We start from the raw sequence: 51,122 nt of genomic DNA, 5'->3' as shown, positions 1-51,122 counted from the left end.
CTGGTTCGGCTGGTTCGGCTTCAACGCCGGCTCGGCGCTCGCGGCCAACCACACCGCAGCGATCGTCTTCGTCAACACCCTCATGGCCGGTTGCGCGGGCCTCCTCGCCTGGTCGCTCGTCGAGCGGGTGCGTGACGGGCACGCCACGTCGTTCGGTGCGGCGTCGGGTGTGGTCGCCGGTCTGGTCGCGATCACGCCGTCCTGCGGCTCGGTCTCGCCGATCGGTGCGACGCTCGTCGGCACGGTGGCGGGCGCGGTCTGCGCCGTCGCGGTCGGCTGGAAGCACCACTTCGGCTACGACGACTCCCTCGACGTGGTCGGTGTCCACCTCGTCGGTGGTCTGGTCGGCATGACCCTCATCGGTCTCCTCGCGAACGCCGACGTGGTCGGCGTCGACGGCCTCTTCTACGGCGGCGGTCTCGACCAGCTGTGGCGCCAGGTGGTCGCCGCGCTCGTCACCTTCGCGTTCTCCGGCCTGATGACCGCTGCGCTGGTCCGGATCCTCGACACGACGATGGGCTTCCGGGTCCACGCGGACGACGAGTCGCTCGGCGTCGACCTCGTCATCCACGCCGAGGCGGCGTACGACCTGCACCCGACCGGCGGGGCCCGGCCCCATCTGGGCCCTGGTAGTGGCACGCTTCACTTCTGAGCCCTGACGACTCACCTCGCACGAGAGAAGGACATCCATGAAGCTGGTCACCGCCGTCATCAAGCCCCACAAGTGGGAGGACGTGCGTGCGGCTCTCGAGACGATCGGCATCACGGGCATGACCGTGTCCGAGGTCAGCGGCTACGGCCGCCAGAAGGGCCACACCGAGGTCTACCGCGGCGCCGAGTACGACATCACGCTCGTCCCCAAGATCCGCATCGAGATCCTGGTCGACGAGGACGACGTCGAGCCCGTCATCGACACGGTCGTCAAGGCCGCGCAGACCGGCAAGATCGGTGACGGCAAGGTCTGGGTCAGCCCGATCGAGGGCGTTGTCCGCGTGCGGACGGGCGACCGCGACGAGGCCGCCATCTGACATCCTTCGCGGCATGACTGCGGAGGAACGCGCGCTCCGGACGGCTGCGGCCGACGAGCTCTGCGCCACGGCGTACGCCGACCTGGGCGGCTCCGACACGGGAGTCGCCCTGGTCGCCGTCGGTGGCTACGGGCGCGGCGAGCTCGCGCCGCACTCGGACCTCGACGTCGTCCTCGTGTACGACGCAGGTGTCGACGTCGGCGATCTGCCGGAGAAGCTCTGGTACCCGCTCTGGGACTCCGGCGCGAAGCTCGACCACTCCGTCCGCACCCTCGACCAGTGCATCGAGGCGGGGGAGGCGGACCTGCGCGTCGCGTTGGGCATGCTCGACGCCCGCCACCTCGCCGGCGACCCGAACCTCACCCTCCGCCTGCGCACCCACATGCTCGGTGCCTGGCGCCGCGAGGCGCGGATGAAGCTGCCCGGCTTCCACGAGCTGGTCCGCAGCCGGCACGCCATCACCGGCGAGCTCGCGCACGTCTCCGTCCCGGACCTCAAGGAGGCCGAGGGTGGCCTGCGCGACGCGACCGCGCTCAAGGCGCTGGTTGCGACCTGGCTCGTCGACGTCCCGCACGTCGATGTGGAGCGTTGCCGGCAGGCGCTGCTCGACACCCGCGACATCGTCCACACGATCGCCGGGCGCGCATCGGACCGGATCACCCCCGAGATGTGGGGCCAGATGGCCGAGCCGCTGGGCCTCGAGGACGCCCGCGCCGTGCAGGTGCACGTGCGCGACCTCGGCCGCCGGCTGACCCACATCTCGCGCCTGACCTGGCACCGCGTCGACCAGGTGATCGCCCGTCCCGCGTCGCTGCGGGGTGCGCGCAAGCCGGACCTCGTCGCGATCGCCCCCGGGCTGGCCATCTCCTCGGGCGAGGTCGTGCTCGGTGCCGGCGCCAAGCCGGAGAACGACCCGTTCCTGCTGCTCCGCGCCGCCGCCGAGGCGGCCGAGCGGTCGCTGCCGCTGTCGCCCGCCACCGCGGCCCGCCTGGCACGCGCCTGTCCCGAGCTGCCGACTCCGTGGCCCGCGCAGGCCCGCCACCTGCTCGTCCGCCTGCTCTCCGCAGGTCGTCCGATGCTGCCGGTCTGGGAGACGCTGGAGGAGACCCGCGCCCTGCAGCGGATCCTGCCCGAGTGGGACCTGATCCGGTCGCTGCCGCACGCCTCGGTGATCCACCGCTTCACCGTGGACCGGCACGTCGTGGAGACCTGCATCGAAGCGTCGGAGCTGATCCGCCGCGTCGCGCGCCCCGACGTACTCATGGTGTCGGCGCTGCTGCACGACATCGGCAAGTGCGAGCTCGGCGACCACTCCGTCGAGGGCGAGCCGATCGCGCGGCAGGTCGCGGAGCGGGTCGGGTTCGCGCCCGACGAGGTCGACCTCGTCGGCACCCTCGTGCGCTGGCACCTCCTGCTCAGCGAGACCGCGACCACGCGTGACCCCGACGACCCGGCGACGGTGCAGCTGCTCCTCGAGCACATCCCGAACCCTGAGGCGCTCTCGTTGCTGGTCGCGCTCACGGAGGCCGACGCCCGCGCTGCCTCGCCGCAGGCGTGGACCAAGTGGCGCGCCAGCCTGGTCCGACACCTCGCCCAGCGGACGTACGCCGCGATGCTCACCGGCGCCTCGGACACGCACGCGCTGACCGTGGAGGAGCCGTCGGTCGACGTGCCTGCGGAGATCCTGGAGGACCCCAAGAAGGTCCACGTCGAGGTCGAGCACCACGCCGAGGGTGCGCGGGTGACGGTCATGTCGGGGGACCGGGTTGGCCTGCTTGCGGATGCCGCCGCGATGTTCGCCGTGCAGAAGACCTCGGTGCACGGCGCGAAGGTCTGGACCCAGGACCCGATCGGCATCTCGGTCTGGGACACCGACGAGCAGCACCTGGACGCCGCCGTTCTCCGGACGCGTCTGGAGTCGATCGTCGAGGGCCGTCTCGATGCCCGGTCTCGTCTCGAACGCCCTCGTCCGGGTCGCCTCGAGCCCACCGTCCGGGTGCGTCCCGAGGCCTCCGACACCGCCGCGGTGCTGGAGGTCCGCATGGACGACCGGCCCGGTGTCGTGTTCCTGGTCTGCGCGACGCTCGCCGACCTCGGGCTCTCGGTCAGGTCCGCCCACGTGTCGACGCTCGGTCCGCAGGCCGTCGACGTCTTCTACGTGATCGAGCCCGATGGATCGCTCCCGTCGACCGAGCGCGCGGAGGCGGCGGCGAACTCCGTTCGTGACGCGCTCGTCCGCACCGTTACCCTTGAGGCCTGATCGCGCCGTCCAGCGAAACTGGTCGACCGCACCATCCTCCTTAGACACACGAGGGACCTGACTCTTGTTCGCCACGCTCTCCGACCGGCTCTCCGACACCTTCAAGAACCTCCGGGGCAAGGGTCGGCTCTCCGAGGCCGACATCGACGCCACCGCGCGCGAGATCCGTATCGCGCTGCTCGAGGCCGACGTGGCCCTGCCGGTCGTCAAGGAGTTCACCGCTGCGATCAAGGAGCGGGCCCGCGGCGAAGAGGTCTCGCAGGCGCTCAACCCGGCGCAGCAGATCGTCAAGATCGTCAACGACGAGCTCATCGAGATCCTCGGTGGCGAGACGCGTCGTCTGCGCTACGCCAAGACCGGCCCGACCGTCATCATGCTCGCCGGCCTCCAGGGTGCGGGCAAGACCACGCTGGCCGCCAAGCTGGCCCTCTGGCTCAAGGAGCAGGGCAAGTCCCCGCTCCTGGTGGCCTGTGACCTCCAGCGCCCGAACGCCGTCAACCAGCTCCAGGTCAACGGTGAGCGGGTCGGCGTACCCGTGTTCGCGCCGGAGCCGGGCAACGGCACGGGCAACCCGGTCGCCGTCGCGCAGGCCTCCATCGAGGAGGCGGCGCGCAAGCTCTACGACGTCGTCATCGTCGACACCGCGGGCCGCCTCGGCGTCGACGCGGAGATGATGCAGCAGGCGAAGGACATCCGCGCCGCGGTCAACCCTGACGAGGTCCTCTTCGTCGTCGACGCGATGATCGGTCAGGACGCGGTCACCACCGCGCTCGCCTTCCAGGAGGGCGTTGGCTTCGACGGTGTCGTCCTCACCAAGCTCGATGGTGACGCCCGCGGTGGTGCGGCGCTCTCCATCCGCTCGATCACCGGCAAGCCGGTCATGTTCGCCTCCGCCGGCGAGAAGATGACCGACTTCGACCTGTTCCACCCCGACCGCATGGCCGGCCGGATCCTCGACATGGGCGACATGCTCACCCTCATCGAGCAGGCCGAGAAGGTCTTCGACCAGGAGCAGGCGTTCAAGGCCGCCGAGAAGCTCTCGGGCAAGGGCGACTTCACCCTCGACGACTTCCTCACCCAGATGCAGCAGATCCGCAAGCTGGGCTCGATGTCGAAGATCATGGGCATGCTCCCGGGCATGGGCCAGTTCAAGGACGCCCTGGCCAACTTCGACGAGCGCGAGATCGACCGGATCCAGGCGATCATCCAGTCGATGACGCCGGCCGAGCGCGACAACCCGAAGATCCTTGACGGTTCGCGCCGCCTGCGCATCGCGAAGGGTTCGGGCCGCCAGGTCTCCGACGTCAACCAGCTCGTCGACCGCTTCACCGAGGCGAAGAAGATGATGCAGCAGCTCGCCAACGGCGGCGGCATGCCCGGCATGGGTCCGGTCCCGGGCATGGGTCCCGGCGTCGGCAAGCGCGCCAACGCCCGCAAGGCCCCGGCCAAGGGCAAGGGCAAGCGCGTCTCCGGCAACCCGGCCAAGGCTGCGCAGCAGAAGGCTGCCGACGCCGCCAAGGCTCCGGCAGCGGCGAACCCGTTCGGCACGCCGGGTGGCTTCAACTACGAGGACGCCGCGGCCAACCTCAACCTGCCGGCTGGTTTCGACAACCTCTTCAAGTGACCCGGGCGTGAAGCGGGTCCTCGTCGTCGACGGCGCGAACGTCGTCGGCGCGCGGCCCGACGGCTGGTGGAAGGACCGCGCGGGTGCGGCCCGACGCCTGCACGAGCAGCTGCTCGTCGCCGACATCGCGTACGACGCGGTCGTGCTGGTCCTGGAGGGCCAGGCCAAGGGCGGGGTGAGGGCCGGACGCGACCGCGACGTCCGCGTCGTCCACGCTCCGAAGGACGGCGATGCCGCGATCCTCGACGAGGTCCGAGCGCTCGTCGCCAAGGGCCACGAGGTCGTCGTGGCGACCTCCGACCGCGAGCTCGCGCTGCGTTCGGAGGCTCTCCGCGCCCGCAGCGTGGGCGCCGCCTGGCTGCTCTCCCTCCTCTAGCGCCCAGACCCGGGTTTTGGCGCGCCGAGTCCCGGGTCTTGGCGGATTGAGTCCCGGGTTCTGACGCTAGGTTGGCGACCATGAGCACCCTGCGCTTCCATGGCCCGGTTCTCCCGTCCGGCGAGGTCCAGGACCTCTACGTCGTCGACGGCCACGTGACCTACCACGCCCAGCCGGGCGCGGAGACGGCCGCGCGGGGCTGGATCGTGCCAGGCCTCGTCGACGCGCACTGCCACCTCGGGCTGGGGGAGGAGGGCGCGGTCTCCGAGGAGGAGACCGTGGCGACGGCCCTCGAGGACCGCGATGCAGGGGCACTGCTGATCCGCGACTGCGGATCGCCGATCGACACCCGGTTCGTGCAGGAGCGCGACGACCTGCCGCGCCTGGTCCGCGCTGGCCGCCACGTCGCCCGGACGCGGCGCTACCTCCCGGGCTACGGCGTGGAGGTCGAGCCGCGTGACCTTGCGCTGGAGATCGCTCGGCAGGCCGAGCGCGGGGACGGCTGGGTCAAGATCGTCGGCGACTGGATCTCCCGCGCCGACGGTGACCTGCTGCCGACGTTCCCCGCGGCGGACCTGGCGGAGGCGATCGCGACGGCGCACCGCCACGGCGCCAAGGTCACGGCTCACTGCTTCGGGCCTGAGGTCCTTCCCGGCCTGATCCGCGCCGGCATCGACTGCATCGAGCACGGCACGGGTCTCTCGCTGGAGCTCGTCGACGAGATGGCGCGCCGCGGGACCGCCCTGGTGCCGACGGTGATGCAGACGTCGAAGTTCCTGGGGTTCGCGGACGCGGGCCGCGCGAAGTTCCCGGCGTACGCCGACCGGATGACCGACCTGCACGCCCGGCGTCGCGAGGTGTTGATGAGCGCCTTCGAGGCCGGCGTGCCGCTCTTCGCGGGCACTGACGGCGGGGGCGAGAAGCGCCACGGCAACCTGGCCAACGAGGTCATCGCGATGCACGAGCTGGGCATCCCCGCCGAGGAGGCGCTCGCCTCGGCGTCGTGGAAGGGCCGCGCATGGCTCGGATTCGGCGCGCTCGAGGAGGGCAGCGAGGCCGACTTCGTCGTGTACGACGCTGACCCGCGCGCCGACCTCGGCGTACTCCACTCCCCGTCGCTCGTGGTGCTCCGGGGCAAGGTCGTCGCCTGATAATTCCGTGATGCCCGGCCGATTTCTGACGCGCTGCAGGTCTCTGGCAGAATGACCGGCTGAGTCCTGCTCGGATCGCGACCCTCTATCCCGGTCCGGATCAGGCCCACTGGAGTTCACCCGCCCCGGTCCCCACCTGTCGGCGTGTGGCTCACCCACTTACAAGCTTTGAAGGAGACACCACAACCGTGGCCGTCAAGATTCGCCTCAAGCGCCTGGGCAAGATCCGGGTGCCGCAGTACCGCATCGTCGTCGTCGACGCCAAGAAGAAGCGCGATGGCGCCGTCATCGAGGAGATCGGCACGTACCGCCCCAAGGAGGAGCCGTCGTTCATCGCGGTCACCTCCGAGCGCGCGCAGTACTGGCTGGGTGTCGGCGCGCAGCCGACCGAGGCCGTCGAGGCGATCCTCAAGATCACCGGTGACTGGCAGAAGTTCAAGGGTCTCCCGGGCACCGAGGGCACCCTGAAGGTTGCCGCTCCGAAGGCTGACAAGCTGGAGCTCTTCAACAAGGCCCTCGCCGAGGCCCACGCGGAGCCCGTCTCCGAGGCCATCAAGAAGGCCGAGAAGAAGAAGGTCAAGGCTGAGGAGCCGGCCGCCGAGGCTCCGGCCGAGGTCGAGGCCCCCGCCGAGGAGGCCGCTGAGGCCGCCGAGGGCACCGAGGCGTGAGCATGCTCGCCGATGCGCTCGAGCACCTCGTGCGCGGCATCGTCGACCACCCGGACGACGTGACGGTGCGCGACAAGCAGCTCCGTCGCGGCTCCGTGCTCGAGGTCCGGGTCCACCCCGACGACCTCGGCAAGGTGATCGGCCGCAGCGGTCGCACCGCCTCGGCGTTCCGCACCGTCATCTCGGCCCTTGCGGGTCGCGGTGGCGCGCGCGTGGACTTCGTGGACGTCGACCGCCGCAACTGAGCAACACCGCCGACGGGCGTCACCCCTTGTGGGGTGGCGCCCGTCGCGCATTTCCCCGACTACCCTTGCTGACCGTGAGCAGCAGCATCGAGGTCCTGGTCGGTCGTATCGGCAAGCCCCACGGCATCCGTGGCGAGGTGACGGTCGACGTCCGCACCGACGAGCCGGAGCGGCGCTTCGAGCTGGGTGCGCGCCTCGACGTGACGCCGCCCAAGGGGTCGGCGTACGCCACCCGCGTCCTGACTGTCGAGAAGGTGCGCTGGCACCAGGGCGTGCTGCTGGCGAAGTTCGCCGAGATCGCGGACCGCAACGCGGCCGAGACCGCTCGTGGCGCGCTGCTCCACGCGCACATCGACGCCGCGGCGTCGCCGGAGGACCCGGACGAGTTCTACGACCACCAGCTGATCGGCCTGACGGCGTACAACCTCGAGGGTGTCGAGATCGGCACCGTCACCAAGCTGCTCCACGGTGCGCAGGACCTCCTCCAGATCCGTACGCCGGACCGCCGCGACGCGCTGGTGCCGTTCGTGACGCAGCTGGTGCCGGAGGTGGACGTCGCCGCCGGTCGCGTGGTCATCGCCGACCGCCCCGGTCTGGTGACGCCGTTCGAGGAGACCGACGAGCCCGATCCGGAGCAGACCCAGCGTCAGACGCCGAAGCCGCAGCGATGAGGATCGACGTCCTCTCGATCTTTCCCGACTATCTGGCACCGCTCGAGCTGAGCCTGCCCGGCAAGGCTCGTGCCAAGGGTCTCCTCGAGCTGCACGTGCACGACCTGCGTCGGTGGACCCACGATCGCCACAACACCACCGATGACACGCCGTACGGCGGTGGCGCCGGCATGGTGATGAAGCCGGAGCCGTTCGGTGAGGCCTTCGACGAGCTCGGTGTGGACGCCGGCACGACGGTCATCTTCACCACCCCGAGCGGTGAGCCGTTCACCCAGGCGCTGGCGCACGAGCTGAGCACCCGCGAGCGGCTGGTCTTCGCGTGCGGGCGCTATGAGGGCATCGACCAGCGCGTCATCGACCACGCGCGCGAGCGTGCCGAGGTGCGCGAGATCAGTCTCGGCGACTACGTGCTCAACGGTGGCGAGGTCGCCGCACTGGCGATCACCGAGGCCGTCGTACGCCTGATCCCGGGGTTCATGGGCAACCCGGACAGCCTGGTCGAGGAGTCCCACGAGGACGGCCTGCTCGAGTACCCCGTCTACACGAAGCCGAAGGAGTGGCGCGGCCACGAGGTGCCCGACGTCCTCCTGTCCGGCGACCACGGCAAGATCGCGGCGTGGCGCCACGACCAGCGCGTACGCCGGACGGCCGAGCGCCGCCCCGACCTCCTCGCCGCGTCGGTCGTGGGGGAGTGGGAGATCGTCCGCGGAACCCCCGCGGACGCCGGCGAGCTGCTGACGCTCCAGCGGGCCTGCTGGGTGCAGGAGGCGACGCACAACGACTTCTTCGCCCACCCCGCGCTCCACGAGGACGTCGCCGAGGTGCTGGCGTGGATGGCGGAGTGGGAGACCTGGGTCGTCCGGCGTGCGGGCCGGCTCGTGGGCGCGGTCCGCGCGCGACTCGACGGTGACGCCTGGGAAATCGGTCGTCTGATGGTGGCGCCGGACCTCCAGGGCAGCGGCCTCGGGCGCGTGCTGCTCGAGCACGCGCAGGCGGCGGCGCCGAAGGACGCGACGTCGTACGTGCTCTTCACCGGGGCGGCCAGCTTCGCCAACCAGCGCTTCTACCAGCGCAGCGGCTTCCGGCTGCGGCCGGACCTCGCCGGTCCGGCGTACGGGGTGGTCATGTCGAAGCCCGTACGACGCAAGCGCCGCTGATTCCTCGCTGAGCCCTGCTGAGCCCCGCTGGGCGCCGCCCTCGTTGTGCGTGAGGCGCAACCGGATCATGTCGTTTCGCCGTGAGATCTGTTACAGGCGCGAAACACAAGGTGAGATCCGGCGAAATCCGGCACCTGCAAGATCCTGCCAACGCCATGGTCAGCAGCGTCGCCGACCCGGCATTGTGTCTCTCGGCAGCATTGCCGATACAGGAAGAGGTTGGTGAATGTCCGCAGACAACGTATGGCTGCTCGTGGCCACCGCCCTGGTCATCTTCATGACCCCGGGTGTTGCGTTCTTCTACGGCGGTCTGGTCAAGGCCAAGTCCGTCGTCTCCATGATGATGCTCAGCTTCGGTGCTCTGGGCCTGATCACGGTCCTCTGGGTCCTCTACGGCTACAACATGGGCCAGCAGCTGCCCTCCGGTATCCAGCACTTCGTGGGCAACCCGTTCAGCGACTTCGGTCTGCTGGACAACGCCAACGGCAAGGGTGACTACAACATCATCTCGATGCTGTTCGACGGCTCCTTCGCGATCATCACCGTCGCGCTGGTCTCCGGCGCCATTGCGGACCGCTCGCGCTTCTGGCCGTGGATGATCTTCGCCGGCCTCTGGGGCACCGTTGACTACTTCGTGGTCAAGGGCTGGGTCTGGGACACCGACGGCTGGATCTACAACTTCGGCACCACGTGGCTCGGCGAGAAGCTCGAGGGCAAGGACGGCGTCGGCGCGCTCGACTGGGCCGGTGGTACCGCGGTCCACATCAACGCCGGTGCTGCTGCTCTGGCTCTCGCGCTCGTCCTCGGCAAGCGCAAGGTCGGCTTCTCCAAGGAGGAGGCGGTTGCCCACAACGTGCCGCTCGTCCTCATCGGTACGGCCATCCTCTGGTTCGGCTGGTTCGGCTTCAACGCCGGCTACAACGGTGGCACCGACGCTGGCGCCGGCCTCATCGCGATGAACACGCTGGCCGCTCCGGCTGCCGCCATGATCGGCTGGCTCCTGGTCGAGCAGCTCCGTGAGGGCAAGCCGACCGCCGTCGGTGCTGCGGGCGGTGTCGTCGCCGGTCTCGTCGCGATCACCCCGGCGTGTGCGCACCTCAACCCGGTCTGGGCGATCGTCCTCGGCCTGCTCGCCGGTGCCATCTGCGCCATCGCGATCGACCTGAAGTACAAGCTCGGCTTCGACGACACGCTCGACGTCGTCGGCGTCCACATGGTCGGCGGCTTCATCGGTTGCTGGTTCCTCGGCTTCTTCGCCGAGTACGCCCCGGGCACCGACGGCGTCAGCAAGATCGACACGGGCATCTTCTTCGGTGGCGGCGCTGACCAGCTCATCACCCAGGTCGTCTGCTCCATCGCGGTCTTCCTGTACTCCTTCATCACGGCTGCCGTGATCGGTCTCCTCATCGAGAAGACGATCGGCTTCCGCGCCAAGGAGGAGGACGAGATCGCCGGTATCGACCTCGCGCTCCACGGTGAGGGCTACAACTACGGCGTGTGATCACACACCGCTGAACAACAGCGAAGGCCCGTCCCGCATCACGCATGCGGGGCGGGCCTTCGTCGTAGCCAGGCGGGGGCGGTCAGTCCTCGGCGTGGAGGGTGAGCGCCTTCTCGCTGATCCGCACGCTCAGGTCGTGCACCTCGTGGAGCACGTCGCGCGCGAGCCAGACCGGCGTACGGCGAGAGCCCTTCGCGCGGGTGAGCACGTCGGCCTCGACTGCTTCGGCGACGACCGCCTTCGCGGCCGGCTCGTCGATCGTCAGCCGATCGCCGACCAGGGGGAGGTTGATCATCGGCTCCTCGATGACCAGGTCCAGCAGCCGGTACGCCGGGGTGCCGGCGTACGGGCGGCCGAGGGCTGCCTGCCAGCGCTCGCGGATCTCGACGATGTCCGTGGCGGTCTGCCGCGACTCTCGGGTCGCGATGGAGGCGGCCGACGCCAGCATGGTGACGATGGTCGACGCGTTGCCGGCGCGGTAGTCGTTGAGCGCCTGGAAGTACTGGTCGCGGTGCGAGACCAGCCCGGAGGCGATCGGCACGGTCAGGTGGCGGGTCACCCGGCGCTTGCGGAGCACGGCGTGGATCAGCGCGCGCCCGATGCGGCCGTTGCCGTCCGTGAACGGGTGGATCGACTCGAACTGCGCGTGCACGATCGCGGCCTGCGCGAGCGCGGGCATGTCATCGCGGTTGGCGAAGACGAAGAGGTCGTCGAGGTACTCGTGCACGGTCTCCGGCGGGGGAGGGACGTGCAGGGCGCCGAGCGGGGAGTAGTCGCTGCCGCCCACCCAGTTCTGCCGGTGACGGACGTGTCCCGGGCGGACGTTGTCACCGGGCACGCGGGAGAACAGGTCGTGGTGCGCCTGGAGCATCGCCTCCTTCGACACCGTGCGGGGGAGCTGGCCCGCCTCGCGGATCATCCGGGCGAGCGCCGAGGTGGCCGACGCCATCGACATCGCCGAGGAGTTCGCGCCCTCGCCCAGCAGCGCCTTGCCGTAGTCGGCGAGCGAGGCGTCGACGTTCTCGATCTTGGAGGAGTCGACGGACTCGGTGCGGAGCAGGAGGCCGTTGAGCGCGGCCAGGGTGCGTCCGTGCACCATGTCGAGGTGGGTGAGACCGCCGGCGACCGCCTCGAGCATGCGGAGCAGCGCGGGCTCGGGCTCGAACGTCAGCCGGGCGATCTTCGGTGGCAGGGCGACGGTGATGTCGCGGACCAGCCGGTCCTTCCGCGGCCCGCGCGGAGCGGCCTGACGCCAGGGGCGGACCTCGTGCGTGTGCGGGGGCCAGTCCGTCACGTCGGGGGAGCTCATGGGCGGATCCTTCCAGCAGCGACGCCCGATTTTCCGGCGTACGCGCTCCTGACGTAAAGTTCTCCCTTGGTCCACGCTGGCCGAAGGAATGCTCCGGGACACACACGGAGGTTCCGCTTCCCGCTCCTGCCACAGGGGGCGCAGGGAGCCGCCGGCCACGCAGCGTGACCACCCCGAACGATCAAACCGAAATCTGCGGTCGACCTGTGGCGTCCGTCAGGAGTGAACATGAGCAACGTGATCGACCAGCTCGCCGCTGGCATCAAGCGCGACGACGTCCCGGCCTTCCGCGCCGGTGACACGATCAAGGTCCACGTCAAGGTCATCGAGGGCTCGCGCTCGCGTGTCCAGGTCTTCCAGGGCGCGGTCATCCGCATCCACGGTTCGGGCATCGGCCGCACCTTCACCGTCCGCAAGGTCTCGTTCGGCGTCGGCGTCGAGCGCACCTTCCCGCTGCACTCCCCGATCTTCGAGAAGATCGAGGTCGTGACCCGCGGTGACGTCCGTCGCGCGAAGCTCTACTACCTGCGCAACCTCACGGGCAAGAAGGCCAAGATCAAGGAGCGCCGCGAGTTCTGAGTCATCTCGACTCGCAGGGCCAGTTAGGCTCTGCCGCGTGACTTCCGAGGACCGCGACCCCAACCCGCTCGACGGGACCACCGACAACGGTGAGGGGGCGCGGTCCTCGACCATTTCCCTGGGCCCGAAGGGAAAGCGCCAGCTGCCGATCTGGCAGGAGTCGATCCTGCTGCTCTGCATCGCGCTCGGCCTGGCCGTGCTGCTGAAGGCCTTCTTCATCCAGGCCTTCTACATCCCGTCGGAGTCGATGCTTCCGGGCCTGCACGTCAACGACCGGATCCTCGTCCAGAAGGTCTCCTACTGGGGCGGTGGCACCCCGCAGCGCGGTGACGTCATCGTCTTCTCCGACCCCGACGGCTGGCTCGTGGGCGCCGAGAGCGCCGGCCCGACCAGCCCGGTCGCCAAGGGGCTGGCCAAGGTCGGGCTGTACCCGACGGGCGGGCACCTCGTGAAGCGCGTCGTCGGCGTCGGCGGCGACGTCATCACGTGCTGCGACAAGCAGGGCCGCCTGAAGGTCAACGGCGTGGCGGTCGACGAGAAGGCGTACCTCGCCAAGGACACCCCGTGCGCGGCGCCGCTGAGCCAGCAGATCGTCCGCCCGAACCAGAAGTGTGGTGCACACGATCTCAAGGTGACCGTGCCGAAGGGCTACCTCTTCGTGATGGGCGACAACCGCATGGACTCCGCGGACTCGAGTGCCCACATCTGTGTGCCGGGCAGCACCACCTGCGCGCCGACCCAGGGGTTCGTGCCGGTCGACGACGTCGTGGGCAAGGTCTTCACGCTGGTCTGGCCGCTGAGCCGCTTCGAGATGATCTCGCGGCCCGACGACTTCAAGGACGTTCCGGATCCGAAGTGAGCACCACCGCTGCCCCGTCGCTCCGTGTGGAGCGCCGCCTGCTCCGTGAGGGGGTCGCGACCCTCGCGGCCGCCGACGAGGTCGGTCGCGGCGCCCTCTGCGGGCCGGTCACGATCGGCATGGTGCTGATCGACGCCACGACGAAGTCGGCGCCGACCGGCGTCCGCGACAGCAAGCTGCTCACGGCCGCTGCCCGTGAGCGGCTCGTGCCGCGCATCCAGCGCTGGGCCATCTCGTACGGCGTGGGGCACGCCAGCCCGGTCGAGATCGACGAGTTCGGCATCACGGCGGCGCTGCGTCTCGCCGGTCAGCGGGCGCTCGCCCAGCTGTCGGGGGAGGTGGGGGTGGTTCTGCTCGACGGCAACCACGACTACCTCAGCGAGCCGGAGCAGGACGCCCTGTTCGGAGCCCCGACGCCGGTCGTGGTCGAGGTGCCCCGCGTGGTCACGATGATCAAGGCAGACATGAAGTGCGCGGCCGTGGCCGCTGCGAGCGTGCTGGCGAAGACCGCGCGCGACGCGCTGCTGCTGGAGCTCGCCGACGAGTACCCGGCGTACGGCTGGGCGGACAACAAGGGATACAGCGCCCCCGAGCACCTGGCCGCCCTCGTCGAGCACGGCCCGACGCCCCAGCACCGGCTCAGCTGGCGGCTCCCGGGGTGTGAGGCGCTCGACCCGGCGGCGTTCCGGCGGGCCGCGGCGTCCGGCCTACCGGTGGGCGTGCAGAATGGCGCGGACCCACTTGCCGGGCCGTCACAGGAGGAGTCGCGATGAGTGCCGAGGATCTCGAGAAGTACGAGACCGAGATGGAGCTCCACCTCTATCGCGAGTACCGCGACGTCTCCCGGATCTTCAAGTACGTCGTCGAGACCGACCGCCGCTTCTACCTCTGCAACCAGGTCGACGTGAAGGCACGCACCGAGCAGGGTGACGTCTTCTTCGAGGTCTCGATGAGCGATGCCTGGGTGTGGGACATGTACCGCCCGGCGCGCTTCGCGAAGAACGTCAAGGTGCTGACGTTCAAGGACGTCAACGTCGAGGAGCTCGCCAAGCCCGACGACGACCCCAAGGTCTGACGTCGTCCCTGAGGGCTGACCGATCGGACTAGCCCGAACGGCTCATTTCGTCCCTGCGGCACGACAGGTGTGGCGAGCGCCACTATCCTGATCCGAGGTGCCGGGAGGGAAACCGCACCGATTGTGGACACGCCTTGGGAGGGGTCATGTCTCGTCGTGCTTTCGCGCGCGTACGTGCGCAGAGGGATGAGAGCGGTGCGGCTGCGCTGGAGTTCGCGCTGGTGGTGCCGATCCTGCTCATGATCGTCTTCGCGATCATCAGCTACGGCTACATGTTCAGCGTGCGTCAGGCACTGACCCAGGCAGCGGCCGAGGGCGCGCGAGCCGCTGCGGTCAGCACGCCCAGCACGCAGGCTGCGACGAATGCGACGGCCGCGGTCAACTCCGCGCTCTCGAGCCTCTCCTTGACCTGCGGTAGCGGGGGCCTCACCTGCACGCCGACGACCATCACCTGTGGGTCGGCCACGTGCATGAAGGTGACGGTCTCGTTCGCGTACCGCGCGCACAACCCGCTTCCGAACCTGCTGCCGAGCGCGATGATCCCGACCAACCTCAGCTTCAGCTCCACCGCCCAGGTCAACTGATGAGGTGGATCCGGATGCGTCCGCGCGAGCGTGACGAGCGTGGAGCGGTGGCCGTGTTCACGGCACTGCTCATCTCGACCGTGCTCGTCGGGGCGACCTCCTTCACGCTGGACCTCGGCTACCAGCGGATGGCCCGTCGCGACATGCAGGCAGTGGCGGACGTGGTGGCGATGGACATGGCCCGCAAGCTCGACGGTTCGACGTCATCGGTGCTCAAGGCCAACTCCGCGTGGCAGTCGGCCCTCTCTGCGTCGCTGGCCCGGCAAGGTCAGACCGTGGGCTCTGCACTGTCGGTGAAGACCTGCAACGCGGCCGACGTGGCGTCGGCGAGCGCGAGTCTTTCGACGACGGGCATCTGCGCCTACCCGGGCATCCTCAACGCGAACGGGACGTTCTCCGACAGCGGCTCCGCTGCCGCGACCCACGTCAAGGTGCTCACCCGCACCAGCGTTGAGTACTTCCTGCCCGTCTTCTCGGACTCGGGGTCGGTGGCGCGCTCCGCAGTCGCTACGTCGCAGAAGACCGCCTGCTTCCGCCTGGGTTCCTTCGCGGCCCGCATCAACACCTATTCGTCGGTCCTCGGGCCGCTGCTGAACAAGGCGCTCGGAGTGAACCTCTCGGTCCTCTCCTACCAGGGTCTGGCCCGCGGCAACGTCAGCCTCCTCGACCTGGCCACCCAGCTGGGAGTGGGCAGTGTCGACGCCCTGGCAACGACCAACGTGACCTTCGGGTCGTTGATCAACGCGACTGCCGCGATCCTCACGCAGAAGGCCGGGGACCCGGACGCAGCAGCTTCGCTCACCGTGCTCCAGCAATTGAATGCTGCCGCGGGGCTCAGCACGACGGTCAACCTCGGCAAGCTCTTCTCGCTCACCGACTCGAGCGCTGCGGCGAAGCAGGCCACCGTCAATGTCCTGGACCTGATCTCCGGCGCGGCGTTCATCGCGAACGGGTCCAACGCGCTCGCGATCCCGCTCACGATCAGTCTTCCGGGCATGACGAACGTGACCGCCAACGTCAAGGTCATCGAGCCGCCGAAGATGGCCTGTGGTGCCGTCGGGAAGGCGAAGGCACGTACGGCCCAGATCCAGATCGACGTGACCGGCAAGCACACCACGTCGCTGCTCGCGCTGGTGACGACGACGGTGGACGTCACGATGAGCCTGAAGGTGGCATGGGCCGAGGGCCTGCTGACCGACGCGGTGTGCGGAGCCGGCACCAGTGCGTCGCCTTATGGCATCGACGTGCTGACGACCAGTGGACTCGCCACCCTCGACCTGGGACTCGCTGCCAAGACCATCACCCTGCTCGGGCTGTTGCCGGACGTGAACGCGTCGGTGGGAGTGTCCGTGGTTGCCTCGGGCGGAAGCCAGACGGCCCAGGTCCGGGTGCCGCCCAAGGACTTCAACACGCCTGTGGAGACGGGTTCCGGCTCCATCGGCCTGGCGGGGAAGGGCTCGACGAGCACGATCACCAGCGACGTGCCCCTTCTCGGACAGACCGGCTCCGCGGTCGTCAACTACGTCCTCAACACGGTCCTCGGGCCGGTCGTCTCGGCGCTCGACACGCAAGTCCTCGCGCCCATCACGGAGGCCATCGGTGTGAACCTCTCGGGAGCCGATGTGTACATCTCACCGCCGGCGCCGAACTGTTCGTCGCCGCGGCTCGTCGGCTGACCCACGCTTCCGACCCGGTTTCCGTCCCCATGCCGGAAGCCGGGTCGGAGTTCCACATCCCTCTGCTCGGGACCTCGTCCGCGTGCGCGGTTCGGACACCGTGTGTCGCAGGAGGTGTCGACGATGACGAACGGTCAGATCCAGCGCGTGTCACCCGACGCGCGCACACGGGCACAGAAGCTGGGTGCGTACGGCGAGCAGCTCGCCGCCCGCCACCTGGTGGGCGAGGGCATGGTGGTCCTCGACCGCAACTGGCGCGGGGTGGGTGGTGAGCTCGACCTCGTCCTGCGCGACGGGGACACGCTCGTCGTCTGCGAGGTCAAGACGCGCAGCTCGACGTCGTGGGGTGCGCCGCTCGAGGCGGTGGGGCGTCGCAAGGCGGACCGCTTGCGACGGCTGGGCGCGCAGTGGATGTCCGCACACGGAGTGCGGGTGCCGGACGTGCGCATCGACCTGGTGGGTGTCCTGCGCACGGCCGATGGTCCGGTCGTGGAGCACGTCCGGGCGGTCGGTGCATGAGCTGCGCGACCGCCCGCACGATCACGCTGGCCGGTGCCCTCGGGCATCTGGTGGACGTCGAGGTCGATGTCTCGCAGGGGCTCGTGGGCACCAACCTGGTCGGCCGGCCGGACGCGGCGATCAACGACGCCCGCGAGCGCTGCCGCACCGCGATCCACAACATCAAGCTGACCTGGCCGGCCACGCGGCGCGTGACCATCCTGCTCTCGCCGGCCGACCTGCCCAAGCGCGGGTCCCAGTTCGACCTGGCGATCGCGGTGGGGATCCTCGCCGCGACGGGTCAGGTGCCCACACGACTGCTCGAGGAGACCGTCTTCCTCGGCGAGCTGGGGCTGACCGGGCAGCTGCGGCCGCTGCCGGCAGCACTTCCCATGGTGATGGCAGCCGCGCGATCCGGCGTACGACGCGTGGTGGTGCCGCAGCCGCAAATGGCTGAGGCGTCCCTCGTGCCCGGTGTCGAGGTCTTCGGCCTGCGCTCGCTCGATCAGGTGGTCGCGTGGCTCCGGGACCAGGTGGTCCCCGATGCTGCGCCCGTGGCGACGCAGGCAGGAGCGCGGCTGCTGCGCTGGCGGGGCGACGACCGACTCGCGCACCTCGACCTGGCGGATCTCGACGGCATGGCGGAGGAGCGGCTGGCGCTGGAGGTCGCCGCGGCCGGTGGGCACCACCTGCTGCTGACCGGTCCGAAGGGCGCGGGCAAGACGTCGCTGGCCGAGCGCCTCCCGGGGATCCTGCCGGATCTCACGGTGGACGAGTCGCTGGAGGTGACCGCCATCCGCGCGCTGGAGCGGACGCTCGGGCCCGACGCTGGCCTGGTGACCCGCCCGCCGTACTCCGCACCGCACCACCGCGCATCGCTGGCCAGCGTGATCGGGGGCGGCTCCGGCGTCGCCCGGCCGGGCGAGATCAGCAAGGCGCACTGCGGGGTGGTGATGCTCGATGAGTTCCCTCTCTTCGCCCGCGACGTGCTCGACGCGTTGCGGCAGCCGCTGGAGTCGGGTGAGGTGACCATTGCGCGCGGCGAGGAGGTCGCCACCTTTCCGGCTCAGGCCCTGTTCGTCCTGGCCTGCAACCCGTGCGCCTGCGGCAATTTCGCTGCGTCCGTCGCGGTCGACCGGTGCGTCTGCGACGCGCGGACCCGTCGGGAGTATCACCGTCGTCTCGCAGGGCCTGCGATCGACCGCATCGACATCAGCCGGGAGGTCCGGCCCGAGGCACCGACCCCGCGGGGTCCGATCGACCCGCTGCCCGAGGATTCGGCGACGGTCCGTGCCCGGGTGGCGGCTGCGCGGGCCCGTCAGGCGGTCCGCTTCGACGGGATGCCCTGGCGGCTCAACGCACACGTGCCGGCTGCCCGCCTCCGCGACACCTGGCCGCTGCCGGACTCCGGCAGGGCATTGATCGAGGCGGCCGTGCACAACGCATCGCTGACGCGGCGCGGCATGATCCGGGTCCATCGGCTCGCGTGGACGCTTGCCGACCTCGCGGCTCGCCCGGTTCCGATCGACGCCGACGTGCAGGTTGCCCTCCGGTTGCGGACGGGGGAGCGGCTCGACTCCTGGATGATCCGGACGGCATCGTGACCGCGTCCGACGCCGACCGCGTGGCCCGTGTGGGGCTGAGCCGCCTCGGTGAGCCCGGCGACCCGCGGATCAGTGCGCTGCTCGAGGAGATGGGAGCCGTGCGCCTGTTTGCCGCGCTGACCGAGGAATGTGACCTCGAGGGAGTCCACACCGATGTGGCCGCACGTCTCGCCGGCGCCGATCCCGGGCGGGACCTCGAGCGCGCTGAGTCACGCGGCATCCGGTTCGTCGTCCCGGGGGACGACGAGTGGCCGCCCCAGGTGGGCGACCTGGCTGGGGCGGGCACGGTGCACGACCGCGGTGGCGCACCACTGGGCCTCTGGGTCCGCGGCCCCGTCAGGCTCGACCAGCTGCAGGACAGCGTGGCCATCGTCGGCTCGCGGTCGTCGACCGCCTACGGCGAGGGGGTGGCACGAGCCGTCGCGGGGGATGTCGTCACCCGCGGGATGACCGTCATCTCCGGTGCGGCCTTCGGCATCGACCAGGCTGCGCACCGGGGTGCTGTGGCTGCGGGCGGGGCGACGGTCGCGGTGCTGGCGAGTGGCGTCGACCGGCCCTACCCCGTGGCGCACACGCGCCTGATCCAGCATCTCGCCGATCACGGAGCCGTGGTATCGGAAGTGCCGCCTGGCAGCGCGCCGACGCGTGTGCGCTTCCTGATCCGCAACCGGCTCATTGCTGCGCTCTCGCGGGGCACGCTCGTCGTCGAGGCGGCCAGCCGCAGCGGGGCATTGAGCACTGCTCGGTGGGCAGAGCGGCTCAACCGCACCGTGATGGCCGTGCCCGGCCCGGTGACCAGCATCCAGTCCGCCGGTCCGCATGACCTCGTGCGGTCAGCGGCTGCCCAGCTGGTCACGTCCGGTGCCGAGGTCCTCGAGCTGCTCGGCGCCTCCGGGAGCCACCTGATCGTCGAGCCATGTCGGCAGACCCGTGCGCGAGATGTCCTGCGCCCGCGGGAGGCGCGCGTGCTCGACGCCGTCCCGGTGAGCCGTCCGGCCACGACCGAGTCGATCGCGCGCACGGCGGGGCTCGGCCTGGTTGCCGTCCAGACCGCGCTCGGGTTCCTCGCGCGCGACCAGTTCGTCGAGCGGCTGGAGGAGGGCTGGCGCCTCGGGCCGCAGGGGCGCGCCTGACCCGTGCCTCGACCCCCGGTCCCTACGATCGAGGCATGACGGAGAGCGAGCTGTTGCCCGAGGCGTACGCCGCGGTGCTCGCCGACTTCGAGCGGCACCTGGCGGTCGAGCGCGACCTGACACCGCACACCGTCCGTGCCTACCTCGGCGACCTGGACTCGTTGCTCGGTCACGTCGCCCGCCTCGGTGGCGACAGCCTCGATGACCTCGATCTGCGGGCGCTGCGCAGCTGGCTCGCCAAACAACAGACACTCGGCAAGGCACGCACCACGATCGCCCGCCGCGCCACCTCGGCACGTGTCTTCACCGCGTGGCTGCTCCGCACCGGCCGCATCACCGCCGACCCGGGCGCCCGACTCGCCTCTCCGAAGGCTCATCGGGTGCTCCCTGAGGTGCTGCGCCAGGACGAGGCGATCGCGCTCGTCGAGACGGCGACCGCCACCGCGGCGGAGGAGGGCCCGATGGGCGTCCGCGACGCGGCGATCCTCGAGCTCCTCTACGCCACGGGCATCCGGGTCGGGGAGCTCTGTGGTCTCGACATCGACGACCTCGATTTCGACCGCAACGTGGTGCGCGTCTTCGGCAAGGGGCGCAAGGAGCGCACCGTCCCCTTCGGGCAGCCGGCGTCGGCCGCGCTGCGCCGATGGATCGCCGAGCGCTCGAGCATCGCACGCGCCGGATCCGGTGCGGCCCTCTTCCTCGGTGCCCGCGGCGGCCGGGTCGACCAGCGCGTGGTGCGGCAGGTCGTCCATGACCGGGTGAGCAGCGTGCCGGGTGCCCCGGACATCGCTCCCCACGGCCTGCGCCACACTGCGGCCACCCACCTGCTCGAGGGCGGCGCCGACCTCCGCACGGTGCAGGAGCTGCTGGGTCATGCCTCGATGGCGACCACGCAGGTCTACACGCACATCAGCAACGACCGGTTGCGCACCGCCTACCAGCAGGCGCACCCGCGGGCCTGAGTCACCTCACGCGGCGCCCGGCAGTCCCACCCAGGGCTTGAGTCGCACCGGCCCGGTGGCGCCGATGAGCTCGAGCGGGTCGAGATAGGTCTCGCCGCGCAACCATCCCCAGTGCAGGCAGCTGGCGGGCAGGCAGTGACCACCCGGCTGCAGCACGCCGATCGGCGCACCAGCGGCGACGCGGTCGCCCACGTGTGCCAGCGCCGTCACCGGCTCGTAGGTCGTGCGTGTGTCGCCGTGGCTGACGACCACCACGCCGCGTCCCGCGATGCGGCCGGCGAAGACGACCTGGCCCGCAAGTGCGGCACGCACCGGTGCGCCGACGGATGCCTCGAGGTCCACGCCGCGGTGGCCGGCGGCATACGGCGTCGGGGGAGGGGCGAACCCGTGCACCACAGCGGGGGAGTCGCCGACCGGCCACACGCCGTGGCCGCGTGGATCCACGTGGTTGACGCCAGTGGGAGCGCGCGTGCTGGCAGGCGCGGACGCCGGCGCCGGCGCGATGGCAGGGAAGACCGAGAAGGTGCTGAGCAGCGCAGGAATGATCAGGTACATGCCCTGAGCCTCCGCCGCGCTTCGAGGCCCGGTGGTCTGCGGCACCGCTTCGGTGGAGGAGCACTGCCAGACCCGCCGTTGTGCACGGAAACCGGGATGGCGAGACGGAGTCCGCCGGATTCGCTCACGACCCGGTGAACGACTAGTCTGAGAGGGCAACCCATCCGTGGGTTGACTTCGCGCGCCTGATGACCGCGACGGCTCCTCCCTGGGGGCCGGTCGCACGCGGGCTCCGCTCCTCGGTTCCGTCGCACGACGGGTCGGAGCGGTGTGCAGGCGCCAGGGCCACCGGCACCCGTCGGAGGCAGCAACTGAAAACACATCCGCACCGGGATCCCGGAGCGCCTCCCTCACGGGCCAAGGCGACTCGTACACGGGCCGGGGCGACACACCAGGAAGAAGAACCACCATGGCAGTCGTGACCATGCGCCAGCTCCTCGAGAGCGGCGTCCACTTCGGACACCAGACCCGTCGCTGGAACCCGAAGATGAAGCGCTTCATCATGACCGAGCGCAACGGCATCTACATCATCGACCTGCAGCAGTCGCTGGCCTACATCGACCGCAGCTACGCCTTCGTCAAGGAGACCGTGGCCAAGGGCGGCACGATCATGTTCGTCGGCACGAAGAAGCAGGCCCAGGAGGCCATCGCCGAGCAGGCGACGCGCGTCGGCATGCCCTACGTCAACCAGCGTTGGCTCGGCGGCATGCTCACCAACTTCCAGACGGTGCACCAGCGGATCAACCGCCTCAAGGAGCTCGACCTGGTCGACTTCGAGACGGTCGCCGGTTCGGGCCGCACGAAGAAGGAGCTCCTGCAGATGAAGCGGGAGCACGCCAAGCTCGAGAAGACCCTCGGTGGTATCCGCGAGATGACTCGCGTGCCGTCGGCCATCTGGGTCGTCGACACCAAGAAGGAGCACCTGGCCATCGAGGAGGCGCGCAAGCTGCGCATCCCGATCGTCGGCATCCTCGACACCAACTGCGACCCGGACGAGGTCGACTTCCCGATCCCGGGCAACGACGACGCCATCCGCGCCGTGGGCCTGCTGACCCGCGTGATCGCCGACGCCGCCGCTGAGGGCCTCATCGCCCGCTCCGGCGTCAAGGCCGCCGAGGGTGCCGAGACCGTCGGCTCCGAGGAGCCGCTGGCCGAGTGGGAGCAGGAGCTCCTCGCCCCGGCCGAGACGACCGAGGCTGTTGCCGAGGCGCCCGCCGCCGAGGCCACCGAGGCTCCGGCCGAGGCGACCGAGGCTCCGGCCGAGGCCTGATCAAGCTGATGTGAAACGCGGGCTGTCGTCTCGACGACAGCCCGCGTTCCGCGCGTAACCGAGACTTTTCTACGAACCAAGAGGGAAGAAGAACATGGCTTTCACCGCTGCCGACGTCAAGAAGCTTCGCGAGATCACGCAGGCCGGCATGATGGAGTGCAAGAAGGCGCTCGACGAGACGGACGGCGACCTGGACAAGGCCGTCGAGCTGCTCCGCGTCAAGGGTGCCGCCAAGGCCGCTGCCCGCGCCGCCGAGCGTGAGGCCTCCGCCGGCCTCGTCGCCGCCGCTGGCAACGCCCTGATCAGCCTCAAGGCCGAGACCGACTTCGTCGCCAAGAACGAGGCCTTCGTCAACGCCGCCAACGCGATCGCGGAGGCCGCCGACCAGGCCAAGGCCACCTCGGTCGAGGCGCTGCGCGCGGTCGCCCTCGGCGACACCACCGTCGGCGAGACCGTCGACGAGCTCGCCCGCACCATCGGCGAGAAGATCGAGCTCGGCGAGGTCGCCTACTTCGAGGGCACCACCACGGTGTACCTCCACAAGAAGGCCTCCGACCTGCCCCCGACCCTCGGCGTCCTCGTGGCGTACACGGGTGACGAGGCTGCCGCCAAGCAGGCTGCTCAGCAGGCCGCTGCGCTCAAGGCCCAGTTCCTCACCGCCGACCAGGTTCCGGCCGACGTCGTCGAGGCGGAGAAGGACGTCCTGACCAAGAAGACGCTCGAGGAGGGCAAGCCGGAGGCTGCCGTCGCCAAGATCGTCGAGGGTCGCATCGGCGCCTTCTTCAAGGAGATCGTCCTGCTCGACCAGGAGTCGGTCTTCGAGGCGAAGAAGTCGGTCAAGCAGGTCCTCGACGCGGCCGGCACGACCGTCACCCAGTTCGCGCGCTTCGAGGTCGGTGCCTGAGGCATCGCCTGACACGCACCAACGGGGCCGGTACGACGATCGTCGTACCGGCCCCGTTGTCTGTCCGGGCCGTGCGATAGGTTTGCCCCGCGCATCCGCTCCACGTCAGACCCCCGAAGGGACCTTCATGCCGGCCTACAACCGCGTCCTGCTCAAGCTCTCCGGTGAGGTGTTCGGTGGCGGCCAGGTCGGCGTCGACCCGGACGTCGTCGCCGGCGTTGCCCGCGAGATCAAGTCGATCGTCGACGCGGGCGCGCAGGTCGCCGTGGTGACCGGCGGTGGCAACTTCTTCCGTGGCGCGGAGCTCCAGGAGAAGGGCATGGACCGGGTCCGTGCCGACTACATGGGCATGCTCGGCATCGTGATGAACTGCCTGGCCCTCCAGGACTTCCTGGAGAAGGAGGGCGTCGACACGCGCGTGCAGACCGCCATCACGATGGGCCAGGTCGCCGAGCCGTACATCCCGCGCCGCGCCATCCGCCACATGGAGAAGGGCCGCGTCGTGATCTTCGGCGCCGGCATGGGCATGCCGTTTTTCTCCACCGACACCGTCGCCGTGCAGCGTGCGCTGGAGTCGAAGTGCGACGTCGTCCTCGTCGCCAAGAACGGCGTCGACGGTGTCTACACCGCTGACCCGCGCAAGGACCCCGACGCCACCAAGCTCGACCACGTCACCTACACCGACGCGATCGCCCAGGGCCTCAAGATCATGGACCAGACGGCGTTCGCGCTCTGTGGCGAGAACAAGCTGCCCATGGTCGTCTTCGGCATGGAGCCCGAAGGCAACATCCTGCGCGTCGTCATGGGTGAGAAGATCGGCACGCTCGTCAGCGCCGGCTGACGCCCCACTCGTTCGCCCGTACGCCGGGCTTCGCACTGCACCAGCACACACCAGGAGAAGACCGTGCCGATCAACAGCATCCTCGACGAGGCCGACCAGAAGATGGCCAAGTCGGTCGAGGCGACCCGCGAGCAGTTCGCCACGATCCGCGCCGGCCGCATCACCCCGACGGTCTTCAACAAGCTGACGGCGGAGTACTACGGCACGCAGACGCCGCTCTCCGGCCTGGCCACCTTCACCTCGCAGGACGCGCGCACGATCCTGATCGCGCCGTTCGACATCACCGCGATGGGTGCCATCGAGCGGGCCATCCGCGACTCCGACCTCGGCGTCAACCCGTCGAACGACGGCAAGGTGCTGCGCGCGGTCTTCCCCGAGCTCACCGAGGAGCGCCGCAAGGAGTTCGTCAAGCAGGCCAAGGAGAAGGCCGAGCAGGGTCGCATCGCCGTTCGTCAGGTCCGTCAGAAGGCCAAGCAGGCCGCGGAGAAGCTCGAGAAGGACGGCGAGGTCAGCAAGGACGACGTCACCGGTGCCGAGAAGAAGCTCGACGCGACCACGAAGAAGCACGTCGACGCGATCGACGACATGCTCAAGACCAAGGAAGCGGAACTCCTCGAGGTCTGAGAGAGTTCGCCTGTGACGACCTCCACTCCCGCCCCGCCGAAGGACCACGGCCGCGCTGGCCGCGACCTGAAGGCCGCGGTCACGTCTGCCGTCGTTCTGCTCGCCGCGATCGCTGTATCGCTCGCGTTCTGGAAGCCGGCGTTCATGTTCATCGTGGCGGCTGCGGTCGTCGTGGCCGTCTGGGAGCTCCGCAAGGGCTTCCTGGCGAAGGGCATCGATCTTCCCGAGCAGCCGCTGATGATCGGCGGCGTCGTCATGGTCGCGGTCGCCTTCGTCTGGGGCGCTCCCGCGCTGGTGACCGCGACGGCGGTGACCGCGCTCGCGATCATGCTGCACCTGCTCCGTCGCGGCGTGGAGGGCTACGTCCAGAACGCCACGGCGGCGGTCTTCGCGCTGATCTACCTGCCGTTCCTGGGCTCGTTCGTCGCCCTGCTGCTCCGCGAGGACGGCACCGCGCAGTGGACCGACCGGGTCGACTACGGCGTGCTCGGTGTCGTGGCGTTCGTGCTGGTCACGGCCGCGTCCGACATCGGTGGCTACATCGCCGGCGTCCTCTTCGGCAAGCACCCGATGGCTCCGGTCATCTCCCCGAAGAAGTCCTGGGAGGGCTTCGCGGGCTCGACGCTCTTCTGCGTCGCTGCCGGCATCGCGCTGGTCACCTGGCTCCTCGACGGCGACTGGTGGGTCGGCATCCTGCTGGGCCTGATCGCGGTCACGATGGCGACGCTCGGTGACCTCTGCGAGTCGGTCATCAAGCGCGACCTCGGCATCAAGGACATGAGCCAGATCATCCCGGGCCACGGTGGCCTGATGGACCGGCTCGACTCGCTCCTCGCCACGGTGGCCCCGATCTGGCTGCTGCTGCACTACCTCGTCTTCACGCGGTAGTCCGGACGGAACCCGGACGTGGGCTCGGGCGTCAGACCTGCATGAAGCTGCTCGTCGTCCTCGCGCTCGCCATCTCGACTGCTGCCTGTGGCTCCGAGGGCAGCCACGATCCCGGGCTCATGCCGACGCTGGCGGGTGACTACGTCGTCACGGCGGTCACCGACGGCGGGCAGCCGCACGCCGTCGTCCGGGGCACCGAGATCCGGCTCTCGTTCGCCGACGGCCGCTTCGGGATGCGCGCGGGCTGCAACGGCATGAGCGGGACGTACGCCATCGACGGCTCGACGCTGACGGTCGGGCCGCTCGCCAGCACCGAGATGGGCTGCCCGAAGCCCCGGATGGACCAGGACGCCTGGCTCGCCGGCCTCTTCGCGCGACCCGCCACGATCGACTGGCAGAAGCAGACGATCACGGCGGGGGAGGTCGTCCTCACGATCCTTCCGCGCACGGCCGTGCATCCCGATCAGGACCTGCGGCGGACCCGCTGGGTGCTCGACGGCCTGACCAGTGGCGACACCGCCAGCTCGGTGCCCGCCGGGCCGCCGGTGGTGCTCCGCATGGAGGGCACGGACGTGGTGCAGGTGAGCGGGCTCTGCAACGGCTTCGGGGCGGACGTGGAGGTGGCGGGCGGCGGGATCCGGTGGATGCCCCACATGCGGACCCTGATGGCGTGTGCGGACCCCGCACGTCACGCCCTGGACGACGAGGTGAGCAGCGTGCTGACCGGCCGGACGACGTACCGGATCACGGAGAAGACGCTCGTGATCACGCGAGGCGACGCGGGCCTGACGTTCCGAGCGGAGTGACCCCAGACTGCGCGATTCGGCGTGCCTCCAGAGGGATGGGAGAATCGCAGGGTCATGAGTGAGAAGTTCCAGACCCTGCCCCTCGTCTTCGAGGCCCCGCGTGGCCGCGGCAAGCCGCCGCGGCACCTCGCCGACCTCGACGAGGCGGGCCGCAAGGAGCTCCTCACCGAGATGGGCCTGCCCGGCTTCCGAGCCAAGCAGATGTCGACGCACTACTTCGGCCGTCTGGTACACGACCCGGCGGAGATGACCGACCTCCCCGCGGCTCAGCGCGACGGCCTGGTCAACGCGCTGCTTCCGGACCTCATGACGCCGATCCGCGAGCAGCAGGCGGATCGCGGCAAGACGGTCAAGACCCTGTGGAAGCTCTTCGACGGCTCGCTCGTCGAGTCGGTCCTGATGCGTTACAAGGACCGCGCCACCATCTGCATCTCGAGCCAGGCCGGCTGCGGCATGGCCTGCCCGTTCTGCGCGACCGGCCAGGGCGGCCTGCAGCGCAACATGTCGACCGCCGAGATCGTCCACCAGGTCATCGTCGGCGCCCGCGCGATGGCCAACGGCGACGTCGCCGGGGGACCGGGTCGCCTCTCCAACGTCGTCTTCATGGGCATGGGGGAGCCGCTCGCCAACTACAAGGCGACCGTCGCCGCCGTGCGCCGCTTGACCGACCCGGCGCCGGCTGGTCTTGGCCTGTCCGCACGCCACGTCACGGTCTCGACCGTCGGCCTCGTGCCGCGCATCAAGCAGTTGGCCGACGAGGGCATCCCCGTCACGTTGGCGCTGAGCCTGCATGCGCCCGACGACGAGCTGCGCAACGAGCTGGTTCCGATCAACACGAAGTTCTCCGTCGAGGAGACCGTCGCCGCGGCGTACGAGTACTTCGAGAAGACGGGCCGCCGCGTGTCGATCGAGTACGCCATGATGCGCGACATCAACGACCAGGCCTGGCGCGCCGACCTGCTGGCTGAGGTCCTCTCTGCCAACGGCCGCGGCACCGGCTGGGTGCACATCAACCCGATCCCGCTCAACGACATCCCGGGGTCGCAGTTCACGCGGTCGCGCGAGGAGGACATGGACGAGTTCGTCCGGCGCCTCAACGACTCCGGCATCGCCACGACGCTCCGCGATACCCGCGGCAGCGACATCGACGCGGCCTGCGGTCAGCTCGCCGCGGCTGAGTAGTCAGCTCGCCACGTCGGGTGTGGTCAGCGCCCGCGCGTAGTCCGTCGCTGACCGCCGGTACCTCGGCAGATGCGGCACGAGCGCCTCGATGAGCAGCCGGATCGCTTCGTCGTGACGCCCGACGTCGCGCAGCGCGAGCGCGAGGAAGACCGCGCGGGCATCGCCGATGGAGGGGTCTGCCTGCGTGGCCTCCAGCATCGCGATCGCCTCGTCGAATTGGCCGAGGTTGCGCAGGGTCGAGCCCTGCTGGATGTTCAGCTGGGCCAGGCGAGCCCCCGACAGTCCGAGCGCGCGAGCGCGCAGGTAATGCCTGTTCGCCTCCTCCTCGAACCCCGTCGAGTCGTGGACACCGCCGAGCTCGAACGCCGCCGCCGGGTCGTCGGCGGCGCGCTCGGCGCACAGCGCCAGCATCGCGTTGACCGCTCCATCCCGATCGGAAAGATCAACGGTCTCCCAGAACGCCGAGATTCGCGTCTCCCAGTCGTCAGCCATGCCACGCACACTACGGTTCGGCCATGACGCGCGAGATGACCGTTGCCGGGTCGATCTGGATCGAGGTGGCGCCCGAAGTGGTCTACGACGCGATCAGCGACGTGACCCAGATGGGGCGCTGGAGTCCGGAGAACACGGGGGCTGCCGTCGCCCGGCCGCACGACGCGGCGTACGTCGGGATGCACTTCGTCGGGAGCAACAAGCGTGGACCGGCCCGCTGGCAGACCCGCTGCACGGTGACCGCCGCCGAGCGGGGGCGCCGTTTCGCCTTCGACGTGAATCGCTATGGCCTCGCCCCGCTTCTGTTGCCGGTCTCCGTCGCATCGTGGGAGTACGCCTTCGAGGCCCGCGACGGCGGCACGCTGGTCACCGAGATCTGGCACGACGGGCGGACGCGCTGGCCGGACCTTGGCGTGCGGGTCTTCGATCCGCTGGCGACGGGCCGCGCGAGCTTCGCGGCGTTCCAGCGCGGCAACATCGCGCGCACGCTGCGCAACCTGAAGCGCGAGCTCGAGCGAGGCTGACGTGGGGCGGGTCACGTGCCGGTGACGCCGTGGTCGCGCGACATTCACCTGCCGTCAACGCGGAGCACCGGACGCGGCCAGACCGCGGTCCTAGCGTGAGCGGCGTACGAGGTGCCGGGACCGACGGCGCCGCCGTCTCCCGAAGGGAGATTCCGATGAACCGCAAGCACCAGGCCGAGGTCCACGACATCACGCCGATCCGGATGGACGGACTCCGCGTCCTCGTCGTCGCCGAGTCGTTCCTCCCGCAGGTCAACGGCGTCACCAACTCCGTACGCCGCGTGCTCGACCACCTCGCGGACCAGGGCCACGTCGCGGAGCTCGTCGCGCCGACCGGCCCCGACACGTACGCCGGCTTCCGCGTCACCATCGTGCGCGGCGCGCGGCTGCCGTTCTACAAGGACTTCCGCATCGGCCTCGAGACGCGCCGCCGGCTCCGGAAGGTGATGCACGCGTTCCGGCCGGACGTCGTCCACATCGCCTCGCCCGCGACGCTCGGTTACCAGGCGGCGCGCACCGCGAGCGAGCTCGGCATCCCGACGGTCGCGATCTACCAGACCGACATGATCGGGTTCGCCGAGCGGTATGGCATCCCCGGTGGTGCGCTCGCGATGTCGGCGCTGACCCGCAAGATCCACACGAGCGTCGACCGCACGCTGGTGCCGTCCAGCGCCAGCCTGAAGCAGCTCGAGGGCCTCGGCGTTCCGGGGCTGGGCACGTGGAAGCGAGGGGTCGACCTGGTGCAGTTCGACCCCGCGCACCGTGACGAGGCACTCCGCGAGCGACTCGCTCCGGCGGGCGAGCTCCTGGTCGGCTATGTGGGCCGCCTCGCTCCCGAGAAGGAGATCGAGCTGCTCGCGCACCTCGATGGCATCGAGGGGATCCAGGTCGTGGTGGTGGGCGGGGGTCCGTCTGACAGCGACCTGCGCAAGGCACTTCCGAATGCGCACTTCCTCGGCATGCTCCACGGCGCGGACCTCGGGTCCGCCTATGCGAGCCTCGACGTCTTCGTCCACACCGGACGCCACGAGACGTTCGGACAGTCGCTGCAGGAGGCGATGGCCTCGGGTCTGCCGGTCGTCGCTCCCGAGCAGGGTGGCCCGATCGACGTGGTCGACCCGGGCGCTGGTTTCCTCTTCCCGCCGGGTGACGGCGCGGCCATGGCGGCGTACGTGCGCCAGCTCGTCGAGGACGACCTGCTGCGCTCGCGGATGGCGGCGTACGCCCGGACCTGCGTCGAGAGCCGGAGCTGGTACGCCGTCAACGAGACGCTCGTCGCGCACTATCGCGAGGTCATCGCGGACCGCCCGCGGCCGTTGCTGCGCCGCGCCTCCTGACAACACCCGCGAATCAACCGGGAAAAACCCGGGAATCAACCGGTCAAAACCCGGGGCTCGACGCACTAGGGTGGCGCTCGTGTCCAGCCATGCCGGTGCTTCCGAGACCAACGTCGCACCCACCGCACCCGTGATCGAGCCGGAGGAGCTGGCCCAGGCCGGCGAGATCCTGGCCGCCGTCCAGCACGCGTTCTCCGGGCGCGTCGTGGGCCAGGAGCGGCTGCGCACCGCGTTGCTCGTGGCGCTGCTCGCCGAGGGCCACATCCTCGTCGAGTCGGTGCCGGGCCTGGCCAAGACGCTGGCCGCCAGCACCCTCGCCGCGAGTGTGCAGGCGGAGTTCTCCCGTATCCAGTGCACGCCCGACCTGCTGCCCAGCGACATCATCGGCACCCAGGTCTACGACCCGCGCAACCACACGTTCGAGACCCAGCTCGGTCCGGTGCACGCCAACTTCGTGCTGCTCGACGAGATCAACCGGGCGAGTGCCAAGACGCAGTCAGCCATGCTCGAGGCGATGCAGGAGAGCCAGACGTCGATCGCCGGCGTCATCCACAAGCTGCCGCAGCCGTTCATGGTGCTCGCCACGCAGAACCCGATCGAGGAGGAGGGCACCTACGTCCTCCCGCGCGCGCAGATGGACCGCTTCCTGCTCAAGGAGGTGCTCGACTACCCGAGCATCGACGAGGAGGTCCAGGTCCTCGAGCGCATCGAGAACGGCACCCTCGGCCGCGACACGTCGGCGACCGCCGTCGTCGGCCACGACCACATCGCCTGGCTGCACGCCCTCACCCGTCGCGTGTACGTCGACCCGTCGGTCAAGCGCTACGTCGCCAGCCTCGTCGCGGCGACCCGAGGCGCGGCGCTGCCCGCCGACGTGCGCGGGTACGTCGACATGGGCGCCTCGCCGCGCGCGACCGTCGCGTTCTTCCAGGCCTCGCGTGCGCTGGCGCTGATGAGCGGCCGCAACCACGTCCTGCCCGAGGACGTCCGGACGCTGCGCCACGGCGTGCTCCGCCACCGCGTGCACCTCTCGTTCGAGGCGCTCGCCGAGCGGGTGCGGGTCGAGGACATCATCGACGCCGTCGTGAAGACCGTCCCCAGCCCCTGATCCGGTGACCGTCCACCTCACGCGGGTCAAGGCCCGCCTCTCCATCCACGCACACCGCAAGGTGCGTGGCCTCCTCGAGGGGGAGTACGCCGCCCTGCACGCCGGGCGGAGCATGGACTTCAACGACCTGCGCGAGTACGTCCGCGGCGACGACGTGAAGGACATCGACTGGAAGGCGTCCGCGCGCTCGCGGGCCCTCCTGGTCAAGCGGTACGCCGCACTGCGCCAGCACACGATCCAGCTCGTCGTGTCGACGGGTCGGAGCATGGCGGCCCTGCACGAACGCGACGTCCCCAAGCGGGACCTCGCGGTCATGGTGGCCGGCGTCCTCGGCTGGCTGGCGGTGCGCCACGGCGACCTCGTCGGGGTCGCGTGGGGTGATGCCGACGAGCAGCACCTGCTGCGTCCCCAGCGGGGTGAGTTGCCGCTCGAGCGCGGTCTGCAGGCGGTGCACGACGCGACCACGACCACGGGCGGTGCCTCCGATCTGGCGGCACTCGTCGACTACGTGGTGCGCACGGTCCGTCGGCGTACCGTCCTGGCCCTGGTCTGCGACGCCTGGGAGCTCGACGCCGCCGCGCTGACCGCGATGAAGCGACTTGCCGTCCAGCATGAGGTGCTCTTCGTGACGGTCGGCGGCATTGACCCGACCGCCGAGGCGCTCGCCCTCGACGTCCTCACCGACGTCGACACGGGCAAGCCGCTCCCGGCCTGGATCGCCGACGACGAGGAGCTCCGCCGCCAGTACGCCGACCTGCTGGTCGCCGACGCCACCTCCCTCAAGCGGCAGCTCGACGCGCTCGGCATCGTGCACGCGCACGTGACCGACGAAGCGAACGTCATCAAGACCGTCTTCGACCTCCTGGAGCACCACCGCCATGCGCGCCGCCGATGACTTCGTCGGCCCCGCGGCGTACGCCGGGCCGTGGACGTGGCTGCCGTACCTCCTGGTGCTGGCCGTCGTCGCCTACTACGCGTGGGTCGTCCTGCTCGCGGGCCGGACGGTGCCCGAGGCAGAGGAGGAGTTCGTCTCCCGTCGCAACCCCGCGGACTCGGTCCGCGGCCGCCGGCTGCAGGAGCTGGACCGCATCGACCAGGCGGTCCGCGCAGGCCGGATGCCGCTGCGTATCGGCTTCCAGCAGATGAGTGCGCAGGTCCGCACGTTCGTCGGCGAGGTGAGCGACGTGCCGGCACGGTCGATGACGCTGGAGGAGCTCCGGGCCTCCCCGCACCCGCGGGTGGCCGAGGCCATCGCGCTGATGTACCCGCCCGAGTTCGCCCCGGGAGAGGCCTCCCTCGACGACTTCGGGCGCAGCCTCCAGCAGGCCCGGGAGCTGGTGCGCACATGGACCTGAAGTGGCCCCTCCTGCTCCTGCTGCTCCTCGTGCTGCTGCCGCTCGCCTACGCGCTGCTGGTGCGGTTCGTCCCCGACCCGGAAACCCCGGTCGGCCTGCCGATCGGGCACGCGTCGCGGCTGCGGGCGCTGCCGCGGTTCCAGGTGCTCGCCCGCCAGCAGCTCCTGCTCACGCAGGTCCAGCTGGTCTCGGTGGTGCTCGTGCTCATCGGCTCGGTGTGGCTGGCCGCGCGACCGATGCACACCGAGGTCGTCGACAAGCCCGCCAAGCCGGGCGACCTCGAGCTCTGCGTCGACCTGACCCCGGCTGCCCGGTCCGGCACGGTCCCGGCCCTTGCCGAGGTCCACGACCTCGTGCCCGTCCTCCGCAAGGAGAAGCTGCGGATCGGCATGCAGGGATTCCAGGCGACGACGGCGGAGCTGCTCGCGCTCACCGATGACTTCGACCGCGCCGACGCGGTCTTCGCGGAGACCCGCACGGCTCTCGCCGACCCGAAGACGAGCGGCACGACCGGTGCCGCCACCGGCGACGGCCTGGTCACCTGCGCGAAGGCGTTCGACGCCCCCAAGTCCCAGCGAGGCCGCGCGATCGTCCTGATCGGCACCGGCTCGTCGACCGACTCCGTCATCGACCTCGCCGAGGCAGCAGGCATCGCCCGCGACCGTGGCGTGACGGTGTACGTCGTACCGGCGGGTGCATCGGCCGCAGGGCTCGCTGACCTCACGGCCGCCGCCAAGCTGACCGGGGGAGAGGTCGTGACGGGCCCGGACCCGATCGACACCGTGTGGTCGCGCGAGGCGATCCGCCTGGACCCGCCCCCGACGCCGCTGCACCGCGACGGACCCTTCCTGCCGACGGTGATCGTGCTGCTGGGCCTCGGTGGCCTGCTGCTCGCCGGACTGCGAGGGCTGTTCCGATGAAGCCGAACTGGAACATCCGCATCGCGATGGCCGTCCTCGCCGTCCTCATCGCCTTCCGGCCGGGCATCGGCGGTGCCGTCACCGCCGAGAAGCCGGTCGGCAACGACCTCGAGGTGCTCCTCGTCGTCGACGAGACGCTCAGCATGTCGGCCCTCGACTACGCCGGCGCCCGCTCGCGCCTCGAGGGTGTCCGCGAGGACCTCACCGAGATCACCAAGGCGCTGCCGTACGCGCGCTTCGGGATGATCGGCTTCGGCCACGACGCCAAGGTCGACCTGGCCTTCACGGACAGCCGTGCAGCCGTGCAGCGGGCGATCACCGGCATCACCCGCGAACCGATGATGGCCGGCACCGGCACGACGATGGACCGCCCGCTCGACCTGATGACCACCGTCCTGTCCCAGGCGGCGCGGCAGCACCCCGACCGGCGCCGGGTCGTGATCTTCCTCAGCGACGGTGAGAACACCAAGGCCGGCGCCAGGCAGCGCTCGTTCTCCGTCGCGAAGAAGTACGTCGACGACGGCGCCGTGCTCGGCTACGGCACCAGCCAGGGTGGCCGGATGCCGACCGGCGGCGAACCGCCGTGGACCTTCGTCCGCAACCTGGCTACCGGTGAGGACGCGCGCAGCCGGATCGACGAGACGAACCTGAAGAAGATCGCCGGTCAGCTCGGCGTCGACTACGCCTACCGCGGCGGCACTGGTTCCCTCACGGACTGGGCGGTCGGTCTCTCGCACGACTCGCAGAACCTCACCGAGGACGGCAAGGACGACTTCGAGCTCTACTGGATCCTGGCGATCCTGCTGGCTGCGCTGGCACTGGTCGAGCTGCGCCTCGACGTACTCGCGTGGCGTGAGGCGAAGGAGGTCGCCGGATGATCCAGATCGACGACGAGCGCCGCCGGCTCCTGGTGATGGGCGCGCTGCCCGCACTGGTCGCGCTGGTCGTGGCCGCGGGCCTCTGGCTCCTGGTCCACGGCAACGCCTCCGGCCGCGACGACTACGACTCCGGCAGGTACGCCGACGCCCGCTCGGCGTTCGAGGGTGCCCACGACCTCGGCGTCGTGTCGCCGTGGATCGCTCCGTTCAACACCGGCACCGCGGCGTACCGGGCGAAGGAGTACGAGACTGCCGTGGCGGCGTTCAACCGGGCGCTCGATGACGTGCCGGGCGACCGCATGTGCGACGTGCGCGTGGACCTGGCGCTGACCCACGAGGCGATCGCGAAGAAGGCCGAGGCCGACGGGGAGAACGCCGACCGGCAGATCGCCCTGCGCGACGGACGGACCGCGATCCTCGGCACCGGCTGCAACGACGCGCTCGAGAAGCGGCTCGAGGACCAGATCAAGGACGCCTCGTCGAGCAATGACGACCGGTCCGAGGACCAGAAGATCGACGATGTCGAGGCGAAGAACCGCGCTGCGGCCAAGGCCAAGGACGTCGAGCTCGAGCCGAAGAACGAGCCGCACGAGCAGATCCAGTGGTGATCAGCCCGTCGATCAGCCCGTCGATCAGCCCAGCAGGCTGACCGCCTCGTCGACGGTGTCGACCAGGTGCACGTGCGGCTCCATCGGACGTCCCTGCGCCAGCGACTCCAGCAGCGGCCAGGCTGGGAAGGTCTCGGTCCAGTAAGTCCGCCCCACGAGCACCATCGGTGCGACGGACGACTCGTCGGCGTAGTAGTTCTCGCAGGCGTCCTGGAAGATCTCCTGGACCGTGCCGCCGGCACCCGGCAGGAAGACGATGCCGGCGTTGCAGATCTGCAGCAGGATCGCCTCGCGCACCGGGTTGCCGAAGTACTTCGCGATCGACGTCGCGAATGCGTTGGGCGGCTCGTGGCCGTAGTGCCAGGTCGGGATGCCGAGCGACTCGCCGCCGTCGGGCCACCGGTCGCGCACCTCGAACGCGGCATCGACCCACGGCCCGATATCCGGTCGGAACGACGGCACCCGGCCGAGGAGGGCGAGCGCCTCCTCGAGCACGTCGGCCGGATGACGCGACAGCCAGGCGCCGAGGTTGGCCGCTTCCATCGCACCCGGTCCGCCTCCGGTGGCCACGGTGCGTGAGCCGGCGAGACCCAGCCCGAGGCGTGCGGCGTCGGTGTAGTCAGCCGAGCCTCGCTCGGCGGCGTGACCGCCCATCACGCCGACCAGTGAGCGTCCCTTGATCCACGCCGCCAGCGCGGTCTCGATCCCGTGGTCGTGCAGGGCCCGGGCCAGGGCCGGCTCGCGCCCGGGATCGCGCGACCAGGCGTACGCACGCGCGTCGAGCGAGTCGACGTACGACGGGGTGTCGTAGAGGTCGTCGGGGGAGTAGAGCCGGGAGGGCCAGGTGTCGACCGGCACCGTCGGGATCGCGGGGAAGACGAGCGCTCCGCGCGCGGCGAGCGACGACTCGTCGCCGTTGCGGAACGAGCAGCCGAGGAACATCGCGCCCGCCACACGGCAGTGGCTCAGCTCGGAGCCGCGCTCGCGCAGGTCGAGCCCGCTGAGCACCCATCCCGACATCGACCCGACGCCTGCGCGCACGCGTCCGTCGAAGTCCGCGAGATCGTGGATCTCGACGACCTGCCCGCGCCTGCGCCTCATGCGGAGCAGGCTAGGCGACGACGGTCAGCGCTCGGTGTAGCGCTCCTCGTGGAGCACCGTGTCGAGCGGGGAGCGGTGGCGCCAGCCGAAGCGCTCGAGGTCCGGCACGTCCGGGAGCTCGGAGACCGGGCCGACACAGAGCCAGGCGATCGGCCGCACGTGCTCCGGCATGCCGACGAGATCGCGCAGGAACTCCTCGCGGTAGAAGGAGACCCAGCCGACGCCGAGTCCCTCCTGCGTGGCGGCGAGCCAGAAGTTCTGGATCGAGCAGACCGCGGAGTAGAGGCCGGCGTCCGCGATCGCGTGGCGCCCGAGGGGGTTGGTGCCGCCGCGGGTCGGGTCGTAGCCGACGACGACACCGAGCGACGACTCGAGGATGCCCTCGACCTTGATCTTCTGGAACGTCTCCGAGCGCTCGCCCTCGAGCGAGTTGGCGAAGACCTCGCGCTCGGCCATCACGTGCTCGCGGAAGGCCCGACGCGTCTCGTCGGAGCGGACCAGGATGTAGTCCCACGGCTGCGTCATGCCGACGCTCGGGGCGGCGTGGGCTGCGGAGAGGACCCGCGTCAGCACCTCGTCGTCGATCGGTGCGCCGTTGAACTCGGCACGCGTGTCCCGTCGACGGTTGATGGCGTCGTACAGCTCCACTGGTCTTCCTCCCGCTCCAGCGCCGCGCAACCAGGTGCGTCGTCGCGGCGGCACAACCTACCCCGCGCGTGGTCGGTGGCTGCCTCTAGGCTCGTCCCGTGGCCACCCGCACCGACCTGACCTGGTTCCGCGCCCCCGGCGCCGACCGCCCCGGCACCACCAACCTCTGCTACCACGCGCTCGACCGTCGCGTGATCAACGGCGAGGCGTCCTCGCCCGCGCTGAGCACCGCCGACCGGACGTACGACGTCGCGGCGCTGCTCGAGGAGGTCGGGGCGCTCGCCGGCGCCATGCGCAGCTTCGACCTCGCTCCGGGGCAGGTCGTCGCGATCGGTCTCGGCGACCCGCTGCTGCGTGCACTCTCGGTCCTGGCGACCCTGCGGCTCGGTGCGGTCGTCTCCGACTCCAACGAGGGCGCAGCGATGGTGCTGACCGACGGTTCGATCGACCCGGTTGCCGGTGTGCCTGCGCTGCTCCACGGTCCGGAGCCGGTCGACCCGGTGTGGCAGCTGGAGTGGCAGTTCGCGCTGAAGGCGGGCCGGACGAACCCGGCGCCGGTCGTCGACGTGGCCGGAGATGCGACCGCTCTGTCGCTCGCGGGCGCCACCGTGCTGACCCGCGACGTCGTCGCGCACGACTCCGAGGCGGGGCGTCTCGTCGCGGCTCTCGGTGCCGGAGAGGTCGTCGCCCTGTGACCTCCCGCCGCGACATCGTCATCCTCGGATCCACGGGCTCGATCGGCACCCAGGCTCTCGATCTGGTGCGGGCCAACCCGGATCGGTTCCGCGTCGTCGGCCTGACGGCGGGTGGCTCCAACGTGCAGCTCTTCGAGCAGCAGGTGGCGGAGTTCCGCCCGGCGTACTCCGGGTTGGGGGAGGAGGACTCGACGGAGGCCGCCGCCCTGCCGTGTGACGTCGTCCTCAACGGCATCACCGGTGCCGTCGGCCTGCGCCCCACGCTCGCGGCGCTCGAGGCCGGCACCACCCTCGCGCTCGCCAACAAGGAGTCGCTGATCATCGGCGGACCGCTGGTTTTGGAGCGCGCCAAGCCGGGCCAGATCGTCCCCGTCGACTCCGAGCACTCCGCGATCGCCCAGTGCCTGCGGGCCGGCCGCGGCGACGAGGTGAAGCGGCTGGTCCTCACGGCCAGCGGTGGCCCGTTCCGCGGGAAGACCCGCGAAGAGCTCGCCGGTGTCACCCGTGAGCAGGCGCTCAACCACCCGACGTGGGCGATGGGCCCGGTCATCACGGTCAACTCGGCGACGCTCGTCAACAAGGGCCTCGAGGTGATCGAGGCACACCTGCTCTTCGGCCTGCCGTTCGACCGGATCGACGTCGTCGTCCATCCGACGAGCGTGGTGCACTCGATGGTGGAGTTCATCGACGGCTCGACCATCCTGCAGGCCAGCCCGCCGACGATGATGATCCCGATCGCGCTCGGTCTCGAGTGGCCCGACCGCGTCCCCGGTGCTGCGCCCGGCTGTGACTGGACCAGGCCGGAGACCTGGCAGTTCTTCCCGCTCGACGACGAGGCCTTCCCGGCGGTGTCGCTGGCACGCGAGGCCGGGCAGCGGGGGAGCACGGCTCCGGCGGTCTACAACGCCGCCAACGAGGTCGCCGTCGATGCGTTCCTCACCGGTCGCCTGCCGTTCGTCGACATCGTCCCGACGGTCGCCCGCGTGCTGCACGCCCACGACGTACCCTCGAAGGGCGCACTCACCGTCGACGACGTCCTCGCTGCCGACGCGTGGGCCCGCTCCACGGCGCGCACGTTCATCGAAGGATCCTGATGGCCCTGCTCTACTACACGCTCGGCGTCCTCGTCTTCGTGGTCGCCATGCTCGCCTCGATCGGGCTGCACGAGGTGGGTCACATGGTCCCCGCGCGCGCCTTCGGCGGCAAGGTCACGCAGTACTTCATCGGCTTCGGACCCACGGTCTGGAGCAAGCAGGTCGGCGAGACCGAGTACGGCGTCAAGGCGATCCCGCTCGGCGGCTACGTGAAGATCATCGGCATGCTGCCGCCCGGAGCCGCACAGCTGGCCGATGAGGTCGAGACCGACGCCGACGGCAATCAGGTGCTGAAGATCCGCAAGTCCAACACGGGTCTGTTCACCCAGCTCATCTCCGACGCGCGTGCCGCTGAGTGGGAGCTCGTCCGGCCCGAGGACGAGCCGCGCCTGTTCTACAAGATGACCTGGTGGAAGAAGGTCGTCGTCATGGCCGGCGGCCCGACGGTCAACCTCGCCATCGCGTTCTTCCTGTTCTGGGGCGTCTTCGCCACGGTCGGCAACGATGCGGACCCGAGTGTGAGCCCGGTCGTCGCGCAGGTGTCGGGCTGCGTCGTGCCGGCCTCGCAGGACCAGCGCGAGTGCACCCCTGCAGAGCTACGCGAGCACCCGTCGCCGGCGGCCGCTGCGGGTGTGCAGAAGGGTGACCGGTTCCTCTCCTGGAACGGCGAGAAGATCACCTCCTGGCGACAGGTCCAGGAGATGATCCGCGGCAACGGCGACCGGACGGCGAAGCTCATCGTCGAGCGCGATGGCACCGAGGTGACGCTCGATGTCACCACGCAGGTGACGCCGCGTCCGCTCGACCCGGCCAACCCCAGCAAGCTCGCGCCGGTCGGCTTCCTCGGCGTCACGCCGACGACGGTCGCGCACCACGGTGGCCCGCTGTACACGCTCGGTCAGATGGGCGGCATGGTCAAGGAGTCCGCGCACGCCATCGCGGTGCTCCCGGTGAAGGTGTGGCATGTCGGCATGGCCCTGGTCGGCCTCGAGGAGCGCGACCCCAACGGCCCGGTCAGCATCGTCGGCGGCGGTCGGTTCGCCGGTGAGGTGGCCGCGCAGGACGACTTCCCGCTGCAGGCCAAGGTTGTCTCCCTGATCTCCCTGATCGCCGGCTTCAACTTCTTCGTCGGCATGTTCAACTTCGTGCCGCTGCTGCCGCTCGACGGCGGCCACATCGCCGGAGCCCTCTGGGAGGGTGTCCGTCGCGGCTGGGCCCGGGTGTTCCACCGCCCCGACCCCGGACACGTCGACGTCGCCCGGCTGCTGCCGATCGCCTACGTGATGACGATGGCGTTCGTCGTGATGGGCGTCGTGCTGATCCTCGCGGACCTGATCATCCCGGTGAAGCTGTACGGCTGAGAGACTCCTAGCGGCACACGTGTGCCGCCAACAGTGCGGGATTTTTCAGGGCTCCCAGTCGCGAGGGCGACACAGCCGTGTCGTCAACAGGCGCCGTTTGTCGCACCATGGCCGGCGATGATCGCGGCACAGTCGTGTCGTAGTCACGACCGGCACCATGCGCTGAGGCACGGGCCATGGCGGCACACCCGTGTCGTACTCATGACCGGCACCACGCCCTGAGGCACGGGCCATGGCGGCACACCCGTGTCGTACTCATGACCGGCACCACGCCCGGGTCCGTGCGGGGAGGGCCTGTGGAGGACGACTCGCGGTCCGCCCACGGGTCAGGTCCACTGGCGACATGCCCCGTCTGACCAATCGCATCGTCAAAGCCGAGCTCGTGCACCCGCTCGTCATGCGTCTCCTTGCCGATGAAGGTCCTGCGGCAGTGTCGTATCGCCGGATCGCCGCAGAGACGGGTCTGACGCTCTCGGCAGTACGGAACATCTGGACCACCCAGGACCTGCTGCTCCAGCGCGGCGCGGCCCATGCCCGCGAGCTGCTTCCGCTGCCGTCACTCCATCCGCGGATCGACGCTGACCCGGACGCAGTCTTGCGCGAGGGCATCTGGCGCCTGCTCCCACTCACGGAGGAGCAGCAGGTTGCCCACCGTGCCCTCGAGTCGCTCCGATGGGCCCCACAGGCATCCTCAGCGCGGCGTGTGCTCGAGGCGTACGACGCGACCGCGTCGTTGCGGATTCGCGCGTTGGTCGACGAGGTTCTGTGGTTGCGCGAGCCCGAGCCGCGTTCCTCCCGGTCGCGCACGGCAGACCAGCTGCGCGAGGCCCAGCAACGACCGATGACTAAGGGTGAGTTCTTGATGGAGGCGGTCAGGCGAGGCCTGGCCGACCACCTCGCGCGCACCGGCGGCTGCGCTACGGGTGCCATGGTCGACGAGTGCATGCATGCGGTGGACCTCCGCCTCCTAGACTGACCTCATGACGTCGACCAGCACGCCGATCTCCTTGGGCATGCCCGAGGCCCCCGCTCCCGTTCTGGCCCCGCGCCGGCAGACCCGCCAGATCAAGGTGGGCAAGGTAGGGGTCGGTTCGGACTCTCCGGTGAGCGTGCAGTCGATGACCACGACGCTGACCTCCGACGTCAACTCGACGCTGCAGCAGATCGCCGAGCTCACGGCGGCCGGCTGCGACATCGTCCGCGTCGCGTGCCCGAGCCAGGACGACGCTGACGCGCTCTCGGCGATCGCGGCCAAGGCCAACATCCCGGTCATCGCCGACATCCACTTCCAGCCGAAGTACGTCTTCGCGGCGATCGACGCCGGCTGCGCCGCCGTACGCGTCAACCCGGGCAACATCCGGGCCTTCGACGACCAGGTCAAGGAGATCGCGCGCGCTGCTCAGGACCGCGGCACCTCCATCCGCATCGGCGTCAACGCCGGCTCGCTCGACAAGCGCCTGCTGGAGAAGTACGGCAAGGCGACGCCCGAGGCGCTCGTCGAGAGCGCGATCTGGGAGGCCGGCCTCTTCGAGGAGCACGGCTTCCGTGACTTCAAGATCTCGGTCAAGCACAACGACCCGGTCGTGATGGTCCGCGCCTACGAGCTGCTCGCCGAGAAGGGCGACTGGCCGCTGCACCTCGGCGTCACCGAGGCCGGGCCGGCGTTCCAGGGCACGATCAAGTCGGCGACCGCGTTCGGTGCGCTGCTCTCCAAGGGCATCGGCGACACGATCCGCGTGAGCCTGTCCGCCCCGCCGGTCGAGGAGGTCAAGGTCGGCATCTCGATCCTGCAGTCGCTCAACCTGCGCCCGCGCAAGCTCGAGATCGTCTCCTGCCCCTCCTGCGGCCGCGCGCAGGTCGATGTCTACAAGCTTGCCGAGCAGGTGACCGCCGGCCTCGAGGGCCTCGAGGTCCCGCTCCGCGTGGCCGTCATGGGCTGCGTCGTCAACGGTCCCGGTGAGGCGCGCGAGGCCGACCTCGGCGTCGCCAGCGGTAACGGCAAGGGCCAGATCTTCGTCCGCGGCGAGGTCATCAAGACCGTGCCCGAGGCCAAGATCGTGGAGACGCTGATCGAGGAGGCCATGCGCCTCGCGGAGGAGATGGAGCCCGTCGAGGGCGGCTCTGCCGAGGTCTCGGTTTCGTGACGACGGTGCCGTTCTCGGTCGTCAGCGCCGCGGATGACTCCACCGACGCGTTTCCGAACGACCTCGCCGATGACTGCCCGGAGTACGGGCAGCTGCCGACGTACACGTCGACTGACGGTGACCACTGGACCGTCGACTGCGGCAGCGACATGAGCGCGGGTGGCGTCCCCGGCTTCTTCGTGGTCGGGGTGCTTCTGGTCCTGATCCTCGGCGTCGGCGGCACGATCTGGCGGGTCTCGACCGCTCGCCGGATGGCACGCGATTCCGGCATGAACGTCGGTGACGCCACCGCCATGACCCTGCTGGACGACGACGGTCTCGCCGCGACCTACCTCGCGTCCAACCTGCGCCACGACCAGCCGTCGGCGCCCGCTGCGGAGGGCTCGCGTCCCACTGCGGCGCAGCGGCTCACCGAGCTGCAGCAGCTCCTGGCGCAGGGCCTGATCACCCAGGCGGAGCACGACGAGCGTCGCCGCGCGATCCTCGACGAACTCTGACCGGAGCCGTCACCGTTTCGTGATTCACGGCGCAACGCGTGGCGGCTACAGTCGCCTCGTGTTGTCCACCACTGCGAAGGTGCGCGTGCTCGGCTCGGCCGACGTGCCCGCCTTCCTGGCGCTTGCCGAGCAGGATCCTGTGGTCAACGTCTTCGTCGACTACCGGGCGCGGATGACCCGTCTCGACCCTGCCTGGCTGGGCGGTGAGGTGGTCGGACGGTTCGTCGACGGCGACCTGGTCTCCGCGCTGCACGTCGGCGCCAACCTCGTCCCGGTCCAGGCAGGCCCGCGGGATCTCGACGACTTCGCGCGGCACCTGCGTGGACTGCCCGCGACCTGGGCGACGCTGGTCGGCCCGCATCCTGCCGTGGAACGGCTGTGGGGCCTGCTTCAGGACGACTATGCGCCGCCCCGCGAGGAGCGCTGGCGGCAGCCGCACCTCGAGCTGACCGGCGCCCCGGCGATCGCGGGCGACCCCCTTGTCCGGCGTACGACGGAGGCCGACCTGCTCGCCCTCTACCCGGCGTGCGTCGCGATGTACACCGAAGAGGTCGGTGTCTCCCCGGAGACCGGGGGAGGCGGGCCGCTCTATCGCGCCCGGGTGCGGCAGCTGGTCAACCGCGGCTGGTCGTTCGCCCGGTTCGACGACGCGGGCCGGGTGGTGTTCAAGGCCGAGGTCGCGAGCGTCACCCCGCACGCAGCCCAGATCCAGGGTGTCTGGATCGCCCCGGAATGGCGCGGCAAGAGCCTGGCTGCGGCCGGCATGGCACGCGTTGCGGAGCTGGTGCTCTCCGAGATCGCGCCGACCGCGTCGCTCTACGTCAACGAGTGGAACCACCCGGCGCGCGCTGCCTACGCGCGTGCGGGTTTCGTCGAGACCGCACGGTTCTCGACGATCATGTTCTGACCCGTTCCCGCAGCGGTCGCACAGCAGTAGCGTTGCGTCATGGCCTCTCTTCCGCTCGGCGCCAGGATCGTCTCCGGTGCCTTCCTCGCTTCCGGCACGCTGCACCTGGTCAAGCCCAACGTGTTCGAGCCGCTCATGCCCGACTTCGTGCCGGCCCACCGCGAGATCATCATCGGCTCGGGCGTTGCTGAGATCGCGTGTGCGCTGGGCATGCTGTTCCCGCCCACGCGCCGCGTCGCCGGACTCGCGAGCGCTGCGCTTCTCGTCGGCGTCTTCCCGGGCAACCTGAAGATGGCCGACGACGCTCGCCGCCTCGGCAGCCCGACGTTCAGGGCGGTCGCCTACGGCCGCCTGCCGCTGCAGCTGCCGATGATCAAGGCCGCGCTCAACGCCGCCAAGGCCTGACTCAGGTCAGGAACCGGCCGCGGGTGCGCTGCCACCAGTCACGCTGACGCCCGTAGGCCTCGAGCACCGACGACATCGACGGTGCGAGTGACGTCCGGCGCTGCTTCTCCGGCGTCGCGTCGTACGACGGCCGCTCGCCGTCCCACCAGACCGGGGCGGTCAGCGCCTCCAGCAGGGGGTCGAGGGCCTTCATCGAGTCCTCGCCCCAACCGATCGCGCGGTCCATGCCGGCGCGGTTCGGCGCCAGGGTCACCGGGCTGAGCGTCGGCTCCATCCGCTCGAGGTGGTCGGCGTACGGCGCGTTGCCGATCATCTGCACCGCGACCGCCTGCGTCACCGGCGTCATCCAGAGGTGCTTGGGATCCCAGCGCGGGTGCATCGAGTCGAGGGCGACGACGACACCGTTGCGGGTGCCGATCCGCCCCTCGCGGAGCCGGCGGTAGGCCAGCTCGATCGGCACGTTGGCGGCTGCCACGCCGTCGACCAGGGCGGCGACGTTCTTCTGCTCGAGCCACGTGTCGACCAGCTCGATCATCCGCTCGCTCTTCACCTCGTGGTGGAGCACGCCGGGGATCGCGGCGGAGAACGACTGCGCGTCGACGACGTTGAACTGGCGGGTCAGGTCGTCCGCGCCGATCACCATCGGCTTGACGACGCGTGAGTCGATGAACGACGCGATCTGCCACAGCCGGCTGTTCATGACCGGTCCGATGCTGATCGGGCGGAGCGGGAGTGCGCGGCCCTGGACGTTGGCCAGCTGCTGTCGGCGGAAGCGCGCCGGCAGCCGCGAGAAGAGGTCCTGGTGGACGCCGGACACGACGCAGTCGAAGGGGATCGCGAGGTCCTCCATCCGCATCTGCTCACCGTCGGGACGGCGGAAGAGGTCGGCGGCGAACTCGTCGTACCGCAGGGAGAAGAGGCTGGTCAGGCCGTGCCGGCGGGAGCGCGGCTCGGGGCCGAGGATGCCGCGGTAGCTCAGGCTGTGGGCGAAGTCGATGTACTGCTCGATCGGGACCGGCACCTCGCGCGCGAAGATGCCGCCGAGGATCGCGCCCATCGAGCCGCCCATCATGTAGTCGGGGACGCGCCCGGACTCCACGAGGTGCTTCAGCGCGCCGATGTAGACGAAGCCCGCGCCGCCGCCACCGCCCAGCACGAGGACCAGGCTGCGGAGGCCCACCTCCGCGTCGAGCTCGGCGGGGGAGAAGTCGTTGCGGTGGCGGTCGAGCAGGGCCTGGCGCTGCTCGGTCTGCTCCGCCTCCAGCGCGTGCAGCACCTCGCGCGCGAGCTGCAGCCGTACGACGCGGTCCTTCTCGCGCCGCAGCGACTGCGCGAAGGCGTCGATCACCTTGGTCCGCCACTGCTCCAGCTCGGCGCTGACATCGACGTCGCCGCGGCCCCGCACCCCGCCTCCCGCGGCGCCCGGCTCGAAGACGGTCAGCCGCGCGAAGCTGATCAGGTAGCGCAGCCGCCGCATCTCCTCAGCTGTGAGGACGTCCGGGTGCGCCAGCGCGCTGCGCACCAGCCGGCGTTCCATCCGCTGCAGCCGGTAGATCGGATCGTGGGCGCGCTCCTCGCTCGCGGCCGCCGCCTCGGCGGGGAGATCGGCCGGCTCCGGCGGGAGGAAGCTGTCGCTGCGGCGGAGGGGGATGCGCATGCTCCGGACACTAGAGCCAAGGGTCCGGTGCCGGCAGCCACTTCGTGGCCGACCCGCCGTCGCCGATAACCTTGCGCCCATGAGCTCTGCGCGCGTCTCTCGCATGTCCCAGCTGTTCGTCCGCACCCTGCGCGACGACCCCAACGACGCCGAGGTCCCGAGCCACCGCCTGCTGGTCCGCGCCGGCTACATCCGCCGTGCCGCGCCGGGCATCTACACCTGGCTGCCGCTGGGCCTGAAGGTCTACCGCAACGTCGAGCGCATCGTCCGCGAGGAGATGGACGCGATGGGTGCGCAGGAGCTGCAGTTCCCGGCCCTGCTGCCCAAGGAGCCCTACGAGGCGACCAACCGCTGGGAGGAGTACGGCGACGGCATCTTCCGTGTGAAGGACCGCAAGGGTGCCGACTACCTGCTCGGCCCCACGCACGAGGAGATGTTCACGCTCGTCGTGAAGGACCTCTACTCCTCCTACAAGGACCTGCCGGTCTCGCTGTACCAGATCCAGACGAAGTACCGCGACGAGGCGCGTCCCCGCGCGGGCCTCATGCGCGGCCGCGAGTTCGTCATGAAGGACTCCTACTCCTTCGACTACACCCACGCGGGCCTCGAGGCGTCGTACGCCGCCCACCGTGCGGCGTACATCAAGACGTTCGACCGCCTCGGCTTCGACTACGTCATCGTGAAGGCGACCGCCGGCGCGATGGGCGGCTCGAAGTCGGAGGAGTTCCTCGCGAAGCTCGAGGTCGGCGAGGACACCTTCGTCCAGTGCACCTCCTGCGGGTACGCCGCGAACGTCGAGGCCGTCACGGTCCCGACGCCGGCCCCGATCGCATACGACGGAGTCCCCGCCGCGCACGTGGAGCCCACGCCGGACGCGTCGACCATCGCAAAGCTCGTGGACGCGCTCAACGCCGACCACCCGCGCGCCGACCGTCCGTGGACCGCGGCCGACACGCTCAAGAACGTCCTGATGATGCTGGTCCACCCCGACGGCACCCGTGAGCCCCTCGCGATCGGCCTCCCGGGCGACCGTGAGGTCGACCAGAAGCGCCTCGAGGGTCAGCTCGAGCCCATCGGCGTCGAGCCGATGACGGAGGACGAGCTCAAGCAGTTCCCCGACGTCGTGAAGGGTTACATCGGCCCCGGCGTCCTCGGTGAGGAGTCGAAGACCGGCATCCGTTTCCTGGTCGACCCCCGCGTCTCCGAGGGCACCGCCTGGGTGGCGGGAGCCGACCTGCACGAGCACCACGTCGTCGACCTGGTCGTCGGTCGCGACTTCACCCCGGACGGCACCATCGAGGCGGCCGAGGTGCGGGCCGGTGACGCCTGCCCGAACTGTGCGGACGGCGTCCTCGAGACTGCCCGCGGCATCGAGATGGGCCACATCTTCCAGCTCGGCACGAAGTACGCCGAGGCGCTCGACCTCAAGGTGCTCGACGAGAACGGCAAGCTCGTCACCGTCACGATGGGCTCCTACGGCATCGGTGTCTCGCGTGCCGTGCCGGTCATCGCCGAGGGCAACCACGACGAGCTCGGCCTCTGCTGGCCGCGCGAGATCGCACCCGCCGACGTGCACATCGTCGCCGCGGGCAAGGACGCCACCCTCTTCGAGGCCGCCGAGGCGCTGAGCAACGAGCTCGCAGCCCAGGGCATCGAGGTCATCTACGACGACCGCGCCGGCAAGGTCAGCCCCGGTGTGAAGTTCAAGGACGCCGAGCTGATCGGCGTACCGACGATCGTCACCGTGGGCCGCGGCCTGGTCGACGGCCTCGTCGAGATCAAGGACCGCCGGACCGGCGAGAAGCAGGACGTCGCCGTCGCCGACGCCGCTGCGACGATTGCCGCGATCGTCCGCAGCTGACCCGCCGCTACCGATCAGTACGGCCCCCGACCTCCGGGTCTGGGGGCCGTACTGATCGGTAGCGCAGTGGCAGAGTGGCTCCATGATCGAGGCAGTGATCTTTGACTGGGGCGGCACGCTCACGGCCTGGCACGACGTCGACTTCCACGAGGAGTCGCTCGCGCTCGCGCAGGCGGTGATCGGTGCGCACGGTGACCTCGACGTTCACGCAGCGCGGATCCACGAGGCCGGCGCCCGGGTGTGGGGATGGAGCCGGGACGCACAGCGCAGCGCCACGGTCGCGGACCTCTTCATCGAGGCGGGACTCGACCACGATCCCGCCCTGCTGTCGGCGTACTACGACTTCTGGGCGCCGCACACGCTGACGGATCCCGAGGTGGCGCCGATGTTCGAGCGGCTGCGTGCGCAGGGGATCAAGGTCGGCATCCTCTCCAACACGATCTGGCCCCGGTCCTGGCACCGCGGCTACTTCGAGCGCGACGGGGTGGCTGACCTGATCGACGGTGACGTCTACACGAGCGAGATTCCGTGGACGAAGCCGTCGCCTCGCGCATTCGGTGCGGCGATGGAGGCCGTCGGCGTCACCGACCCGGCGCGCTGCGTCTACGTCGGCGACCGGCTGTACGACGACGTGTGGGGCGCGCAGTCAGCGGGCATGCGGGCGATCCACGTGCCGCACAGCACGATCCCCGCCGACCAGCTCGGTCACACCGAGGGCGTGCCGGATGCCGTGGTGCAGCGCGTCGGCGAGGTCGCCGACGTCGTGGCGGGCTGGCTCTGACGTAGCAGCACCCGTATTGCAGGTTTGTGCATTGCATAAACCTGCAATACAGATCGTTGCGCAGGTTCAGGGGAGATGTTGCAGGATCTTTCCTGTGCCCCTGCTCGGACAGGCGGTCAGCGGTTCGCCAGTTCGCTGGTTCCGGGGAAGATCTCGGGGCTCCCCCGGAACCGCAGCTGGCGGATCGCGCACTCGACGAGGGCGGTAACCGCCCAGCTCCGGTCGGAGCCCGTCGCATGTGCCACCAGGTCCGCGTAGACCGCGGCGGCCTTCTTCTCCACCTCGAGCGCCGCAGCCCAGGCCGCCGACGATGAGCTGACGTCGCCCAACGTGTAGCCCGGCTCGGCAGGGACCGCCACGCCGCCAAGCGCGGTGATCCGCGCGACGAGGTGGTCGCGCTGGCTGCGGTGCGTGCGGAAGGCATCCGTCACCTGGTCGCGGAGTGCGGAGTCCTCGGGTGCCTGTGCGCCGATGACGCCGAGCACCCAGACCGCGGCGTGCTCGCCGGCGACCGCAGTCTGCAGGGGAGTGATCTCGGTGGTCATGCGGCACGCCCCGCCGGCGTCGGCGCTGCGGCGAGGTGCATCGCGACGCCGGCGGCCATCGACGCCAGTGCGCGCGCGAGCGGGCCACTGGCAGCGTGCTGGGCGCCCGCGGTGAGGGAGCGCTGCAGGGCGGCCTCGCCCCGGCGTACGGCGGAGAGCGCGGCATCGGGGGAGGGCGGCACCGCGGCGGCAGCAGCGGTGACCGGTTCCTTGGTCAGGACGGCCAGGTGCGCCCGGTGCATGGCGGTCAGTGGCGCGAGCGTCGTCGCCAGCCCGACGTGCTTCGTCGCAGTATCGGCGACCAGCTGGGCCTGGGTGGCGATCGCGGTGGTCAGCTGCGAGACCGTGGTCGCGTCGGCGTCCCGCTTCGCGGCGGGCGCTGCGACAGTGGCGGGAGGGCCCCACTGGCAGCCGGCAGTGCTTGCGGCGACGGCGGTGGCCCCCAGGAGGGCCGCCCCCCGCACAGCCGATCGGCGGGAGACGGTGATCACGGTGTCAGGCACGTCGCGAACCCTATCTGTCGGCGCGTCCACTGCCGTGGACCCGCTAAGGTTGGGGCCGACAACAGCACAAGGAGGTCGCACTGTGAGCAGTTCCGGACTGGACGCCACCAGGGCCCGCATCGAAGCAGGGCTCATCGACCCCCTGGCCGCTCTCGGCCTGGACCTGGAGGCTGTCGAGCTCTCCAAGGCCGGCCAGCGTCGCGTGCTGCGGATCGCCGTCGATTCCGAGACCGGCGTGACGCTCGACGAGATCTCGGCGGCGACCAAGGAAGTCGACGACTTCCTGGAGTCCTCCAACGTGATGGGCGCCGAGCCGTACATGCTCGAGGTCACCTCGCGCGGCGTCGACCGGCCGCTCACGCATGCGCGCCACTGGCGCCGCAATGCGGGCCGCCTGGTCAAGGTGACCCTCGTCGAGGGCGGCGAGGTCGAGGCCCGCATCGGCGAGTCCGACGAGACCGGCGTGACGCTGCTCGTCGACAAGCGCGCGAGCAAGGGCGCCAAGCCGAAGATCGTCGAGACCCGTGTGGAGTACGTCGACATCGCCAAGGCGCGCGTGCAGATCGAGTTCAACCGCAAGGCCGCCTTCGAGGAGGCCGGCGACGACAGTGACGACACCGCCGACTTCGGCGACGAGGGAGACGACGACTGATGGACATCGACCTGAGCATCCTGCGGATGCTGGAGCGCGAGAAGGAGATCTCGTTCGAGGTCCTCGTCGAGGCGATCGAGCAGGCGCTCCTGCAGGCGTACCACAAGACTCCGGGCGCCCAGCAGCGCGCGCGAGTGATCGTCGACCGCAAGACCGGTCACGTGAACGTCCTCGTGCGCGAGCAGGAGGAGGACGGCACGTTCTCCGAGGAGTACGACGACACCCCCGACGGCTTCGGCCGGATCGCGGCGGGCACCGCGCGCCAGATCATGTTCCAGCGCCTCCGTGACGCCCAGGACGACATCACCTTCGGTGAGTTCGCGGGCAAGGAGGGCGACATCATCTCCGGCATCATCCAGCAGGGCCAGCGCGCCGATGACGTGATGGTCGACCTCGGCAAGCTCGAGGCGATCATCCCGATCGGCGAGCGTGTCCCGGGGGAGAACTACGAGCACGGCACCCGCATCAAGGCGCTCGTCGTCTCGGTCCGCAAGGGCATGCGCGGTCCGCAGATCACCCTGTCGCGCACCCACCCGAACCTGGTGAAGAAGCTCTTCGCGCTCGAGGTCCCCGAGATCGCCGACGGCACCGTCGAGATCGCGGCGATCGCCCGTGAGGCCGGCCACCGCACCAAGATCGCGGTGAAGTCGACCGTCCCAGGCGTCAACGCCAAGGGCTCCTGCATCGGCCCGATGGGCAGCCGCGTCCGCAACATCATGAGCGAGCTGCACGGCGAGAAGATCGACATCGTCGACTGGTCCGAGGACCCGGCCGAGATGGTCGCCCACGCGCTGTCGCCCGCGCGCGTCACGTCGGTCGAGATCGTCGACCTGGCTGCACGCGCCTGCCGCGTCGTCGTTCCGGACTTCCAGCTGTCGCTGGCGATCGGCAAGGAGGGCCAGAACGCCCGCCTCGCCGCCCGCCTCACCGGCTGGCGGATCGACATCCGCTCGGACGAGGCCCCGCAGGCCTGAGCCAGCGAACAAGCGGTGGGTTTGCAGTCACGTGGTGACTGCAAA

56 protein-coding genes are annotated in these 51,122 nt (G+C 70.1%); 48 read left to right on the top strand and 8 right to left on the bottom strand.

From position 1 onward, the window contains the following. The 11 genes from EPD65_RS12715 to EPD65_RS12665 all read left to right on the top strand — a co-directional run. Positions 1–652, top strand: a 652-nt coding sequence (locus tag EPD65_RS12715) for an ammonium transporter (protein WP_131584698.1), incomplete at its 5' end; no start/stop codon positions are given. A gap of 37 nt (positions 653–689) precedes the next feature. Next, positions 690–1,028 carry a P-II family nitrogen regulator gene (locus EPD65_RS12710; RefSeq protein ID WP_131584696.1) on the top strand — a complete coding sequence of 113 codons (339 nt, stop codon included), beginning with the start codon at positions 690–692 and terminating at the stop codon, positions 1,026–1,028. A 13-nt stretch (positions 1,029–1,041) separates the two neighbouring features. Then, positions 1,042–3,288 (top strand): [protein-PII] uridylyltransferase, encoded by a 2,247-nt coding sequence (locus tag EPD65_RS12705; protein ID WP_131584694.1) that lies wholly within the window; start codon positions 1,042–1,044, stop codon positions 3,286–3,288. Positions 3,289–3,352: 64 nt separating this feature from the next. After that, complete coding sequence (gene ffh / locus EPD65_RS12700; RefSeq protein ID WP_131584692.1) at positions 3,353–4,912, top strand: signal recognition particle protein; 1,560 nt, start codon at positions 3,353–3,355, stop codon at positions 4,910–4,912. Between the two features lie 7 nt (positions 4,913–4,919). Then, positions 4,920–5,288: an NYN domain-containing protein gene (locus tag EPD65_RS12695; RefSeq protein ID WP_131584690.1), complete on the top strand. Its 369-nt coding sequence runs from the start codon at positions 4,920–4,922 to the stop codon at positions 5,286–5,288. Positions 5,289–5,368: 80 nt separating this feature from the next. Beyond that, positions 5,369–6,439, top strand: coding sequence for an amidohydrolase family protein (locus tag EPD65_RS12690; protein WP_131584688.1), 1,071 nt, complete (start codon positions 5,369–5,371; stop codon positions 6,437–6,439). 188 nt (positions 6,440–6,627) lie between these two features. Continuing rightward, complete coding sequence (rpsP, locus tag EPD65_RS12685; RefSeq protein WP_131584686.1) at positions 6,628–7,107, top strand: 30S ribosomal protein S16; 480 nt, start codon at positions 6,628–6,630, stop codon at positions 7,105–7,107. Between the two features lie 2 nt (positions 7,108–7,109). Next, positions 7,110–7,352: an RNA-binding protein gene (locus tag EPD65_RS12680; protein ID WP_131584722.1), complete on the top strand. Its 243-nt coding sequence runs from the start codon at positions 7,110–7,112 to the stop codon at positions 7,350–7,352. Positions 7,353–7,426: 74 nt separating this feature from the next. Next, the gene (gene rimM, locus EPD65_RS12675) at positions 7,427–8,023 is read left to right on the top strand and encodes a ribosome maturation factor RimM (protein WP_207891542.1); all 597 of its coding nucleotides are present in this window, start codon (positions 7,427–7,429) and stop codon (positions 8,021–8,023) included. Further along, positions 8,020–9,180, top strand: coding sequence for a tRNA (guanosine(37)-N1)-methyltransferase TrmD (gene trmD, locus EPD65_RS16680; protein ID WP_131584685.1), 1,161 nt, complete (start codon positions 8,020–8,022; stop codon positions 9,178–9,180). Before rimM ends, trmD begins: the two co-directional genes overlap by 4 nt. A gap of 226 nt (positions 9,181–9,406) precedes the next feature. Beyond that, positions 9,407–10,681: an ammonium transporter gene (locus EPD65_RS12665; protein WP_131584684.1), complete on the top strand. Its 1,275-nt coding sequence runs from the start codon at positions 9,407–9,409 to the stop codon at positions 10,679–10,681. Positions 10,682–10,763: 82 nt separating this feature from the next. Here EPD65_RS12665 and EPD65_RS16675 read toward each other — a convergent pair whose 3' ends face one another. Next, positions 10,764–11,990: a Fic family protein gene (locus tag EPD65_RS16675; protein WP_131584683.1), complete on the bottom strand. Its 1,227-nt coding sequence runs from the start codon at positions 11,988–11,990 to the stop codon at positions 10,764–10,766. A gap of 228 nt (positions 11,991–12,218) precedes the next feature. On the opposite strand from EPD65_RS16675, the gene rplS reads away from it, so the two are divergent. From rplS to EPD65_RS12610, 10 genes are all read left to right on the top strand, one after another. Further along, complete coding sequence (rplS, locus tag EPD65_RS12655) at positions 12,219–12,569, top strand: 50S ribosomal protein L19 (protein WP_131584682.1); 351 nt, start codon at positions 12,219–12,221, stop codon at positions 12,567–12,569. Positions 12,570–12,606: 37 nt separating this feature from the next. After that, positions 12,607–13,428, top strand: coding sequence for a signal peptidase I (gene lepB / locus EPD65_RS12650; RefSeq protein ID WP_243640576.1), 822 nt, complete (start codon positions 12,607–12,609; stop codon positions 13,426–13,428). After that, on the top strand, positions 13,425–14,201 hold the full coding sequence (locus EPD65_RS12645; protein ID WP_243640575.1) for a ribonuclease HII: 777 nt from the start codon (positions 13,425–13,427) through the stop codon (positions 14,199–14,201). Before lepB ends, EPD65_RS12645 begins: the two co-directional genes overlap by 4 nt. Next, positions 14,198–14,503 (top strand): DUF2469 domain-containing protein, encoded by a 306-nt coding sequence (locus EPD65_RS12640; RefSeq protein ID WP_131584681.1) that lies wholly within the window; start codon positions 14,198–14,200, stop codon positions 14,501–14,503. The genes EPD65_RS12645 and EPD65_RS12640 overlap by 4 nt, the downstream gene beginning before the upstream one ends. A gap of 146 nt (positions 14,504–14,649) precedes the next feature. Next, positions 14,650–15,087 carry a TadE/TadG family type IV pilus assembly protein gene (locus EPD65_RS12635; RefSeq protein WP_131584679.1) on the top strand — a complete coding sequence of 146 codons (438 nt, stop codon included), beginning with the start codon at positions 14,650–14,652 and terminating at the stop codon, positions 15,085–15,087. 14 nt (positions 15,088–15,101) lie between these two features. Then, complete coding sequence (locus EPD65_RS12630; RefSeq protein ID WP_131584677.1) at positions 15,102–16,763, top strand: Tad domain-containing protein; 1,662 nt, start codon at positions 15,102–15,104, stop codon at positions 16,761–16,763. Positions 16,764–16,886: 123 nt separating this feature from the next. Beyond that, the gene (locus EPD65_RS12625) at positions 16,887–17,282 is read left to right on the top strand and encodes a YraN family protein (protein ID WP_131584676.1); all 396 of its coding nucleotides are present in this window, start codon (positions 16,887–16,889) and stop codon (positions 17,280–17,282) included. Next, positions 17,279–18,865: a YifB family Mg chelatase-like AAA ATPase gene (locus tag EPD65_RS12620; protein WP_131584674.1), complete on the top strand. Its 1,587-nt coding sequence runs from the start codon at positions 17,279–17,281 to the stop codon at positions 18,863–18,865. The genes EPD65_RS12625 and EPD65_RS12620 overlap by 4 nt, the downstream gene beginning before the upstream one ends. Next, the gene (gene dprA / locus EPD65_RS12615; RefSeq protein WP_131584672.1) at positions 18,862–19,998 is read left to right on the top strand and encodes a DNA-processing protein DprA; all 1,137 of its coding nucleotides are present in this window, start codon (positions 18,862–18,864) and stop codon (positions 19,996–19,998) included. Before EPD65_RS12620 ends, dprA begins: the two co-directional genes overlap by 4 nt. Before the next feature lie 35 nt (positions 19,999–20,033). Then, the gene (locus EPD65_RS12610; protein ID WP_131584670.1) at positions 20,034–20,960 is read left to right on the top strand and encodes a tyrosine recombinase XerC; all 927 of its coding nucleotides are present in this window, start codon (positions 20,034–20,036) and stop codon (positions 20,958–20,960) included. Positions 20,961–20,966: 6 nt separating this feature from the next. Here the strand turns inward: EPD65_RS12610 and EPD65_RS12605 are convergent, their stop codons facing one another. Continuing rightward, entirely contained in the window at positions 20,967–21,515 is a 549-nt protein-coding gene (locus EPD65_RS12605; RefSeq protein WP_131584668.1) for a murein hydrolase activator EnvC family protein, read from the bottom strand. 409 nt (positions 21,516–21,924) lie between these two features. Here EPD65_RS12605 and rpsB point away from each other — a divergent pair, with 409 nt between their 5' ends. The 7 genes from rpsB (at position 21,925) to rlmN (ending at position 28,030) form a co-directional block, all read left to right on the top strand. Continuing rightward, entirely contained in the window at positions 21,925–22,785 is an 861-nt protein-coding gene (gene rpsB, locus EPD65_RS12600; protein WP_131584666.1) for a 30S ribosomal protein S2, read from the top strand. 94 nt (positions 22,786–22,879) lie between these two features. Next, on the top strand, positions 22,880–23,689 hold the full coding sequence (gene tsf, locus EPD65_RS12595; RefSeq protein ID WP_131584664.1) for a translation elongation factor Ts: 810 nt from the start codon (positions 22,880–22,882) through the stop codon (positions 23,687–23,689). Positions 23,690–23,816: 127 nt separating this feature from the next. Further along, the gene (pyrH, locus tag EPD65_RS12590; protein ID WP_131584662.1) at positions 23,817–24,530 is read left to right on the top strand and encodes a UMP kinase; all 714 of its coding nucleotides are present in this window, start codon (positions 23,817–23,819) and stop codon (positions 24,528–24,530) included. 69 nt (positions 24,531–24,599) lie between these two features. Further along, positions 24,600–25,154 carry a ribosome recycling factor gene (gene frr / locus EPD65_RS12585; protein WP_207891544.1) on the top strand — a complete coding sequence of 185 codons (555 nt, stop codon included), beginning with the start codon at positions 24,600–24,602 and terminating at the stop codon, positions 25,152–25,154. A 12-nt stretch (positions 25,155–25,166) separates the two neighbouring features. Next, a complete protein-coding gene (locus EPD65_RS12580) occupies positions 25,167–26,042 on the top strand; it encodes a phosphatidate cytidylyltransferase (protein WP_131584659.1) in 876 nt (291 codons plus the stop codon). Positions 26,043–26,083: 41 nt separating this feature from the next. Further along, positions 26,084–26,848 (top strand): META domain-containing protein, encoded by a 765-nt coding sequence (locus EPD65_RS12575; protein WP_131584657.1) that lies wholly within the window; start codon positions 26,084–26,086, stop codon positions 26,846–26,848. Between the two features lie 54 nt (positions 26,849–26,902). After that, entirely contained in the window at positions 26,903–28,030 is a 1,128-nt protein-coding gene (gene rlmN, locus EPD65_RS12570) for a dual-specificity RNA methyltransferase RlmN (RefSeq protein ID WP_131584655.1), read from the top strand. Here rlmN and EPD65_RS12565 read toward each other — a convergent pair whose 3' ends face one another. Next, a complete protein-coding gene (locus EPD65_RS12565; protein WP_131584653.1) occupies positions 28,031–28,522 on the bottom strand; it encodes a tetratricopeptide repeat protein in 492 nt (163 codons plus the stop codon). Positions 28,523–28,545: 23 nt separating this feature from the next. On the opposite strand from EPD65_RS12565, the gene EPD65_RS12560 reads away from it, so the two are divergent. The 8 genes from EPD65_RS12560 to EPD65_RS12525 all read left to right on the top strand — a co-directional run bounded on the left by EPD65_RS12560 (position 28,546) and on the right by EPD65_RS12525 (position 35,252). Further along, positions 28,546–29,046, top strand: coding sequence for an SRPBCC family protein (locus tag EPD65_RS12560; RefSeq protein ID WP_131584651.1), 501 nt, complete (start codon positions 28,546–28,548; stop codon positions 29,044–29,046). Between the two features lie 155 nt (positions 29,047–29,201). Beyond that, the gene (locus EPD65_RS16455) at positions 29,202–30,383 is read left to right on the top strand and encodes a glycosyltransferase family 4 protein (protein ID WP_131584649.1); all 1,182 of its coding nucleotides are present in this window, start codon (positions 29,202–29,204) and stop codon (positions 30,381–30,383) included. A gap of 79 nt (positions 30,384–30,462) precedes the next feature. After that, positions 30,463–31,491 carry an AAA family ATPase gene (locus tag EPD65_RS12550; RefSeq protein ID WP_424450582.1) on the top strand — a complete coding sequence of 343 codons (1,029 nt, stop codon included), beginning with the start codon at positions 30,463–30,465 and terminating at the stop codon, positions 31,489–31,491. A 4-nt stretch (positions 31,492–31,495) separates the two neighbouring features. Then, entirely contained in the window at positions 31,496–32,386 is an 891-nt protein-coding gene (locus EPD65_RS12545) for a DUF58 domain-containing protein (protein ID WP_131584645.1), read from the top strand. Beyond that, positions 32,370–32,846: a hypothetical protein gene (locus EPD65_RS12540; RefSeq protein ID WP_131584643.1), complete on the top strand. Its 477-nt coding sequence runs from the start codon at positions 32,370–32,372 to the stop codon at positions 32,844–32,846. Before EPD65_RS12545 ends, EPD65_RS12540 begins: the two co-directional genes overlap by 17 nt. Then, a complete protein-coding gene (locus EPD65_RS12535; RefSeq protein ID WP_131584641.1) occupies positions 32,837–33,766 on the top strand; it encodes a vWA domain-containing protein in 930 nt (309 codons plus the stop codon). Before EPD65_RS12540 ends, EPD65_RS12535 begins: the two co-directional genes overlap by 10 nt. Further along, positions 33,763–34,644, top strand: coding sequence for a vWA domain-containing protein (locus EPD65_RS12530; RefSeq protein ID WP_131584639.1), 882 nt, complete (start codon positions 33,763–33,765; stop codon positions 34,642–34,644). The genes EPD65_RS12535 and EPD65_RS12530 overlap by 4 nt, the downstream gene beginning before the upstream one ends. After that, positions 34,641–35,252, top strand: a complete 612-nt coding sequence (locus EPD65_RS12525) for a tetratricopeptide repeat protein (RefSeq protein ID WP_131584637.1) — start codon at positions 34,641–34,643, stop codon at positions 35,250–35,252. Before EPD65_RS12530 ends, EPD65_RS12525 begins: the two co-directional genes overlap by 4 nt. Positions 35,253–35,276: 24 nt before the next feature. Here the strand turns inward: EPD65_RS12525 and EPD65_RS12520 are convergent, their stop codons facing one another. Then, positions 35,277–36,353 (bottom strand): LOG family protein, encoded by a 1,077-nt coding sequence (locus EPD65_RS12520; RefSeq protein WP_131584635.1) that lies wholly within the window; start codon positions 36,351–36,353, stop codon positions 35,277–35,279. A gap of 24 nt (positions 36,354–36,377) precedes the next feature. Then, entirely contained in the window at positions 36,378–37,001 is a 624-nt protein-coding gene (gene bluB / locus EPD65_RS12515) for a 5,6-dimethylbenzimidazole synthase (protein WP_131584633.1), read from the bottom strand. Between the two features lie 98 nt (positions 37,002–37,099). Between bluB and EPD65_RS12510 the strand changes: the two genes are divergently transcribed. From EPD65_RS12510 to EPD65_RS12475, 8 genes are all read left to right on the top strand, one after another. Then, the gene (locus EPD65_RS12510; RefSeq protein ID WP_131584631.1) at positions 37,100–37,696 is read left to right on the top strand and encodes a hypothetical protein; all 597 of its coding nucleotides are present in this window, start codon (positions 37,100–37,102) and stop codon (positions 37,694–37,696) included. Beyond that, positions 37,693–38,790 carry a 1-deoxy-D-xylulose-5-phosphate reductoisomerase gene (locus tag EPD65_RS12505; RefSeq protein WP_131584629.1) on the top strand — a complete coding sequence of 366 codons (1,098 nt, stop codon included), beginning with the start codon at positions 37,693–37,695 and terminating at the stop codon, positions 38,788–38,790. The genes EPD65_RS12510 and EPD65_RS12505 overlap by 4 nt, the downstream gene beginning before the upstream one ends. Continuing rightward, positions 38,790–40,151: a M50 family metallopeptidase gene (locus tag EPD65_RS12500; RefSeq protein ID WP_131584627.1), complete on the top strand. Its 1,362-nt coding sequence runs from the start codon at positions 38,790–38,792 to the stop codon at positions 40,149–40,151. The genes EPD65_RS12505 and EPD65_RS12500 overlap by 1 nt, the downstream gene beginning before the upstream one ends. Positions 40,152–40,494: 343 nt before the next feature. Next, entirely contained in the window at positions 40,495–41,127 is a 633-nt protein-coding gene (locus tag EPD65_RS12495; protein WP_131584625.1) for a TetR/AcrR family transcriptional regulator, read from the top strand. A gap of 4 nt (positions 41,128–41,131) precedes the next feature. Next, positions 41,132–42,295, top strand: a complete 1,164-nt coding sequence (gene ispG, locus EPD65_RS12490) for a flavodoxin-dependent (E)-4-hydroxy-3-methylbut-2-enyl-diphosphate synthase (RefSeq protein ID WP_131584623.1) — start codon at positions 41,132–41,134, stop codon at positions 42,293–42,295. Then, positions 42,292–42,792 (top strand): SHOCT domain-containing protein, encoded by a 501-nt coding sequence (locus tag EPD65_RS12485; protein WP_131584621.1) that lies wholly within the window; start codon positions 42,292–42,294, stop codon positions 42,790–42,792. Before ispG ends, EPD65_RS12485 begins: the two co-directional genes overlap by 4 nt. 58 nt (positions 42,793–42,850) lie before the next feature. Then, on the top strand, positions 42,851–43,699 hold the full coding sequence (locus tag EPD65_RS12480; protein WP_207891540.1) for a GNAT family N-acetyltransferase: 849 nt from the start codon (positions 42,851–42,853) through the stop codon (positions 43,697–43,699). A gap of 39 nt (positions 43,700–43,738) precedes the next feature. Continuing rightward, positions 43,739–44,104, top strand: coding sequence for a DoxX family protein (locus tag EPD65_RS12475; protein WP_131584619.1), 366 nt, complete (start codon positions 43,739–43,741; stop codon positions 44,102–44,104). A 1-nt stretch (position 44,105) separates the two neighbouring features. On the opposite strand, the gene EPD65_RS12470 is transcribed toward EPD65_RS12475, so the two are convergent. Continuing rightward, entirely contained in the window at positions 44,106–45,761 is a 1,656-nt protein-coding gene (locus EPD65_RS12470) for a patatin-like phospholipase family protein (protein ID WP_207891539.1), read from the bottom strand. A gap of 79 nt (positions 45,762–45,840) precedes the next feature. On the opposite strand from EPD65_RS12470, the gene EPD65_RS12465 reads away from it, so the two are divergent. Then, positions 45,841–47,622, top strand: a complete 1,782-nt coding sequence (locus EPD65_RS12465; RefSeq protein WP_243640574.1) for a proline--tRNA ligase — start codon at positions 45,841–45,843, stop codon at positions 47,620–47,622. Positions 47,623–47,704: 82 nt separating this feature from the next. After that, positions 47,705–48,403 (top strand): HAD family hydrolase, encoded by a 699-nt coding sequence (locus tag EPD65_RS12460; RefSeq protein ID WP_131584617.1) that lies wholly within the window; start codon positions 47,705–47,707, stop codon positions 48,401–48,403. Positions 48,404–48,519: 116 nt separating this feature from the next. Here EPD65_RS12460 and EPD65_RS12455 read toward each other — a convergent pair whose 3' ends face one another. Next, positions 48,520–48,948: a ferritin-like domain-containing protein gene (locus EPD65_RS12455; protein WP_131584615.1), complete on the bottom strand. Its 429-nt coding sequence runs from the start codon at positions 48,946–48,948 to the stop codon at positions 48,520–48,522. Then, the gene (locus EPD65_RS16580; protein WP_243640573.1) at positions 48,945–49,451 is read right to left on the bottom strand and encodes a hypothetical protein; all 507 of its coding nucleotides are present in this window, start codon (positions 49,449–49,451) and stop codon (positions 48,945–48,947) included. Before EPD65_RS16580 ends, EPD65_RS12455 begins: the two co-directional genes overlap by 4 nt. A gap of 82 nt (positions 49,452–49,533) precedes the next feature. On the opposite strand from EPD65_RS16580, the gene rimP reads away from it, so the two are divergent. Together rimP and nusA are read left to right on the top strand one after the other, a co-directional pair. Further along, complete coding sequence (rimP, locus tag EPD65_RS16575) at positions 49,534–50,103, top strand: ribosome maturation factor RimP (protein ID WP_243640572.1); 570 nt, start codon at positions 49,534–49,536, stop codon at positions 50,101–50,103. Then, positions 50,103–51,077 carry a transcription termination factor NusA gene (gene nusA / locus EPD65_RS12440; RefSeq protein ID WP_131584609.1) on the top strand — a complete coding sequence of 325 codons (975 nt, stop codon included), beginning with the start codon at positions 50,103–50,105 and terminating at the stop codon, positions 51,075–51,077. Before rimP ends, nusA begins: the two co-directional genes overlap by 1 nt. Positions 51,078–51,122: the final 45 nt, after the last annotated feature.

This window comes from Nocardioides jejuensis (assembly GCF_004337475.1).
Taxonomy (GTDB): domain Bacteria; phylum Actinomycetota; class Actinomycetes; order Propionibacteriales; family Nocardioidaceae; genus Nocardioides; species Nocardioides jejuensis.
Note: the sequence above shows the minus strand (reverse complement) of the source record. Positions and strands in the feature narration are given on the sequence as shown.

Excerpts from the sequence above, each read along its gene's own strand:
- EPD65_RS12710 (WP_131584696.1), top strand. The coding sequence starts at position 690 with ATGAAGCTGGTCACCGCCGTCATCAAGCCCCACAAGTGGGAGGACGTG.
- EPD65_RS12705 (WP_131584694.1), top strand. The coding sequence starts at position 1,042 with ATGACTGCGGAGGAACGCGCGCTCCGGACGGCTGCGGCCGACGAGCTC.
- EPD65_RS12690 (WP_131584688.1), top strand. The coding sequence starts at position 5,369 with ATGAGCACCCTGCGCTTCCATGGCCCGGTTCTCCCGTCCGGCGAGGTC.
- EPD65_RS12680 (WP_131584722.1), top strand. The coding sequence starts at position 7,110 with ATGCTCGCCGATGCGCTCGAGCACCTCGTGCGCGGCATCGTCGACCAC.
- trmD (WP_131584685.1), top strand. The coding sequence starts at position 8,020 with ATGAGGATCGACGTCCTCTCGATCTTTCCCGACTATCTGGCACCGCTC.
- EPD65_RS12665 (WP_131584684.1), top strand. The coding sequence starts at position 9,407 with ATGTCCGCAGACAACGTATGGCTGCTCGTGGCCACCGCCCTGGTCATC.
- EPD65_RS16675 (WP_131584683.1), bottom strand. The coding sequence starts at position 11,990 with ATGAGCTCCCCCGACGTGACGGACTGGCCCCCGCACACGCACGAGGTC.
- rplS (WP_131584682.1), top strand. The coding sequence starts at position 12,219 with ATGAGCAACGTGATCGACCAGCTCGCCGCTGGCATCAAGCGCGACGAC.
- EPD65_RS12640 (WP_131584681.1), top strand. The coding sequence starts at position 14,198 with ATGAGTGCCGAGGATCTCGAGAAGTACGAGACCGAGATGGAGCTCCAC.
- EPD65_RS12635 (WP_131584679.1), top strand. The coding sequence starts at position 14,650 with ATGTCTCGTCGTGCTTTCGCGCGCGTACGTGCGCAGAGGGATGAGAGC.
- EPD65_RS12630 (WP_131584677.1), top strand. The coding sequence starts at position 15,102 with ATGCGTCCGCGCGAGCGTGACGAGCGTGGAGCGGTGGCCGTGTTCACG.
- EPD65_RS12625 (WP_131584676.1), top strand. The coding sequence starts at position 16,887 with ATGACGAACGGTCAGATCCAGCGCGTGTCACCCGACGCGCGCACACGG.
- EPD65_RS12620 (WP_131584674.1), top strand. The coding sequence starts at position 17,279 with ATGAGCTGCGCGACCGCCCGCACGATCACGCTGGCCGGTGCCCTCGGG.
- EPD65_RS12610 (WP_131584670.1), top strand. The coding sequence starts at position 20,034 with ATGACGGAGAGCGAGCTGTTGCCCGAGGCGTACGCCGCGGTGCTCGCC.
- EPD65_RS12605 (WP_131584668.1), bottom strand. The coding sequence starts at position 21,515 with ATGTACCTGATCATTCCTGCGCTGCTCAGCACCTTCTCGGTCTTCCCT.
- rpsB (WP_131584666.1), top strand. The coding sequence starts at position 21,925 with ATGGCAGTCGTGACCATGCGCCAGCTCCTCGAGAGCGGCGTCCACTTC.
- tsf (WP_131584664.1), top strand. The coding sequence starts at position 22,880 with ATGGCTTTCACCGCTGCCGACGTCAAGAAGCTTCGCGAGATCACGCAG.
- pyrH (WP_131584662.1), top strand. The coding sequence starts at position 23,817 with ATGCCGGCCTACAACCGCGTCCTGCTCAAGCTCTCCGGTGAGGTGTTC.
- EPD65_RS12575 (WP_131584657.1), top strand. The coding sequence starts at position 26,084 with ATGAAGCTGCTCGTCGTCCTCGCGCTCGCCATCTCGACTGCTGCCTGT.
- rlmN (WP_131584655.1), top strand. The coding sequence starts at position 26,903 with ATGAGTGAGAAGTTCCAGACCCTGCCCCTCGTCTTCGAGGCCCCGCGT.
- EPD65_RS12565 (WP_131584653.1), bottom strand. The coding sequence starts at position 28,522 with ATGGCTGACGACTGGGAGACGCGAATCTCGGCGTTCTGGGAGACCGTT.
- EPD65_RS12560 (WP_131584651.1), top strand. The coding sequence starts at position 28,546 with ATGACGCGCGAGATGACCGTTGCCGGGTCGATCTGGATCGAGGTGGCG.
- EPD65_RS16455 (WP_131584649.1), top strand. The coding sequence starts at position 29,202 with ATGAACCGCAAGCACCAGGCCGAGGTCCACGACATCACGCCGATCCGG.
- EPD65_RS12540 (WP_131584643.1), top strand. The coding sequence starts at position 32,370 with ATGCGCGCCGCCGATGACTTCGTCGGCCCCGCGGCGTACGCCGGGCCG.
- EPD65_RS12535 (WP_131584641.1), top strand. The coding sequence starts at position 32,837 with ATGGACCTGAAGTGGCCCCTCCTGCTCCTGCTGCTCCTCGTGCTGCTG.
- EPD65_RS12530 (WP_131584639.1), top strand. The coding sequence starts at position 33,763 with ATGAAGCCGAACTGGAACATCCGCATCGCGATGGCCGTCCTCGCCGTC.
- EPD65_RS12525 (WP_131584637.1), top strand. The coding sequence starts at position 34,641 with ATGATCCAGATCGACGACGAGCGCCGCCGGCTCCTGGTGATGGGCGCG.
- EPD65_RS12520 (WP_131584635.1), bottom strand. The coding sequence starts at position 36,353 with ATGAGGCGCAGGCGCGGGCAGGTCGTCGAGATCCACGATCTCGCGGAC.
- EPD65_RS12500 (WP_131584627.1), top strand. The coding sequence starts at position 38,790 with ATGGCCCTGCTCTACTACACGCTCGGCGTCCTCGTCTTCGTGGTCGCC.
- EPD65_RS12495 (WP_131584625.1), top strand. The coding sequence starts at position 40,495 with ATGCCCCGTCTGACCAATCGCATCGTCAAAGCCGAGCTCGTGCACCCG.
- ispG (WP_131584623.1), top strand. The coding sequence starts at position 41,132 with ATGACGTCGACCAGCACGCCGATCTCCTTGGGCATGCCCGAGGCCCCC.
- EPD65_RS12475 (WP_131584619.1), top strand. The coding sequence starts at position 43,739 with ATGGCCTCTCTTCCGCTCGGCGCCAGGATCGTCTCCGGTGCCTTCCTC.
- EPD65_RS12470 (WP_207891539.1), bottom strand. The coding sequence starts at position 45,761 with ATGCGCATCCCCCTCCGCCGCAGCGACAGCTTCCTCCCGCCGGAGCCG.
- EPD65_RS12465 (WP_243640574.1), top strand. The coding sequence starts at position 45,841 with ATGAGCTCTGCGCGCGTCTCTCGCATGTCCCAGCTGTTCGTCCGCACC.
- EPD65_RS12460 (WP_131584617.1), top strand. The coding sequence starts at position 47,705 with ATGATCGAGGCAGTGATCTTTGACTGGGGCGGCACGCTCACGGCCTGG.
- EPD65_RS12455 (WP_131584615.1), bottom strand. The coding sequence starts at position 48,948 with ATGACCACCGAGATCACTCCCCTGCAGACTGCGGTCGCCGGCGAGCAC.
- nusA (WP_131584609.1), top strand. The coding sequence starts at position 50,103 with ATGGACATCGACCTGAGCATCCTGCGGATGCTGGAGCGCGAGAAGGAG.